The 57,671-nt window shown below is 50.2% G+C and carries 51 protein-coding genes and 1 pseudogene (2 of these 52 running past the window's edge); 31 read left to right on the forward strand and 21 right to left on the reverse strand.

Annotation, left to right across the window (positions count from 1 at the left end; translation table 11 throughout):
* From mraY to ACYVH9_RS00500, 8 genes are all read left to right on the forward strand, one after another.
* Positions 1 to 173, forward strand: the 3' portion of a protein-coding gene (gene mraY / locus ACYVH9_RS00465; RefSeq protein ID WP_460634320.1) for a phospho-N-acetylmuramoyl-pentapeptide-transferase. It extends 1,045 nt beyond the left edge of the window; 173 of the gene's 1,218 nt are visible here — the last part of the coding sequence; the start codon falls outside the window, past its left edge; the stop codon is at positions 171 to 173.
* A 362-nt stretch (positions 174 to 535) separates the two neighbouring features.
* The gene (rplM, locus tag ACYVH9_RS00470; protein ID WP_460634321.1) at positions 536 to 985 is read left to right on the forward strand and encodes a 50S ribosomal protein L13; all 450 of its coding nucleotides are present in this window, start codon (positions 536 to 538) and stop codon (positions 983 to 985) included.
* A gap of 85 nt (positions 986 to 1,070) precedes the next feature.
* Positions 1,071 to 1,457, forward strand: a complete 387-nt coding sequence (rpsI, locus tag ACYVH9_RS00475) for a 30S ribosomal protein S9 (RefSeq protein ID WP_379848018.1) — start codon at positions 1,071 to 1,073, stop codon at positions 1,455 to 1,457.
* A 172-nt stretch (positions 1,458 to 1,629) separates the two neighbouring features.
* Entirely contained in the window at positions 1,630 to 2,475 is an 846-nt protein-coding gene (gene rpsB, locus ACYVH9_RS00480) for a 30S ribosomal protein S2 (protein ID WP_460634322.1), read from the forward strand.
* 130 nt (positions 2,476 to 2,605) lie between these two features.
* On the forward strand, positions 2,606 to 3,439 hold the full coding sequence (gene tsf / locus ACYVH9_RS00485; protein ID WP_460634323.1) for a translation elongation factor Ts: 834 nt from the start codon (positions 2,606 to 2,608) through the stop codon (positions 3,437 to 3,439).
* Positions 3,440 to 3,620: 181 nt separating this feature from the next.
* Positions 3,621 to 4,232: an RNA polymerase sigma factor gene (locus ACYVH9_RS00490; protein ID WP_460634324.1), complete on the forward strand. Its 612-nt coding sequence runs from the start codon at positions 3,621 to 3,623 to the stop codon at positions 4,230 to 4,232.
* A gap of 241 nt (positions 4,233 to 4,473) precedes the next feature.
* Positions 4,474 to 5,301, forward strand: a complete 828-nt coding sequence (locus ACYVH9_RS00495) for a mechanosensitive ion channel family protein (protein ID WP_460634325.1) — start codon at positions 4,474 to 4,476, stop codon at positions 5,299 to 5,301.
* Between the two features lie 34 nt (positions 5,302 to 5,335).
* Positions 5,336 to 6,226, forward strand: coding sequence for a DUF3078 domain-containing protein (locus ACYVH9_RS00500; RefSeq protein WP_460634326.1), 891 nt, complete (start codon positions 5,336 to 5,338; stop codon positions 6,224 to 6,226).
* Between the two features lie 6 nt (positions 6,227 to 6,232).
* Here ACYVH9_RS00500 and ACYVH9_RS00505 read toward each other — a convergent pair whose 3' ends face one another.
* Positions 6,233 to 8,092, reverse strand: a complete 1,860-nt coding sequence (locus ACYVH9_RS00505) for a tetratricopeptide repeat-containing sensor histidine kinase (protein ID WP_460634327.1) — start codon at positions 8,090 to 8,092, stop codon at positions 6,233 to 6,235.
* 27 nt (positions 8,093 to 8,119) lie between these two features.
* Positions 8,120 to 8,893 carry a response regulator gene (locus ACYVH9_RS00510; RefSeq protein WP_460634328.1) on the reverse strand — a complete coding sequence of 258 codons (774 nt, stop codon included), beginning with the start codon at positions 8,891 to 8,893 and terminating at the stop codon, positions 8,120 to 8,122.
* 214 nt (positions 8,894 to 9,107) lie between these two features.
* Here ACYVH9_RS00510 and ACYVH9_RS00515 point away from each other — a divergent pair, with 214 nt between their 5' ends.
* Complete coding sequence (locus ACYVH9_RS00515; protein ID WP_460634329.1) at positions 9,108 to 9,482, forward strand: LytTR family DNA-binding domain-containing protein; 375 nt, start codon at positions 9,108 to 9,110, stop codon at positions 9,480 to 9,482.
* A gap of 235 nt (positions 9,483 to 9,717) precedes the next feature.
* Here the strand turns inward: ACYVH9_RS00515 and ACYVH9_RS00520 are convergent, their stop codons facing one another.
* Positions 9,718 to 10,656, reverse strand: a complete 939-nt coding sequence (locus ACYVH9_RS00520; protein WP_460634330.1) for a hypothetical protein — start codon at positions 10,654 to 10,656, stop codon at positions 9,718 to 9,720.
* A 302-nt stretch (positions 10,657 to 10,958) separates the two neighbouring features.
* On the opposite strand from ACYVH9_RS00520, the gene ACYVH9_RS00525 reads away from it, so the two are divergent.
* Together ACYVH9_RS00525 and ACYVH9_RS00530 are read left to right on the forward strand one after the other, a co-directional pair.
* Entirely contained in the window at positions 10,959 to 11,789 is an 831-nt protein-coding gene (locus ACYVH9_RS00525; RefSeq protein ID WP_460634331.1) for an Fpg/Nei family DNA glycosylase, read from the forward strand.
* 156 nt (positions 11,790 to 11,945) lie between these two features.
* A complete protein-coding gene (locus ACYVH9_RS00530) occupies positions 11,946 to 13,136 on the forward strand; it encodes an acyltransferase family protein (RefSeq protein ID WP_460634332.1) in 1,191 nt (396 codons plus the stop codon).
* Positions 13,137 to 13,139: 3 nt separating this feature from the next.
* Here ACYVH9_RS00530 and ACYVH9_RS00535 read toward each other — a convergent pair whose 3' ends face one another.
* Entirely contained in the window at positions 13,140 to 13,919 is a 780-nt protein-coding gene (locus ACYVH9_RS00535) for an SDR family NAD(P)-dependent oxidoreductase (protein WP_460634333.1), read from the reverse strand.
* A gap of 84 nt (positions 13,920 to 14,003) precedes the next feature.
* Complete coding sequence (locus ACYVH9_RS00540) at positions 14,004 to 14,885, reverse strand: phytanoyl-CoA dioxygenase family protein (protein WP_460634334.1); 882 nt, start codon at positions 14,883 to 14,885, stop codon at positions 14,004 to 14,006.
* 467 nt (positions 14,886 to 15,352) lie between these two features.
* Between ACYVH9_RS00540 and ACYVH9_RS00545 the strand changes: the two genes are divergently transcribed.
* Complete coding sequence (locus tag ACYVH9_RS00545) at positions 15,353 to 16,474, forward strand: glycoside hydrolase family 18 protein (protein WP_460634335.1); 1,122 nt, start codon at positions 15,353 to 15,355, stop codon at positions 16,472 to 16,474.
* Here the strand turns inward: ACYVH9_RS00545 and ACYVH9_RS00550 are convergent, their stop codons facing one another.
* Together ACYVH9_RS00550 and ACYVH9_RS00555 are read right to left on the reverse strand one after the other, a co-directional pair.
* On the reverse strand, positions 16,475 to 17,164 hold the full coding sequence (locus ACYVH9_RS00550; RefSeq protein WP_460634336.1) for a class I SAM-dependent methyltransferase: 690 nt from the start codon (positions 17,162 to 17,164) through the stop codon (positions 16,475 to 16,477).
* A 166-nt stretch (positions 17,165 to 17,330) separates the two neighbouring features.
* Positions 17,331 to 18,590, reverse strand: a pseudogene (locus tag ACYVH9_RS00555) (TCR/Tet family MFS transporter); the annotation flags it as partial.
* Between the two features lie 67 nt (positions 18,591 to 18,657).
* Here ACYVH9_RS00555 and ACYVH9_RS00560 point away from each other — a divergent pair.
* Positions 18,658 to 19,524, forward strand: a complete 867-nt coding sequence (locus ACYVH9_RS00560) for an aldose 1-epimerase family protein (RefSeq protein ID WP_460634337.1) — start codon at positions 18,658 to 18,660, stop codon at positions 19,522 to 19,524.
* A 59-nt stretch (positions 19,525 to 19,583) separates the two neighbouring features.
* Here the strand turns inward: ACYVH9_RS00560 and ACYVH9_RS00565 are convergent, their stop codons facing one another.
* The 3 genes from ACYVH9_RS00565 to ACYVH9_RS00575 form a co-directional block, all read right to left on the reverse strand.
* Positions 19,584 to 20,423 carry an OmpA/MotB family protein gene (locus ACYVH9_RS00565; RefSeq protein WP_460634338.1) on the reverse strand — a complete coding sequence of 280 codons (840 nt, stop codon included), beginning with the start codon at positions 20,421 to 20,423 and terminating at the stop codon, positions 19,584 to 19,586.
* 165 nt (positions 20,424 to 20,588) lie between these two features.
* Positions 20,589 to 21,785 carry an L-2-hydroxyglutarate oxidase gene (gene lhgO / locus ACYVH9_RS00570; protein ID WP_460634339.1) on the reverse strand — a complete coding sequence of 399 codons (1,197 nt, stop codon included), beginning with the start codon at positions 21,783 to 21,785 and terminating at the stop codon, positions 20,589 to 20,591.
* A 42-nt stretch (positions 21,786 to 21,827) separates the two neighbouring features.
* A complete protein-coding gene (locus tag ACYVH9_RS00575; protein WP_460634340.1) occupies positions 21,828 to 23,027 on the reverse strand; it encodes an anhydro-N-acetylmuramic acid kinase in 1,200 nt (399 codons plus the stop codon).
* Positions 23,028 to 23,102: 75 nt separating this feature from the next.
* Between ACYVH9_RS00575 and ACYVH9_RS00580 the strand changes: the two genes are divergently transcribed.
* From ACYVH9_RS00580 to ACYVH9_RS00590, 3 genes are all read left to right on the forward strand, one after another.
* A complete protein-coding gene (locus tag ACYVH9_RS00580) occupies positions 23,103 to 23,981 on the forward strand; it encodes a fructosamine kinase family protein (RefSeq protein WP_460634341.1) in 879 nt (292 codons plus the stop codon).
* Between the two features lie 38 nt (positions 23,982 to 24,019).
* The gene (locus ACYVH9_RS00585) at positions 24,020 to 25,375 is read left to right on the forward strand and encodes a DEAD/DEAH box helicase (RefSeq protein WP_460634342.1); all 1,356 of its coding nucleotides are present in this window, start codon (positions 24,020 to 24,022) and stop codon (positions 25,373 to 25,375) included.
* Between the two features lie 125 nt (positions 25,376 to 25,500).
* Positions 25,501 to 26,220 (forward strand): tetratricopeptide repeat protein, encoded by a 720-nt coding sequence (locus ACYVH9_RS00590; RefSeq protein WP_460634343.1) that lies wholly within the window; start codon positions 25,501 to 25,503, stop codon positions 26,218 to 26,220.
* A 42-nt stretch (positions 26,221 to 26,262) separates the two neighbouring features.
* On the opposite strand, the gene ACYVH9_RS00595 is transcribed toward ACYVH9_RS00590, so the two are convergent.
* From ACYVH9_RS00595 to ACYVH9_RS00620, 6 genes are all read right to left on the reverse strand, one after another.
* Entirely contained in the window at positions 26,263 to 26,991 is a 729-nt protein-coding gene (locus ACYVH9_RS00595; RefSeq protein WP_460634344.1) for a DUF2306 domain-containing protein, read from the reverse strand.
* Positions 26,992 to 27,143: 152 nt separating this feature from the next.
* Positions 27,144 to 28,028, reverse strand: coding sequence for a LytR/AlgR family response regulator transcription factor (locus tag ACYVH9_RS00600; protein WP_460634345.1), 885 nt, complete (start codon positions 28,026 to 28,028; stop codon positions 27,144 to 27,146).
* A gap of 81 nt (positions 28,029 to 28,109) precedes the next feature.
* Complete coding sequence (locus tag ACYVH9_RS00605) at positions 28,110 to 28,730, reverse strand: rhomboid family intramembrane serine protease (protein ID WP_460634346.1); 621 nt, start codon at positions 28,728 to 28,730, stop codon at positions 28,110 to 28,112.
* 40 nt (positions 28,731 to 28,770) lie between these two features.
* A complete protein-coding gene (locus ACYVH9_RS00610; RefSeq protein ID WP_460634347.1) occupies positions 28,771 to 29,754 on the reverse strand; it encodes a polyprenyl synthetase family protein in 984 nt (327 codons plus the stop codon).
* A 76-nt stretch (positions 29,755 to 29,830) separates the two neighbouring features.
* Positions 29,831 to 30,754 carry a tRNA (adenosine(37)-N6)-dimethylallyltransferase MiaA gene (miaA, locus tag ACYVH9_RS00615; protein ID WP_460634348.1) on the reverse strand — a complete coding sequence of 308 codons (924 nt, stop codon included), beginning with the start codon at positions 30,752 to 30,754 and terminating at the stop codon, positions 29,831 to 29,833.
* A gap of 106 nt (positions 30,755 to 30,860) precedes the next feature.
* On the reverse strand, positions 30,861 to 31,655 hold the full coding sequence (locus tag ACYVH9_RS00620; protein WP_460634349.1) for a hypothetical protein: 795 nt from the start codon (positions 31,653 to 31,655) through the stop codon (positions 30,861 to 30,863).
* 231 nt (positions 31,656 to 31,886) lie between these two features.
* Here ACYVH9_RS00620 and ACYVH9_RS00625 point away from each other — a divergent pair, with 231 nt between their 5' ends.
* The 4 genes from ACYVH9_RS00625 to ACYVH9_RS00640 are packed head-to-tail and all read left to right on the forward strand — an operon-like array spanning position 31,887 to position 38,954.
* Positions 31,887 to 32,618, forward strand: a complete 732-nt coding sequence (locus tag ACYVH9_RS00625) for a hypothetical protein (protein WP_460634350.1) — start codon at positions 31,887 to 31,889, stop codon at positions 32,616 to 32,618.
* Between the two features lie 2 nt (positions 32,619 to 32,620).
* The gene (locus tag ACYVH9_RS00630; RefSeq protein ID WP_460634351.1) at positions 32,621 to 35,389 is read left to right on the forward strand and encodes a TonB-dependent receptor; all 2,769 of its coding nucleotides are present in this window, start codon (positions 32,621 to 32,623) and stop codon (positions 35,387 to 35,389) included.
* 2 nt (positions 35,390 to 35,391) lie between these two features.
* Complete coding sequence (locus tag ACYVH9_RS00635) at positions 35,392 to 36,531, forward strand: DUF4249 domain-containing protein (RefSeq protein ID WP_460634352.1); 1,140 nt, start codon at positions 35,392 to 35,394, stop codon at positions 36,529 to 36,531.
* 26 nt (positions 36,532 to 36,557) lie between these two features.
* Positions 36,558 to 38,954, forward strand: coding sequence for a hypothetical protein (locus tag ACYVH9_RS00640; protein ID WP_460634353.1), 2,397 nt, complete (start codon positions 36,558 to 36,560; stop codon positions 38,952 to 38,954).
* Between the two features lie 115 nt (positions 38,955 to 39,069).
* On the opposite strand, the gene ACYVH9_RS00645 is transcribed toward ACYVH9_RS00640, so the two are convergent.
* Positions 39,070 to 39,753: a TetR/AcrR family transcriptional regulator gene (locus ACYVH9_RS00645; RefSeq protein WP_460636431.1), complete on the reverse strand. Its 684-nt coding sequence runs from the start codon at positions 39,751 to 39,753 to the stop codon at positions 39,070 to 39,072.
* Positions 39,754 to 39,861: 108 nt separating this feature from the next.
* Between ACYVH9_RS00645 and ACYVH9_RS00650 the strand changes: the two genes are divergently transcribed.
* The 8 genes from ACYVH9_RS00650 (at position 39,862) to ACYVH9_RS00685 (ending at position 48,517) form a co-directional block, all read left to right on the forward strand.
* Entirely contained in the window at positions 39,862 to 40,551 is a 690-nt protein-coding gene (locus tag ACYVH9_RS00650; protein WP_460634354.1) for a lipid-binding SYLF domain-containing protein, read from the forward strand.
* A 469-nt stretch (positions 40,552 to 41,020) separates the two neighbouring features.
* Positions 41,021 to 41,242: a hypothetical protein gene (locus ACYVH9_RS00655; RefSeq protein ID WP_460634355.1), complete on the forward strand. Its 222-nt coding sequence runs from the start codon at positions 41,021 to 41,023 to the stop codon at positions 41,240 to 41,242.
* Between the two features lie 64 nt (positions 41,243 to 41,306).
* The gene (locus tag ACYVH9_RS00660; protein WP_460634356.1) at positions 41,307 to 44,030 is read left to right on the forward strand and encodes a family 78 glycoside hydrolase catalytic domain; all 2,724 of its coding nucleotides are present in this window, start codon (positions 41,307 to 41,309) and stop codon (positions 44,028 to 44,030) included.
* 40 nt (positions 44,031 to 44,070) lie between these two features.
* Positions 44,071 to 44,817, forward strand: coding sequence for an SDR family NAD(P)-dependent oxidoreductase (locus tag ACYVH9_RS00665; protein WP_460634357.1), 747 nt, complete (start codon positions 44,071 to 44,073; stop codon positions 44,815 to 44,817).
* Between the two features lie 7 nt (positions 44,818 to 44,824).
* Positions 44,825 to 45,448: a cyclase family protein gene (locus tag ACYVH9_RS00670; RefSeq protein ID WP_460634358.1), complete on the forward strand. Its 624-nt coding sequence runs from the start codon at positions 44,825 to 44,827 to the stop codon at positions 45,446 to 45,448.
* Positions 45,449 to 45,465: 17 nt separating this feature from the next.
* Positions 45,466 to 46,488: a zinc-dependent alcohol dehydrogenase gene (locus tag ACYVH9_RS00675; RefSeq protein ID WP_460634359.1), complete on the forward strand. Its 1,023-nt coding sequence runs from the start codon at positions 45,466 to 45,468 to the stop codon at positions 46,486 to 46,488.
* Positions 46,489 to 46,514: 26 nt separating this feature from the next.
* Positions 46,515 to 47,477 carry a C-terminal binding protein gene (locus tag ACYVH9_RS00680; protein WP_460634360.1) on the forward strand — a complete coding sequence of 321 codons (963 nt, stop codon included), beginning with the start codon at positions 46,515 to 46,517 and terminating at the stop codon, positions 47,475 to 47,477.
* Between the two features lie 41 nt (positions 47,478 to 47,518).
* Positions 47,519 to 48,517 carry a GRP family sugar transporter gene (locus ACYVH9_RS00685; RefSeq protein ID WP_460634361.1) on the forward strand — a complete coding sequence of 333 codons (999 nt, stop codon included), beginning with the start codon at positions 47,519 to 47,521 and terminating at the stop codon, positions 48,515 to 48,517.
* Positions 48,518 to 48,522: 5 nt separating this feature from the next.
* Here the strand turns inward: ACYVH9_RS00685 and ACYVH9_RS00690 are convergent, their stop codons facing one another.
* The 3 genes from ACYVH9_RS00690 to ACYVH9_RS00700 form a co-directional block, all read right to left on the reverse strand.
* Positions 48,523 to 49,437 (reverse strand): AraC family transcriptional regulator, encoded by a 915-nt coding sequence (locus tag ACYVH9_RS00690; protein ID WP_460634362.1) that lies wholly within the window; start codon positions 49,435 to 49,437, stop codon positions 48,523 to 48,525.
* Between the two features lie 285 nt (positions 49,438 to 49,722).
* Entirely contained in the window at positions 49,723 to 51,294 is a 1,572-nt protein-coding gene (locus tag ACYVH9_RS00695; protein ID WP_460634363.1) for a SusD/RagB family nutrient-binding outer membrane lipoprotein, read from the reverse strand.
* Positions 51,295 to 51,321: 27 nt separating this feature from the next.
* Complete coding sequence (locus ACYVH9_RS00700) at positions 51,322 to 54,507, reverse strand: SusC/RagA family TonB-linked outer membrane protein (protein ID WP_460634364.1); 3,186 nt, start codon at positions 54,505 to 54,507, stop codon at positions 51,322 to 51,324.
* A 320-nt stretch (positions 54,508 to 54,827) separates the two neighbouring features.
* Here ACYVH9_RS00700 and ACYVH9_RS00705 point away from each other — a divergent pair, with 320 nt between their 5' ends.
* Positions 54,828 to 55,919, forward strand: a complete 1,092-nt coding sequence (locus ACYVH9_RS00705; protein WP_460634365.1) for a dihydrodipicolinate synthase family protein — start codon at positions 54,828 to 54,830, stop codon at positions 55,917 to 55,919.
* A gap of 171 nt (positions 55,920 to 56,090) precedes the next feature.
* Here the strand turns inward: ACYVH9_RS00705 and ACYVH9_RS00710 are convergent, their stop codons facing one another.
* On the reverse strand, positions 56,091 to 56,387 hold the full coding sequence (locus ACYVH9_RS00710) for a hypothetical protein (protein WP_460634366.1): 297 nt from the start codon (positions 56,385 to 56,387) through the stop codon (positions 56,091 to 56,093).
* Between the two features lie 224 nt (positions 56,388 to 56,611).
* Here ACYVH9_RS00710 and ACYVH9_RS00715 point away from each other — a divergent pair, with 224 nt between their 5' ends.
* Both ACYVH9_RS00715 and ACYVH9_RS00720 read left to right on the forward strand, forming a co-directional pair.
* Entirely contained in the window at positions 56,612 to 57,301 is a 690-nt protein-coding gene (locus tag ACYVH9_RS00715; protein ID WP_460634367.1) for a polysaccharide deacetylase family protein, read from the forward strand.
* Positions 57,302 to 57,539: 238 nt separating this feature from the next.
* Positions 57,540 to 57,671, forward strand: partial view of an outer membrane beta-barrel protein gene (locus ACYVH9_RS00720; protein WP_460634368.1) — the beginning only. The gene runs 2,691 nt beyond the window's last position; only the first 132 of its 2,823 coding nucleotides appear in the window; it begins with the start codon at positions 57,540 to 57,542; its stop codon lies beyond the right edge, outside the window.

Here is a 57,671-nt window from a genome sequence, read left to right on the forward strand (position 1 = left end):
ATTTTCGGTATACCAAGAATAGGTACGGCGAAGGACGACGCATCTTCCTGATGTCGCCCCTCCACCACCATTTCCAGAAAAGAGGCTACCATGAAGCCAAGATCGTCACCCGTTTCTGGATTGTTGGAATTATTCTGGCCGTTATCTGCTTAGTGACTTTGAAGCTTCGTTAACCGCGTAGTAGAAACCGGTAGGTAGCTATGACCAAGGAAAAATGCCTGGATCAGCGAGAGCCTCTAGATTGGCCACTCTGACTCTTAACGTGAATAAGCTCGACCAACGGCTCAGTCAATTGCAATAACGACAAAATGAGTTAGGAGAAAGCCAGATTCGGATGGAAAACCGTCTGGATGAAGCGCAGCAAACGAAGGGGCTCCTGGTAGCACTGCTGAAAGAACGTCTCAAATAGCGGAAAATTCCAAATACCCTTGTATTTCAGAAATATAGACTCTATATTTGCACTCCCGTTTTTGGACGGGAGTTTTTGTGTATAGCGCAAGTAATTGTCTATCAATATATAATCTCCCATAATCAAGTGGATACGTTAAGCTACAAGACCATTTCGGCCAACAAAGCGACGGTGCAGAAAGACTGGGTGGTCATTGACGCGGAAAATCAGGTATTGGGTCGACTGGCAAGCCAGGCGGCAAAAATCATCCGCGGAAAAAACAAGGCCAGTTTTACGCCGAACGTTGATTGCGGTGACAATGTCATCATCATCAACGCTGAAAAAATCAAACTTACCGGCAGCAAGATGACCGATAAGGTATACGTTCGTCACACGGGACACCCGGGTGGTCAGCGGTTCCGGACACCTCGCGAAATGATGGCAAAAAATCCAGCCTTCATTCTGGAGCATGCCATCAAAGGGATGTTGCCGAAGAGCCGTCTGGGTCGCCGGTTGTTTACCAACCTGTACGTCTATTCGGGTGACAAACATCCGCATGCGTCGCAGCAACCGAAAGAAATTAAACTGGATTATTAATAGTAGAGGTTAGACGTACGACTAGAGACAAAGAATCCATCGACAGCGTCTCTTCTCTCTCGTCTTTCGTCTCATGTCTTAAAAAATGGAACGAATCAACGCATTAGGTCGCCGGAAGACAGCCGTGTCGCGCGTGTATCTTTCGATCGGTACGGGCAGCATTGTTATCAACGGCCGAGATTACAAACAGTATTTCCCCACGGAAGTTCTGCAAATCGTTCTGAAACAGCCGCTGGCTACCATCAACGCTCCGGAAGGATACGACGTAAAAGTAAACGTTCGGGGTGGTGGTATTTCCGGTCAGGCTGAGGCAACCCGTATGGGAATTGCCCGGGCGCTGTGCGAACTGAATCCTGAGTTCCGGCCTGCTTTGAAGAAAGAAGGCTTCCTGACTCGTGATTCCCGGATGGTAGAACGGAAAAAATACGGACGTGCTAAAGCCCGTCGTCGGTTCCAGTTCTCGAAACGTTAATTTTTATCGTTTAATGGTCGAAGCTTGCTGGTTAACGAGGGGTGTTTTGTTCCCGCTAACCTTCAGCCGTCAAACCTTTAACGACTAATTGTCCAGGCCGCACTTGCCTGATGCCGATGTGCGGTGCTGCGTATTATCAGTATTCATTCTTTATTTTTCATTTTTTACAAAAATGGCACAAGTAGAGTATAAAGATCTTCTGGATGCGGGTGTGCATTTTGGACACCTTACCCGGAAATGGGATCCCCGTATGGCACCGTATATCTTCATGGAGAAAAACGGTATCCATATCATTGACCTGAACAAAACGCTGGCTTCGATCGACGAAGCAGCGGCTGCGATCAAAGGTATCGTTCGTTCAGGTCGCAAGATTATGTTCGTTGCTACCAAAAAGCAAGCGCAGGAAATCGTTACGGAAGAAGCGCGTCGTCTGAAGATGCCGTTCGTAACCGACCGCTGGTTGGGCGGTATGCTGACCAACTTCGCCACTATCCGGAAGTCATTGAAGAAGATGCAGGGCATCGAAAAAATGATGAAGGATGAAACGACGTACAAAAGTCTGGCGAAGCGGGAACGTTTGACAGTATCTCGGGAGAAAGATAAACTGGAACGGGTTCTGGGTGGTATTGCTGACCTGACGCGTTTGCCAGCCGCTTTGTTTGTGGTTGACGTAAAACGCGAACATATTGCCGTTGCCGAAGCCAAACGGCTGGGTATCCCGGTTTTCGCTATGTGCGATACCAACTCTAATCCGGACGAAGTCGATTTCCCAATCCCGGCCAACGACGATGCTTACAAATCAATCCGCCTGATTACGCTGGCAATTGGTAAGGCTATCGAAGAAGGACTGCTGGAGCGTAAACAGGATAAAGACGATCAGCGCCTACAGGAAGAAGAAGAAGCCAAACGGGCTGAAGACGTAAAAGCAGCCCAAGCCGAAGGTGAAAGCGCTGAAACGGAAGAAGTAAGCCCGGTGGTCGCTGAAGATACCGAAGGTCAGGAGGATAAGACTATCTAAGAGCAACCATGTTGCCAGGCCTATAAACTCGGATAGCCCGTAGCCTCGCTATGGGCTATTCCGTTTCAGGATATCAGCCACCCGCTGATGATTAAAACGAATACGAAACAGACAATTAATAAACCAAACAATGGCTATTACCGCACAAGACGTTAACAGACTCCGGCAGGAAACAGGCGCCGGGATGATGGATTGTAAAAAAGCATTGACCGAAGCCGACGGTGATTTTGAAAAAGCAAAAGATATTCTGCGCAAGCAGGGTCAGAAAATCGCTAGCAAACGGGCTGATAATACAACTTCTGAAGGCGTAGTTCTGACGCATGTTAGCCCAGATGGGACGACCGGCCGCGTTGTTGGTCTGGCTTGCGAAACCGAACCCGTATCCAAAGTAGCTGATTTCCAGAATCTGGCGATGGCGATTATGGACAATGCTGTGGCTGCCAAACCGGCAACGAAAGAAGAGTTGCTGGCGCTACCGCAGGGCGATGGTCGTTCGTTGCAGGATCATATCACGGATCTGATGGGTAAAATCGGCGAGAAACTGGACGTGATCGCTTACGAAGTAGTAACGGCTGAACAAGTGGTAGCTTACAACCACTCCAATGGCAAATTGGGTGTACTGGTTGGCCTTACTAATGTCAACAGTGCTGAGGTTACCGAAGTGGGTAAAGACATTGCGATGCAGATTGCGGCCATGAAACCCGTTGCCATCGACAAAGATGGTGTGGATGCCAGCATCGTTGAACGTGAAATTGAAATTGGCAAAGATCAGGCGCGTGCGGAAGGAAAACCCGAAGCCATGCTGGAAAAAATTGCCATGGGTAAGCTGCAGAAATTCTACAAAGATAACACGCTGCTAAATCAGGAATTTGTGAAAGATTCTTCGCTTACCATTGCTCAGTTACTCGACAAAACGAGCAAGGGTTTGACCATTTCCGCTTTCAAACGGATTGCAATCGGTTAAGCGAATTGACGGTTTTATAACGCAATAAGTGGAAAGCCTGGTGAATTCACCAGGCTTTTTTTATGATTTATCCACTTGCTATATACATGCTTTTGCTTTTATTTGTACATTCAATTTGTATGGTAATTATGCGGGTGCTTTTTTACGAAAAGCGTTATTTCAAACTATCTAATTACCTCCTATGATTACACCATTAGAGGCTAAAAAGCTGACGGACGAAGAACTAGTGCGGCTGTATGTTGATAAGCAAAGTAACCGCTACTTTGAGCTTTTGTACAATCGTTACAGCGACAAGGTCTACCGGAAATGCTTGATGTTTACAAAAGACCCCGTCAAAGCCGAAGATTTTACGCATGATATCTTTCTGCGTTTAATCATGCGTCTGGGCAGCTTTAAAGAACAATCCCGATTTTCTACCTGGCTCTTTTCAATCACCTACAATTACTGTACGGATCAGCTGCGGCTTAATCGTAAAAAGGCCGAAGTGCCCGTTAACGAGGATATGGACTGGTTGGACGACGACAATGATGATGAAACGATGGAAATGGAAGCCCACCGGCTGAAATCGGCTCTGGAATACCTGACCGTTGAAGAACAGAGTTTGCTTTTAATGAAGTACCAGGATGACGTAAGCATTAGAGAAATAGCCACCATTCACAACCTGAGCGAGAGCGCGGTTAAAATGCGGCTCAAACGCGCCAAGGAAAAGCTGAAGAAACGGTATTTGGAAACGTTGATCTTCCTGTCACTTTTGCTGGCCAAATTTATCACCTGGACGAAATTTAATAAATAGCCTGAAGACAGTTTGAAAAAAACGAATGGAATCGCTTTATAACGTTTTTAAAGAAATTGAATTACCGGATACATGTCCGCCCCATGTACAGGAAGAATTGGTGTCGGAAATTGACCTGATTCGGAATTCACTATCTGTTGTGGAGCTCTATGTAGACGATTTACTAAATGTAGCCTCCACCTTATTTTCAATTATTGACCTTCCTGCCAGATCATCAAAACCGTAGCACCGCACTTTTATTATGAATCGTATTCCGGCCTTCGTCGATATTTTGATCAATACATTTACTACGTTGATCAATCAGTTTATTGATTTTGTTCCACGCATCATCGGTGCTGCCTTTATTCTTGCCGTTGGATTTGGAGTCGCAAAGGCTTTGTCGTTGCTGGTGTCAAAATTACTGCAACGGGTGGGGATTAATCGAATCGGGGATCGGCTGACGGAAATCGATTTCATCAAACGATTAAAAACAGAAATTAAGCTGAGCGACATTGTTGCCAAGGTTCTATATTATTTCGTTCTGCTGATTTTTCTGATGGCAGCAACGGAAACACTTGGTGTTTCGGCCATCACGGAGATGGTAAAATCGCTGGTCGATTTCATTCCCCGGTTGATTGCCGCGGCCATAATGTTGCAAGTGGGTGTGCTGATTGCCGACGCGCTGAAAGGAGCCGTGATTACGCTGTGTCAGTCATTCAATATTGCATCGGGAAAACTGCTTGGGATGATTGTGTTTTTCTTTTTTCTCATCATTACCCTCATTAGTGCCTTGGGGCAGGCCGGAATCAATACGGAATTGCTGGAATCAAGTTTCAATCTGCTGATCGGGGGAATCATATTTGCCTTCGCCATTGGCTACGGAATTGCTTCCCGCGATGTGATGGCTAATATTTTATCCTCATTCTACAGCAAAAACCGTTTTCGGGAGGGCCAGGTTATTCGTATTGACGATACAAAAGGCACCATCATCCAGATTGATAATACATCGCTAACGTTACAAACCGGCGAGTCTACTACTATTATTCCTTTGCAGAGCCTTCAGTCAAGTAAGGTTGAGATTTTTGATTAATGCCCTGATTACTCCACCGTTTCTCTGTTCATATATGAAAACTTCTATTATTCTGGCAGTTCTGCTTGGATGTTTTACCGGCGTTATGGCGCAGACAAAACTTGATTCTGTCAAGGTTATTCCGATTGATACCGTTTACTGGAAGCGCTCGGCCCAGTTTGGTATCAATCTGAATCAAGGTTCTTTTAGCAGTAACTGGAAGGGCGGGGGCGTTAATTCGGTTGCGCTGGGTTCTTTCTTTAACGCCCGGTCGGATTATATGCAGCGACGGTTCAACTGGACAGGCGAAGTGCAACTGCAATACGGTATTGTGAAAAATCAGGGGCAGACTTCCCGTAAAAACGTGGATCGGCTTTTTCTGGATACCAAAGTTGGTCACCGCCTGAGTGAGAAGTGGCTTGCCTTCGGAAATATCAACTTTTTATCACAGTTTGCTCCGGGGTATCGTTATGAAGATGTTGCTGGTGGAGGAGAGCGAAACGTATTAATTTCAACTTTTCTGGCGCCGGGCTTTCTGACGGAGTCCATCGGTCTGGAATACAAACCCGTTACTTATTTTAACCTGCAGTTCGGTCTGGGAACCATTCGGCAGACATTCGTTGTCGATGACAACATCACCGTTGGAGAGCCGACACGGTACGGAGTTGCTCCCGGAAAAACCGTTCGGAATGAATTTGCCTTCCAATTGATTGCGAATTATGATCGGAATATCATGGACAACCTGAACCTGAAAGCCCGCTATCAGCTTTTTGCAAATTACGCTACCCTGAATGCGATTGATCACCGACTTGATATTGCGCTGACGGCCAAGATTAATAAGTACGTCAATGTTAATTTGACCGGCATTGTCCTGTACGACAAAGATCAGGATGATGCTATTCAGTATAGCCAGGGGTTAGCTATCGGCTTTTTATACTCTTTTTAAAACCGTTTAAGCCGCCAAGGGGCTTGGTGCGTACAAAGGCGGGATGATCAGCCGGTATTGCGTGCCGTTGCGATTGGTCACTTCCAGCTGTCCGCCCGCCTGTTCAGTAAGCATCGTGATCAGACGCTTTCCAAACGAAGCATCGGTGTGCTCCCATTGGTGAATGTTGATGCCCACCCCATTGTCCTGCACTTCAAGCGTCAGTTGGGGACGTACCATTGTAGCATCATCGAGCTGCCTGGCGGCTAGTAGCCAGATGCGGAGAAAAGGCTGCTGAACGTCTTCGTAGGCATACTTGAAGGCATTAGTAACGATCTCATTCAGGATTAACCCCAGCAGAATAGCCAGATCGACATCGAGTTCTTCGTGCTCAATCAACAGGTTGCGGTCAAACGAGCTTTTGTTATAGCCATAAGCCAGCATCAGACTGTCGAGCAGGTCAGTAATATACTCTTTCATGTTGACGGCAGACACATTGTCCGTCATATAAAGCCGCTGGTGAATGAGGGACATTGCTTCCACCCGCTGCTGCCCATCCTGTAGAGCCTGCGAGGCACCCTCGTCCTCAAGACGCCTGGCTTGTAAGCGCAGTAAACTTGAGACAATGGCCAGGTTATTTTTTACACGGTGGTGGAGCTCCTGCAAAAGAACCTTTAGCTGCTCGGATTGCTCCATGATCTTCTGGTGACTTTCTGAAATGACGCGGTTATTTTCCAGTAACCGGGCGTTGGTAAGCCGGATGGTACGGTATTGCCAGAACAAAAGCCCTAGCAACAACAACAGCATGGCCAGACCAGCACTCAGCCAGCCTAGCTGCTGGGCTTTTTGGCTATTTTCGGCGTCAAGTGATCGAATTTGAGTTTCTTTTTCCCGAGCTTGATAACGACTTTCGGCCATGATTAGCTGACGGGATTTTTCTTCATTCAAGACGCTATCGCGGTACATAGCCTTCTGGCGGAAGTAGGCCAGCGCCTGACGGTCGTTTCCCCTTTTCTCGTAAATACGCGTCAATACGTCAAAAATGTCTTCCCGAATTTTCAATCGTCCGGGCCCGGATTCGCTCCATTTCAGGGCCAGCCTGGCGTACTGCTCAGCTTCATTGAGCCGATTCATCATCAGAAGCGTGTTGGGAAAGTTCACATAAATGTACCCTTTCAGGTAATCGTCGTTGTGAGCGATGGCATACTCGAGGCATTGGCGATAGATCCGCTCCGACTGGGCATATTGACCGGCATTTTTATATTCGATAGCCCGGTTGAAAAGGGTCGACATATAATCTTCCTTGTTTGCCCGGTAGAGGGCAATGGCTTTGGCATTATAGGCCAGTGCCTTGCGGGAGTTTTTGCGGGTATCTTCCAGGTTGGCTAGTTCAGAGTATGTATCGGCCAGCAAGACTTCTTTCTTGTGCTGGCGGGCCAGTTGTAAAGCCTGTAAGTAATAGTGTTCAGCCTGCTTTAAATCCGTGGCTAAAAAATAAGTCTGACCAATCCGCAGTAGGGTTAAAATCCTTGCGTTAATCAGTTGAGTATCCTTAAGATAATCGAGCGCTTCCTGAAAATAATTAAGAGCCTGAACGAAATTGCCCTGGTCTATTTCCAGAACGCCTAAGGATAAATATACCTTATTGATTTGCCGCTTGTCTTTTAATTTTTCGGCTATTGTCAGCGCGTTGGTTAGTGCAATCTGAGCTTCTCCAACGCGTCCTTTCTCGCGCATTTTTTCGGCAAATTCTTTATACCCGGCAATCTGGACGGTATCGGGTTTGCCAGTTAATGCATTCTTCAGACTGTCGATATTGGCATCCGATTGGGCATAAACCCAAGTGGTCCAAAGAAACATAACGCCGGTCAATAAATTCCATTTCATGAAGGAAGGCGATAAATACAGCCGGCGCTACCAAACCTGAAACTGCTGTATAAAGGCTTGTTTATACTGCCGTCCTAGCGGAACCGTGTGTTTCCCAAGGGTAATCTCCCGGTCTGAGAAGCCTTCGACTTTCTTGATATTGACCGCAAAGGATCGGTGCACACGGGTTAATTGCATTTCACTCAAGCGGTCAAGTAATGCGCTGATAGTCAATCGTATTGCATACTTTCTGTCACTGGTAACAATGGTCGTATAAGCCCCGTCGGCTTCCAGCAGAAGAATTTCTTCCAGCAGTATTTTAACAAACTGGTAATTATGTTTTATAAAAATAAGGTTATCAATGCGCAGAATACTTTCTCGGGAAGGAGCGTCTTTTTCCAGCAATTCCGCACTCTCATCCGGCGATGCCAGATCCAGTTTTTGGGTAAAGTTGTGGAGAGCCAGTTCGATGGCAATACGAAGGTTACTGATCTGAATGGGTTTGGTAAGATAAGCCGATGGAAAGGTTTGTTTGGCCCGTTCCAGCGTTGCTTTATCAGCTAGCGCAGTAGTATAAATAACGGGTACCGGGCGTACACTCCGTATTTGTTCAATGGTGACAATTCCATCCCAGTCACCTTTTAACTGAATATCACATAAAACCAGATCAATCGGCAGGTTTTTGAATAATTCCAGCGCTTTTCGACCGTTGTTGGCAACACCTGCGACGTAGTAACCTTCTTCTTCGAGGGTATCGGACAGGTCCATGGCCAGAATCGCTTCATCTTCAATTATAAGTATCTGAATTTGATCTTTTGCCATATTGCCTTCCCAATTGACTGGGAAATTACCAGATTATTGTGGATTTAAAAAGTTTCATATATCCTGTATTCCGTTCTATTACCAAAATTCACCGTTCGGTTACCAGAATCAGTCGTTAATGCTCTTTTCCATGCAGCCTATTCCAAGAAAGGTATATTTGTAAAATCGACAAGTAACTGTCTGTCTTTGTCCCTATTACCCAGAAATTCAGAATATGTTAATTCCTGCTTCTATTCATTCGATTTCCGGCTCGCCCGATTCGGTACTGCAGTTATATTTCCGGGGCACCCGCCAGTATTTTTTTCAAACGGCAGATCTGGTTTTCCTACAGGGAGATGGCAATTATACCTGGCTGCATTGGAGGAACAGACCTTCAATCATAATGCCTAAAACCCTGAAACAACTGGCTGCGATTCTGCCCGAAGGAGGCTTTGCCAGAATTCACCGCAACAGCATTGTCAATTGCGAATATGTAAAAAGTCTGGAACGTTCGAAAGGGGGAGCTGGTACCATTTACTTGGTTGATGGAACCGCTTTACCGGTTTCCCGGCGACGTTGGGAGATTATTTCCGAATTACTGGGAAGCTAGCGGTGAATAGATTCAAAACATACTTTTTCTCTGTCCTAATTCCTACTGCTGGCCTCTAGCGCTGCTCGTTCGTGCCCTGAAGTTCAGTAAATAGGGTCTATTTTCAGAATGAAGGGGCAGAACGGAGGGCGCAGGTTCCTGTTTTTTCGAAAGAAGCACTAAATCAATCTCTATTATATAATAAAAAGGCGTGATACCGTTGGGCATCACGCCTTTTGAATACGGGCTGAGGGCCTTACTTGATGGCGAAAGAACCTTCGCCGATCCGGAAGCCTTCTGAATAGAACTCAATCGTGTACTTTCCGGGCTTGTAAGGAACAGTTCCGCGGTTGTACGTCAGTTCAACGTTCTGGTTGTTGTTGGTAAACGGAACGGTTTGTTTTACCGTGTAAATTTGTTCTTCACCGTTTACCTGAAACGTTCCAGAACCGTTAGCCATGTCGGATACAACGGCACCCGATGGATCAAGCACCCGAACGTACACCTCTTTTTCTTCCTGCCGGGTCAGCGGGTTTTCGGGCAGCGTATAAACTACTTTCAGTTTGTCAACCCGTTTTGATTTCACTTCGTCGGAAGTGGCATCCCGTTGTTTGCCCCGCGAGTTGAGTGCAAATACACGTACATTCTGTGCTTTCAGCGCAGCCGCCCGGGTTACTTTATCCGTCAGATCCCGGTTGACAGCGGTGTAGGTCGTCACTGAGTCCTGTAATGTTTGCTTTTCCGTTTGCAGCGTCGTGTTTGCATCCGTCAGGGTCTGATTGTTCGTCAATAACACCTGATTTTCTGTTCTCAGCTGTGCAATCAGCGTGTCTTTCTCTACCAGATAGGCTTCATACTGTTTAATTTTAGCCTCATACTTCGAGATAGAAATGCGTTGACCTTTCCGCAAAGCGGCTTTGTCACGTTCCAGATCCGCTTTTACCCGTTGCAGATCGGTAATGTCGCCACCTAACTTCTGAACTTCCGCAATTTTGGCGTCCAATGCGGTTGAAATAGAGTCTAGACGGGTACGGGTTGTGGCCAACTCTTCCACCCGCGTGGCAATTGTTGCTTCTTGATTTTTACCTACTTCTTTCTGTTCATACAGCAGATAACTGGAAACACCTGCAAGAATGGTCATGATAACTAAGGCCGCTACCAGCGCGCCATTTGCTTTTGGCTTATTGTTTTCCATAACTACTTTGTGCGGTTTGTTTGAATTGATTAGACAGAATTAACTAAAATAAGTAAACTATTGTCATTCAATCATGTTAGGGTTATCTTATATTCTGTATACGATCAAAATTTCAATACATTGTATCCATAACGGGAGCTTCTGTAAAGTTAGTGTATCATCGAAACAATTTTTATCGAAAGACTAAATTCAAAGAAAACCGTCATCAGAGCCGATAAAGCTATCAATTACAACCACTTGCGGGTCGGAATTGTTACATAAAACATCAAAACAACTCTAAATTGTTCCCGCTAGTCTGACTTATGCCTGAATTACCCGAAGTCGAATTATACCGACAATATCTCGAAACCTCGTCCTTGCATCAGCCCATAGAAGCCATTGACGTGGAAGATTCCAAATTATTAACAACGCCATTCACGGTTTTACAGGAAGCACTCATCGGGCGTTGGTTTACCGGCACTCATCGGGTTGGTAAAAACCTGTTTGTGCTGACCGACGGCCCCGATCCGGCCAGTGAATCGGTTATCCTGCACATGCACTTCGGAATGACCGGCGATCTGGAATATTACCACTCCTCGCTGGATCGTCCTAAGTACGCCCGGATTGTTTTTTACTTCCGGAACGGTTTTAATTTAGGCTTTATCTGTCCCCGAAAATTCGAGCGAATCGGCCTGATCGATCAGATAGATACGTACCTGAAACGAAAAAAGATTGGAATTGATGGATTAAAAATCAGTCTTTCCGAGCTGACGCAGCAAATACGCCGAAAAAAATCGCTTATAAAACCAGTGCTGATGGACCAGCAAACCGTGGCGGGCCTGGGCAACTGGATTGTCGATGAAGTGCTTTTTCAGGCCCGAATTCATCCCGAAAAACGCACCGAACTACTGACGGAAGACGAAGTTCGGCGATTGCATGAATCCATCCACCTGGTGCTGACAACGGCCATTCGGCACGAAGCGCAGTACCGTGATTTTCCTGCTTCGTTTCTGATCCATGTTCGTGAATGGGATAACTCGCCTTACGATGACGTTGAAGCCCATAAATTCTGTCCGCGCTGTGGCACACGCATTGCCAAATCGGAAGTGGGTGGCCGGACAACCTATTTTTGTCCGCACGATCAGCAAGGCTAGCAGCTACTTGTTTTTCTGTTTTGTACGACGGTTTTGCCATTGTTGTCATTCAAGAGTCAATCCTTTGAAATACCTGGAAAATTTTCGGTTAGTAGCGCGTAGGTACGTTAGGAAAAATTGCTTTTCTTGCAGTTTCCTAACCCATCCTAACTTATTTTGGCTACTGCAATACCTGAATTCCGCGCGGGTCGACTCATGTCGATGGACGCCTACCGTGGCTTTGTTATGTTTTTAATGGCCGCCGAAATCCTTCACTACGGCCGGATTTCGGATGCGCTGCCCGATAGTTCCTTTTGGCGGTTTATGGCCCATCACCAAGACCACGTCCAATGGTTTGGCTGTACGCTGCACGACCTGATCCAACCATCTTTTTCATTTCTGGTAGGCGTTGCGTTACCCTATTCCATTGCCAGCCGGCTTACCAAAGAAGACCCGTTTGGTACGATGTTTCTGCAAACGCTGCGCCGGTCGTTGATTTTGATTCTGCTGGGCATTTTCCTTCGGTCGGTAGGACGAGAACAAACGAACTTTACATTCGAAGATACGCTGACTCAGATTGGTCTGGGGTATCCCTTCCTGTTTTTGCTCGGGTTCCGGTCCGTCCGGGCTACCTGGATCGCCTTTGGTGCTATTGTCGTTGGCTATTGGCTGGCTTTTGTGCTGTATCCGTTGCCCGGCCCCGATTTTTCCTACGAAGCCGTGGGCGTTCCGGCCGACTGGCCTTACCACAAAACTGGTCTGGCGGCTCATTTTAACAAAAATAGTAACCTGGCGTGGGCGTTCGATACCTGGTTCTTGAATCTGTTTCCACGCGCTAAGACGTTTCTTTACAACGGTGGCGGTTATGCTACGCTGAGTTTCATTCCGACGCTCGGGACCATGATTCTGGGGCTTCAGGCGGGGCGCTGGCTGCGGGCTGGTTTGCCGTCTTACGAGATTCTGAAACGGTTTTTGATCGCCGGAGTTGTTGGGTTGGCAGCAGGCTGGCTGCTGACCGTTACCGAAATCAGTCCGTCGATCAAGCGCATCTGGTCACCCGGCTGGGTATTGTTCAGCGGGGGCTGGTGTTTCATCCTGTTATTCATCTTCTATTACCTGATCGACGTACGCCAATGGCGCGGCTGGGCGTTCCCGTTCGTTGTCATCGGCATGAACTCCATTGCTATTTACTGCCTGGTCCACCTGATCGATCATTTCATCATTGATACGTTCAAAACGCACTTGGGCCAAACGGTTTTTGAGCAATTTGGACCTTATGAACCGCTGGCAAGCGGGGGCGTAGCGCTGCTGGTTTTCTGGTATATTCTGTATTGGATGTACCAAAAGAAACTGTTCATTCGGGTATAATTGTTAGCGTGGCTCGTAAATGTCGCCGACCACTTTTTCCACAAAGCCTTTGGGGACTACGCGCGGCAGGAACGCGCCGAGCTGATTGATAAAGCCGGGAATAATTTCGGCTTGTCCTTTCAATAAACCTTTGACGGCAATTTGGGCGACAGCTTCCGGTTGCATGTTCACTTTGGCGGCTGTTTTCTTAATGGATTCTCCCATGCGGGCCCGATTGACAAAATCCGTGTCGGTGCTGCCCGGACTTAAACAACTGACCGACAAAGCAGAATTTCGGAGCTCGTGTCGCAAACCGCGCGTGAAAGACACCACAAAAGCTTTGGAAGCCGCATAAATGGAAACATACGGTACAGTTTGGTAGGCTGTTGTACTGCCTACATTCAGTAAATACGCCTTGGGTTGCCGTTTCAAAATCGGGATAAAAGCATACGAAATTTCAACCAGCGCCTTGATGTTGACGTTGATCAGGTCGAGCTGTTCGGCAATAGGTAATTGCTCAAACGAACCGTTCAGGCCAAAACCGGCGTTGTTGACCACAATCTCCAAATCACTCCGGAATTGTTCGTACCAGGTTTGGATGGTTTGTGCGACACCCGGCTGCGCCAGATCCAGCACCAGCGTATAGGTAAAGATGCCGTATTGTTTCTCCAACTGCCGGGCTGTTCGCAGGAGCTCATACTCATCCAGATCGATCAGAAATAGGTCGTATTTCAACCGGGCTAACTCTCCGGCGATGGCTTTTCCGATGCCTTTGGCAGCACCCGTAATGAAAGCAGATGGCATAGTAATGCAGATTCGTGGTGATGAAAAAGAAAACCGTCAGGTTTGGCTAAATAGCCCGCCGAACCTGACGGTTTTATGGCCAGTTTATCCCAGCAGACGGCTCCAGCTCAGGTTTTTCAACGCGAACTTTTCGCTGGGTTCGTTCCGGAATGCTTCCTTTTTTTGCTTCAACCCCGCCAGTTTGTGGTAAAAAGGCGTTGGACTATCGGCGTGTTTGGGTTGATAAGCTCCCGTGATAAACGGAATATACATCACCCGACGCCGACTTTGTGCGCCCACAACCGGCGACTGCTGAACCCGGTGCCAAAGCCGACCGTCGTGGATGGTTAAATCGCCCGCTTCAATAGCAAAGCCAACTTCGTTCGGGTCCGGTTCGTTGTCGATGAAGTATTTCTTTTTGAAGAACAAGCCCAGCAAACCCTGCTTATGGGTGCCAGCCAGTACGCGCAAGCCACCGTTTTCGATGGGGCAATCGTCGAGGTGAAGCCCAACGTTCAGCATCGGCTGAATGCGCGAACCCAGGAACAGATCGCGCGGACTATCGGTATGCCATCCCAATTGCTTGAACTGGCTGTAAGGCGAGTTGACATAGTGATTGACCACTAACCCGTCTTTTTCATTTTCGCCGATTCGCCCGTCGTAAGGACCAAGCAGTTCCAGTAAAAGCTGGAAGCGGGGGTCTTTCAGAAATTCACTCAGCACACGGCTGTATTGCGATGTAAACGCCAGGCGCTGGATCAGGGTACGGCCCGTTTCGTCCAGCCCGAATTTGAGCGGAATACCGTTTACTTTTTTAATGTCATTATCAATCAATTGGCGCTGCACGTTCTGGATTTCCCGCAGAAACAGTGCTACTGTGTCTTTTTCAACGAACTGTTTGAACTGTATAATACCATTCTGCTCAAAAAAATGACGTTGTTCATCCGTTAAACCGTTGTTGAAACGGAATGGGGCAAAAGATCTCATAAGGCAATAGGTGTCTTATTGTCTGATTATTATCAAATATTGGAAGAGGGACAAAAATCCCCGCATTCCGATCCTCCCGACCGGAATGGTAGTAATCCTGTAAAAAGGAATAAAAGAGAAGAAAGATGTATGCCTTAGCGGCAACAACAACGGCAGATGTGAGAAGGTCTCAGATGGGAAATCGGTAGATGGATTAACAGCGTATTCATAAGCTTGGTCATAGATGAACCGATAATCTGACCCAAAGAAAAAGGGTATTATTGAAAATATCAACGAAATAGTAAACTATTTATCCTATAAATTAAGTATTTTAATATCTAATTTCTGTAATTGGTTGATTATGAGCTTATAGTGTCGGAAATGTTTTAAAGTTTGCTTGCTATATGTGTTGGATAAATATGCCTGTCACTAAGAAAGGTTTAAACGATTTTTGGCATCTTTACAGCATACGGTTCAATTCAACAGATATGCTTAAAACGTTTGCTTTTCGATTCCTGCTGGTATTCATGGTTGTGTTGTGCCTTGGCGCATCTTTCCGTAAAGTTCCAAAACCTATTGTGCTGGCGTACGTTGGCGGTTTCCGCGGGTTAGTGGACACGGATAAAATCATGGCGGAAAAACTGACACACATTAATTATGCCTTTGTAGATGTGAAGAATAACCGTGCCTGGCTCCACAATCTGGCGACGGATTCTACCAATTTTCGAAAGCTGAACGAGCTGAAGATGCGTAATCCGGAACTGAAAATCCTGATCTCAATCGGCGGTTGGGCGTGGAGCGAAAACTTCTCCGATGCGGTTTTAGGTGATACATCGCGGCTGGCGTTTGCAACGTCGGCGGCTGACATTGTGCGGCAATACAACCTCGACGGTGTTGATATCGACTGGGAATATCCCGGCATGAAAGGCGAAGACAATGTGTTTCGGCCTGAGGACAAACAGAACTTCACCCTGATGTTTAAAGCGCTGCGCGAGCAATTGGATGGGCTGAAGCAGCAAACTGGTAAAACGTATTTGGTTACAACAGCGTTGCCGGGTTTTAAGGAGATTTTTACGCACACCGAAATGGGCAAAGCGCAGCAATACCTCGATTTCATCAATGTGATGTCGTATGATTTCTACGTCAGTGGTCCGAAGGTCGGGCATCACACGAATTTATTCCCGCCGGGCGGGGTTGAAAACGAGCCGTCGGGCGACCGGGCGGTGGAATTGTACCGGGAAGCGGGTGTTCCGGCGGAGAAACTGGTGCTGGGCATGGCTTTTTATGGCCGTGGCTGGGAGCTTACCACCGATAACCACAAGGAGGTTCCGCGCCAGGCGGTGAAAACCAACCGCGTCGGTGGCTATACCTTTATTAAAGATAGTCTGTTGACGAATCCAGCTTTTGTCCGTTACTGGGATCGTAAAGCCAAGGCACCCTACTTATTCCAGCCTGAAACGAAATTCTTTATCACATACGATGACGAGGAGTCAATCCGGTATAAATGCCGGTATGCCCGAAAAAAGGGCATGGCGGGCGTGATGTTCTGGGAGTACTTCAACGATCCGAAAGGGTACCTGCTGACTGAGATCAATCGCCAGTTTCAATAACTAGTACGAAAATTCGTACGTACGGTGGGTCGCCGGTTCCAGCAGCGAAGCATCGTGAAGCTTCTGCATCATGAAACCGTGTTCTTTCAGGTAATCGAGTCGGAAATGCCGCCCCGTCATGTGGTGGTGTGATACAGCCGGATTTTCAACGTGCCGGATGAGGTAATTGGGGAAGTAACCGTACACTTCTTCCGGAACAACGCTGAACGGGGCCGAATCCATTGCCGGTGCGTATTCCAGCGTTGTCAAAAAGTACTGCGTACCGGGCGCAGTCAGTTCTTCCATTTTTTGCAGGTATCCCACCCGCAAGGGAAGCGGTAACGCAACCAACGAAGCACGGTCATAAACGAGGTCAATCTCGCCGACTTCACCGGGCGTTAGTGCGAACAAATCATCGCAAAAGATGGTCAGATTGTTCGAAATGTACCGCTTCCCAATTTTTTCATACGCCAGCCCATTTTCCGTAAAAAATTGCAGAATGAGGCTCTCAGTAGGCTCTACCCCCACGACGCGGTCCGCAAACTGACTGAAATACACCAGGTCGAGCGATCGGCCGCATAGCGGCACGAAAACCGTTTTGTCCATTACCGCAAACGGCGATAAGTGTTTCAGTACGTACGGATGAACGTCCTGGCGATAAAAGCGGGTGTCTGAGGGAGTCCACCATGCTGCCCAGGCTTGCTGTTCCATGTAGTACTTGTTGTTGTTCTTTGTTGTTCAGTAGTTGTTGTTGTTTGTCTTTCGACGTTACAAAGTTGGCAGATTGGGATCCGTTTTTTTAGAGGGAATTTACGGTTTTGTAAAAACAGGTACTTTTACGTACCCTGCGAGGAGTAAAAAGGGACCGTGTACGATGTCAACGCCCTGGGGTTGATTCTTCCGGTTTGGGAGCCACGGTGATCGGGTGCTTTCCCAGCGCCTTGGCTACTAAAAAAGCGCTGGTGAGCGTCATGACCGCACCCACCAGAAAGGGCGCCCCCGGAAAATAGACGGGCGCTTCGGGTTTGGTAAAATACGCAAACAGATTGGTCATTAGTAAAGGCCCCACAATGGAGGTCATGCTGGCAAGACTGGTCAACGCGCCCTGTAATTCACCCTGTTCGTTGGCGGGAACCTGGGTCGAAATTAAACTCTGTACAGCAGGTCCGGCCAAACCGCCCAGCGCATACGGAATCATAAACACAAACATCATCCAGCCCTGGCTGGCAAAGGCAAACAGCGTAAAGCCAATCGTGTAACACGCTAATCCGGTAAAAACCGCTCGCTTCTGCCCTAGTTTCGGGATGGCCACCCGAATGACCCCGCCCTGCACAATAGCCACGGTAAGTCCGATAAAGCCGAGTGAGTAGCCAACCCAGGCTTCGTTCCAGTGAAACTTCTCAATGGTATAATACGTCCAGATCGATTGAGGGGCCTGACCGGCAATGTAGAGCAGCACCATGGAACCAACCAGACCCACAATAGCCGGATAGCGTTTCAATCCGGCCAGCGAACCAATGGGATTGGCCCGTTTCCAGTTGAAAGCGCGCCGGTTCTCCGGTGAAAGCGATTCGGGTAGGATAAAATAGCCGTACATGAAATTAAGCAACGAAAGCCCCGCCGAAATCATGAAAGGAACGCGACTTCCATACTGACTGAAAATACCGCCAACGATGGGGCCAACAATGAAACCTAATCCAAAAGCCGCACCAACCAATCCGAAATTCTGCGCCCGTTTTTCCGGCGGACTTACGTCGGCAATGTAAGCGGATGCCGTGGTGAAAGAGGCTCCGCAAATACCGGCGATGAATCGGGCTACAAACAGCCAGGCGATGGTGGGCGCAAAAACGCAGAATACATAATCCAGACCCAGTCCGAAAAGCGAAATCAGCAAAACGGGCCTTCGGCCGAAACGATCACTCAAGCCGCCCAGAATGGGAGAGAAGACAAACTGCATGATGGCGTACGAGAAGGTAAGCCAGCCGCCGTATTGCGATGCATCGCTTAAATTACCGCCCGTCAGTTCTTCAATTAGCCGGGGAACGATGGGAGCGATAACGCCAATTCCGGTACAATCAATTAGAATGGTGATGAAGATGAACGTCAGCGCCCGATTGCGTTGTGGAGCCATGCGGTAAAATTTTGCCCAAAGTTACGGCATTCTGTTCATTTTTGTCATTAAGTTGCTGCAACCATTTGCCATTATGACAACACTCGAAAACGAATTTATCAAGGTAACTATTCGGTCGAAGGGGGCCGAACTAACGTCTCTTTATAACAAGCAGACGGGTATTGAGCATCTCTGGCAGGCTGATCCGTCGGTTTGGGGCTGGCACGCGCCCAACTTGTTTCCGGTGGTCGGCGGTACGCTCGATAATCAGATCATTGTCGACGAAAAACCGTATCCGATGGAGCGGCACGGATTTGCCCGCCAGTCCGAATTTGCAGTCCTGGAGGCTACACCGACAAAAGCAGTTTTTTCCCTGCGTGCAAATGAGAAAACCGTTGCCGCTTTTCCGTATCAGTTTGAATTTCAGATTGAATACCGAATTGATAATCAAGTGCTGACCATCATTTACCGGGTCATTAACCCCGAAGCAAAACCGCTGTTTTTTTCGGTGGGCGCGCACCCGGCTTTTGCCGTTCCGTTTTTACCCGGCGAAGCATACGAAGATTATTACCTGGAATTCCAGAAAGAGGAAACGCTGGAGCGGCATCTGTTATCGCCTAAGGGCTTCTTTACGGGCGAAACCGAGCCGGTATTAACGGTCGGCAATCAATTACCGTTGACCAACGATTTGTTCAACCAGGATGCGCTGGTGTTTAAAGAGCTGGATTCGCGGAGTGTGGCAATTCGGAGCCGCAACCACGACCATGCCGTAACGGTCAGCTTTCCGGCTTTTCCGTACCTCGGGATTTGGGCCAAGCCGGGCGCGTCGTTTGTCTGCATCGAACCCTGGCTGGGCTATGCTGATCGCGAAGGAACGCCCGTTCCCTTTGAGCAGAAAGAAGCCATTCAACGGGTTGAACCGAACGGTTTTTTTGAAACCGGTTTTACCATTGGGGTATAAAAAAGCGGTCGGTGAGAGATTTCTCACCGACCGCTTTTGAAGGCTCTTTTTGCCAGATCTTAATTCTTCTCCGTCAGCAGGTTGAAGAATTCGTCCAATTTCGGCAGCAGCACGATTTCGGTCCGGCGGTTAGCCTGACGGCCTACTTCGGTGGTGTTGTCTTCTTTCGGGATAAACTCCGAGCGACCACCAGCCGTTAAGCGGGACGGCGCTACGCCAAATTCGGTTTGCAGCAACCGAACTACTGAAGTAGCGCGCATTACGCTCAAATCCCAGTTGTCTTTCAGGAATTGCGTCGAAATGGGGTAAACATCCGTGTGGCCTTCAACCAGCACGTCCAGATTGCGGTGGTCGTTGATAACCTGGGCTACTTTACCCAATACCGTGTTCGCTTGCTTGTTCAGCGCGTAGCTGGCCGAGGGGAACAGCAGTTTGTCCGAGATCGAAACGTAAACAACGCCTTTTTTCACTTCAACCTGAACATCGCTATCGTTGATGTCAGACAGGGAGCGCTTCAGGTTTTTCACCAGCAGCAAGTTGATTGAATCTCTCCGTTGGGCCGAAGAAGATACGTTTGAAAGGGTTTCCAGCGACTTGCGGATGCTTTCAGCACCAGCTTTGCTCACAATCGACAGGTCGGCCATCCGATCCAGCAGATTGGTGTTGGTTTTTTTCATGTAATCCAACTGGCCTTGCAGGTCCGTGATCTGGCCGTTCTTGGTCGTCAGTTCCGCTTCTTTGGTTCCGAGCGAGCTTTGAAGGCTGGCGGTCTTTTTGGCACAATCTTCCAATTCCAGTTTCATTTTATCGTGAACGGTCTGCAATTCAGCTAAACGCTTCTTGCTCGAACACGAGGAAATAACAGTTACGAGGGCAATAGCAAACAGGATATTTTTCATGTGATTTGGTAATGAGAAAATAATATTTTGGGATAAAAGCTTAAGCTCTGCAAGTTACGAAGCAATTTTGAAAGATAACGAATTGGTTTTTGGATTATTTCTACTTTTAAGTTTTTTCTAATCAATTAGTTACGTTTCTAAGAAATTTTTAAGTAGTCAGTTCGTTTAGAAGCGGCTCAAGGCTTTTTCGGATACGGTTAGACCGATCGATAACGACGAAGTAGCGGCTGGAGAAGGGGCGTTGCAGACGTTGATTGCCCGCTCGGTTTCCAGGATGGCAAAATCATCGAGCAGGCCACCCCGGCGGTCGCAGGCTTGCGCCCGAACGCCCGAACCGCCCTCCACCAAATCGGCTTCCTGAATAGCGGGAATCAACTCTTGCAGCGCTTTGGTGAAAGCCGATTTGGAAAAAGAACGGTACATTTCGCCCAGGCCCGTTTCCCAGTATTTGGCGGCAACCTTTTGAAAACCAGACCAGCTCAACGTCTCGAATAACTCTTTCAGGTTGATGTCTGATTTGCGGTAACCTTCGCGCTGAAAAGCCAGGACGGCATTAGGACCCGCTTCAATACCGCCGTGAATCATGCGGGTAAAGTGGACGCCCAGAAAGGGAAAGTTCGGATCGGGAACCGGATAAATGAGATTCCGAACAAGGTGTTGTTTTTCGGGACGGATTTTGAAGTATTCTCCCCGGAATGGGATAATTCGCAGATCGATGGGCTGGCGCTGAGTCAGCTGGGCCATTTTATCGGAATACAGACCCGCGCAGTTGATCACTAATTTAGTTTCATAAGTAGCTCTATCGGTTACAACAACCGACAGCGTGTTGCCCGGTGTGATTTGCGCCACTTGCTCGCCCAGCCGGATCTCTCCGCCCAGCTCACGGAATTTTTCGGCGTATTTTTCGCAGACCTGCACGTAATCGATGATGCCCGTTTGCGGAACCCACATGCCTGCAACGCCCCGAACGTGCGGTTCGATTTCGTTCATTTCGGCCTGGCTTAGCTTTTTCAGCCCTTCCAGTCCGTTCTGCTGACCCCGTTCGTGCAAATTGTTCAACAGCGGGACTTCTTCCGGCTTTGTCGCCACAACAATCTTTCCGCACAGCTCGTAGGGAACACTTTCCTGCTCGCAGAATTCCAGCAACATCCAGTAGCCGCGAATGCAGTTGGTGGCTTTCAGGCTCCCCGGTTTATAATACAGGCCGGAGTGAATGACCCCGCTGTTGTGACCAGTCTGATGGGCCGCCAGTCGGTTTTCTTTTTCCAGAATGGTGACGGAAAGGTTGGGGCGTTGCCGCTTGATTTGCAGGGCAGTGGCCAGTCCTACAATACCTCCTCCGATGATGATGATGTCGTTCATGATTGGTACGCTTGGGAAACGGAAGAATAACGTTCAACGGTTTTAATTCGGAAACGAAACTTTGCCCATCGTTACCGTCGGAACGCCCTGACGATTGCCGAAGGACGTGTGGCCGCCCGCAACGGCTTCGTTCGCCAGAACCGCAAACAAAACGGCTTCTTTGGCATCGCCGGAAATTCCCAGCTCGTCGGTATTAGCAAACGCAAAACCAGGCAGCAATTCCCGGATCGCGCCGGTTAGCACCGGATTGTGCATACCGCCCCCGCTCCAGTAAACGGTGTAGGCATCGTCGGGCCGGATCACCTGGCGGACGGCCTCGGCGATTGTTTCGGCGCTGAAACGCGTCAGGGTGGCAATCAGATCTTCAGGTGCTAATCCTTCGGTGGTCTGACTTCGTTGCTGCGCCCGGCGAACATATTCGGTATTGAAAACTTCCGGGCCGGTGGTTTTGGGGAACGGAGCCGCGAAAAACGCTTCCTGTTTTAGCTGGGTCAGGAGTTCCTGGTTGATCGTGCCCCGCGCGGCAATCCGGCCGTCGGCATCGTAAGGCTGGTTGAAAAGCTGCCGGACAAAAGCGTCGATGAGGGTGTTGCCGGGGCCGGTGTCGGTCGTAAAAACTTCTTCGGCATTCAGGGTGCCGGGCAAATAGGTAAAATTGGCAATACCGCCCATGTTGAGCATCAGCCGGTTTTCACCTTTCTTCGAGAAGATGAAATAATCGCCATAAACCGCCAGTGGAGCGCCTTCGCCCCCTTTGGCAATGTGTTTCTGGCGAAAGTCACTGAGCGTAATAATACCCGTGGTGACGGCCACGTGGTCGCCATCCCCAATCTGGAGGGTTGCGTTCGGAAACGAATCGAGTCCGTGCTGGCTTTTGGGCGCGTGAAAAACCGTCTGCCCGTGGCTGGCAACGAGGTCTACATCGGTGGTTTTGAGGTCCCAGTGGTTCAGGCAATCCGTGACCATCTGGCCGTGAATACGCCCAATCCAGGCGTTGAGCAAACACAGATGTTGAAAATCAATTTCTTTTTTGGCAAAAACTTTCCGTATTTCCGCCTTCAGGTCGTCGGTATACGAGACGGTTTCGAAGTGCGTCAGGGCTACGCTGGTCTGCGGACCACTGCCCTGAATGCGGCACAAAGCCACATCGAGGCCGTCCATTGAAGTGCCTGACATTAGCCCGATGATTCGGCGTTCCGGGCGTTGGGCCAGTTCGTAAAGGTGTTGTATTTGGGTATTCATAGCGGGTTGGGGTTGACAAAAGTACCAACTGTAAATCGAAACCGAAAACCAAGGCAACCGAAAACCGTAAACAGCATGTGGCTGGGAGAAGAACAGTTTGATTTTTTTGAAGGCGTATTTTTTCAAACGCTGGGCCGTTCGGTCGAAGTGCTGGAAGCCCGTTTCCTGACGGGAGGTAGTGTCAACACGGCGGCACAGGTTTTTTCGTCGGAAGGCTTATACTTCGTCAAATGGAACCTGGAAGACAGCGTCGATATGTTCAGTTGCGAAGCCCGGGGGCTGGAGCTACTCCGGTCGGCTGAATCCATCTATATTCCTGAAGTAATGGGGTACGGAAAATACCATGAAAAAACCTATCTGGTATTGGAATACATCGACCCCGTTGTGCCAAAAAGCGATTACTGGGAATCATTCGGCCAGTCCCTGGCGTTACTACATTCACACACGCAGCCGAAATTCGGCCTTAGCTTCGATAATTACATCGGATCGCTGCCGCAAAGCAATGCATTAACCGACAACGCCATTACCTTTTACATCGAACAGCGATTCCAGCCGCTGGCCGGAAGAGCACTTTACAAAGGACTTCTTTCAAAAGAGCTGTACGATAAATTTCAAAAATTATACCAGCGACTGCCCGATTTGTTACCGATTGAACGACCGGCGCTGGTGCACGGCGATTTGTGGTCGGGTAACGTAATGGTAAATGAAAACGGCGATGTCGCGCTGGTCGATCCGGCGGTTCATTACGGTTTGCGCGAAGCCGAACTGGCATTTACAACCCTGTTTGGCGGATTTGACGAACGGTTTTATGCCGCCTACGACGAAGCGTTTCCGCTGGAAGAAGGCTTCCAGGAGCGAATACAAATCTATAATCTGTATCCGCTCCTGGTTCATCTGAATCTGTTTGGAACGGGATACCTCAGCGGTATCGAGCGGGTGTTGGAGCGGTTCTAATAGCTGAATCGGCGTAATCACGGGTCAGAAATATTTTTATGGAAATCAACGCATTTGAAGATTTTAAGCTCAACCGACAATTGCTGAATGCGATTGAAGAAGCGGGCTATGAAAAACCTACGCCCATTCAGCAGCAGGCTATTCCGCTGGCAATGGCGGGGCACGATCTGCTGGGCATTGCGCAAACCGGTACGGGAAAAACGGCGGCTTACCTGCTTCCGTTGTTGATGAAAACCAAGTATGCTCAGGGCCAGCACCCCCGCGTATTGGTACTGGCCCCAACGCGCGAACTGGTGATGCAAATCGACAAAGCCATTGGTGAACTGGGTAAATACACCGATATCCGGCATGTGGCGCTTTACGGCGGAATTGGGCCAAAAGCCCAGATTGAAGCCGTTCAAAAGGGGGTAGATGTGCTGGTCACAACGCCAGGGCGGTTTTTAGATATCTATCTGAAGGGCGAAATCGTGGTGAAACACCTGAACACGATGGTGATGGACGAAGCCGACAAAATGATGGACATGGGTTTTATGCCACAAATCCGGAAAATTCTGGAGGTCATTCCGGTGAAACGCCAGAATATGCTGTTTTCGGCCACATTTCCGGCGAAGGTAGAAGAACTTTCCCACGAGTTTCTGGAGTTTCCGATGCGGGTCGAGGTAACACCCCAGGCGTCAACGGCCGATATGGTGTCGCAGAAACTCTACGCCGTTCCCAACTTCCGCACCAAAATAGATTTGCTGGCGCATCTGCTGAGCGACGAAGCCGCGAACCGGGTGATCGTGTTTGTTCGCTCAAAGGAAACCGCCGATAACATTTACAAATTTCTGGCCCGCAAAGTAATTGCTACCGATAAAATTCGCGTTTTGCATGCCAACAAAGGCCAGAACACACGTATTAATGCGATGGAAGCCTTCAAGGAAGGAAATCTTCAGGTGCTGGTTACCACGGACGTTACCGCCCGGGGCATTGATGTAAACGAGGTGAGTCACGTCATTAACTTCGATGTGCCGTTAATTTATGAAGACTACGTGCATCGCATTGGCCGGACGGGGCGCGCCAACCGTAGCGGAGAGGCTGTAACCTTTATGACCATCGCGGAGGAATACCATATCGGGAAAATCGAGAAACTGATCCGGATGCAGATTCCACGCGAGTCCATTCCGGCTGAGATTTCGATTGTTGAAACCCCGTTTGATGAGCAACAAACATACCTGCGTGAAATCGATGATCAGCGCAAAAAAGAAGACCCAACGTTTAGGGGTGCTTTTCACGAAAAGAAAAACGCTCCGCCCCGTGGACGAAGTTCAACCGTGTCCGGTAAATCGGCCAAAAAAACGTCAGCAGGTCGAAATAAACCCAAAGCGGGCCCTTCCCGTCGCCGACGGACGTAACCATTTTTAGTATTTTGTACTAAATTGGACGTTCGGAACGTTGTATAGGCGCTAGTACGTTTTAACGTCACATGAATAATCGGACAAAAAGATTACGATTTTTTGGTCTTCTGATTTGCCTTCCTTTGGGAGTTTTTGCCCAAACAGGCCAATTGGTCAGTTCGGCCCGGAAAGTCGACGTGGACAAAGGTGATACGGTCGTAGAGCTTTCCAAAAAGACGACTCCTTCTGTTGTAAACCCAATGGTGGCGCCTTTGTTTGGAGAACAGGCAAAAACCGTCGAGCATATTGATTGGGAGGTTCGTTTTCTGAATGAATGCGACCAGAACTTTGGGAACCGCACAGAAGCCAGCCAGTTTTTTGCGACCCGGGCGTGGGAATACCTCACCGAAGGACAACTGGACACGGCTGCGTACCGCTTTAATCTGGCTTGGTTGCTGGATGACAAAAACTCCGATACGTACTGGGGGCTGGGCGTTATTTGCTACCAGCAGGGCAAAACCCCTGAATCGATCCGGCTGCTGAAAAAAGGGCTGGCGGTAGCCGATACCAACGCGGTTCTGATGACCGATCTGGCCACGGTGCAGCTCAAACACTACAAAGAAAATAAAGACGAGGAGCTGCTCGACGACGCCATCCTGGTGCTGACCAAAGCCCTGAAATACGACCTGACCAACGCGAATACCTTCATGCGGTTGTCGTGGGCCAATTTTGCCAAGGGCGATTATGCGGCATCCTGGGAAAACCTGCACAAAGCCCGGGTGCTCGACTTCTCATCTGTTGACCTGGTGTTTATGCAGGAGCTTCTTCAGAAATCACCCGATCCCAAGGGCTTTTTCAAATAAAGCCAGCAGACTTCTGTTCGTACAAAATCCACCCTTACCTACTTATGCTATGGGAGCCGCGGTTTTTGGGCCGTGGGTACGCACCGTTGCTTTTTCCTTGTAATACCGGATGGTGCGCCCGATCAGCATACCGCCAACGATGCCCGGCAGGGTCCACGCGGCCATATCAATTAGGAAATGGTGTTCTGGCAGGTAGCGCGTATTCACCGTAGCAAATGCCGTTACCGTTGCAATGTACGAGCCCGACATTCGGGTAATGTGTCCGTAAAACCATTCCATTTTGCCATCGCGCGCTTTTTCCGGGTTACGGAACAGCCTGACATCGTAGCGGGCGTTGCTGAACAGGATACCGGCGAAAAAGAAATACAGTAGCCCAAAAAGCGAAAGGTGTCCGGTGTTCAGCCAGTTGACAACGGACTGAACACCCAGCCCGGCCATGACCAGCGACGCGCCTAACGCCAGGTAAGCTGCCACCTGGTCGACTAATGTAAATTGGTATGGTGCCTTTTTCAGCCGGAGGATACGGCGGCCCGAGAAGCAGAAGTAAAAGCTCAAAATGGCAATGAACAGCAGAAAAACCGTACTGGGCTTGAAGAAAACCAGGTAAACAGCCGTCAGGCAGACCAGGGCCATACACCAGTAAAAAATCAGTCCGGTTACTTTATGCAACCGGTTTCCTTTCTTCGTAATCATGGGCACCAGGCCAACCAGTAAGGCAAGAAAGCCGGCTGCAATGTGAATAATCAGGATGAGTTTTACGAGGGTATTCATGGCGCAAAGGCGTTTGGTTGTGTTCGATTCGTTGCAACAAACCTACGCCTGTACCGAAAACGGGTCAAATTAAAGGGTTGGATAGCAGAAGTTTGGGGCGTTTGGCAAACGGTGGGATGTTTGGCAAAGCTGCTGGGATGATTGACAAAGGATTACTCCAGCGCTTTTAGCCGGGCAATCAACGTATCGTTGTATTTCCGGGCAACTGGAATCTGAAAATGATCGTTATGGAGGTGTAGTTTATAGCCCTGCGCGTTGCCGGTTACCTTCTCCACTTTGTCCAGGTTGACGACGAATGACCGGTGGCACCGGACAATGGCGGAATTCTCGTTTGTAGCCACCTGGTTCTCCAGCCGACTCAGACTGCTTCGGAGCATACTTTTGGAGGGCTGGTTGTTTTTAAGATACGTAATGGTGGAGTAATTATCGCTGGATTCGATATACAGCAGATCAGCGATTGGCAAACTCAGGCTGTCTTTTTCATTTTCAGCAGTCAGGGTGACGCGCATCCGTTCATCGGTCGTAGTGATCGAAACCGGCACTTCAGTATGCTCCCGTACGGGAATTTGCCGGGCCGATTCACTGTATTTTTTCAGCTTGATGATGTAATTGACCATCACCGACGCTGCGGAAGGAAAAATACCGATCAGGAAAGTGACAACAATGGTTCCGATTAAATCAGGCGCATGAATCGAGCTTCCAATCAACCACTGGAGGTAGAAATAATTGGCCAGACCAATGAGCGAGATATGAAATGTTATCCAGAGAATTTCGTGGCCGACCGTCCAGCTGTCGTTGGAGAATTGCCGGGTGAATAAAACCGGCATCAATAAATTCAGAAAGGCGGTCGCCAGAAAGGAAATGAGGCCAAACCCGAGGATTTTAACGGTTTTGTAGGGCGTGTCCCAGAGGTTTAATCCAAAAGGCTGAAAGATAAGCAGAAACAGTCCGACAAACGCGCCAATCCAGAACGCTTTGGCCCAACGACGGCGCGCTGGATCTTCGCAGGGATAAGGTTGATGCAATAGCTGCCACATGAAAACCAAGCGAGGTCAGATGAAAGCCCAACGGCAAAGCGATCGACGCCGGGCGTTTTGCCGTTCATCCATACACTACAATTAAAATAACCGCCAACCCGATACTTGGCTGACAAAATGCGAAATGACGGGTGGGTAGAGCACCACGACGACAATAATGCCAAAAATGGCCCCGAATAAGTGAGCGTCGTGGTTGATTCGCCCCCGTCCCTGCCGCGATTCGTAGAAGGAGTAAGCCATGTAAATTGCACCAAAAATAAAGCCCGGTATGGGAATGACGCCCATAATCCTGATGTTTTCAGTGGGAACGAACATGATGGCGCCAAACAGCAGCGCAGAAACTCCACCCGATGCACCCAGGGAGTTGTAATTGGCACGGTCGCGGTGCCGGATGAGAGTCGGCAGGTCAGAAACAACGATGGCAATCAGGTAAAAACCCAGCAGATAGATCGATCCGGATTCACCGAACAAAGCCCCGAAGATCTGTTCAATCAGGGTTCCGAAAAAATAGAGCGTAAACATGTTGAACGCCAAATGCCCCAGATCGGCGTGTACGAAGCCTGAGGTTAAAAGCCGGTACCATTGGCCCCGCCGGAATACTTTTTGCGGATTCAAAACCGTGCTTTCCAGAAAAGATTCATTCTGCCAACCGTAGAGGGTGACCAGGACGGTGATGACGATAATGGCAAGCGTAACATTCATGACACGTGGTGGAATAAAATAGGTACAAGCCGGAAATGGATTAGCTTTCCCGACCAATTAATTGTTCCGTAAAATCCATTAACAGCGCTTTCCGGGCCGGGTCGGCCGTAATCTGACCGAAGTTTTCGAAGCCCCGCGTAAAATAGTTATTGATCCGTTCTTCAGTCAGTTGCCGGATCCCCAGCTGGTCGTAGATCGCCGTTACGGCCCGCACTTTTTCCTGTTTGTCGAACTCCGTTGCGCGCAACCAATCGCTTAACTCGGTTTTCAGGCTCCCCTGCGCTTTTTGCAGCGCTTCGATGAGTAAAAACGTTTTTTTGTTCGCGATAATATCGCCCCCAACTTGTTTGCCGAATTTGGCCGGATCGCCATATACATCCAGCAGATCATCTTTGAGCTGAAAACCCAATCCGATATTGATGCCGCCTTCGCGCAGCCGGGCGCTGGATTCGTCGTCGGCACCCGCAATAATGCTGCCCAGCTCGAGCGCAAAACCGAGTAAAACCGAGGTTTTGAGCCGGATCATCTCAATGTATTCATTCTCCGTGACATCCCAGCGGGTTTCAAAATTCATGTCCAGCTGTTGACCCTCGCAGACCTCTGCCGCCGTCCGGTTAAAACGCGTCAGAACTTTTTTCAAATACGGGGTTTCTACATTCACCAGCAACTGATACGCATTGACAAGCATGACATCGCCCGACAGAATCGCGATATTCGGATTCCACTTTTCATGAACCGTTGGCTGCCCCCGGCGCAACGGAGCCTGATCCATGATGTCGTCGTGCATGAGCGTAAAATTGTGAAAAACTTCCACCGCAATGGCGGGTTTGATGGCCTTACGCCAGTCGTCGCCGAAGAGGTAAGCCGCCATGAGGGTCAGCAGCGGCCGCATGCGCTTGCCGCCCAGGTTCATGATGTAACTAATCGGTTCGTATAATTCCGTCGGTTGCTGGCCGTATTCGGTTTGTTGAATCTCCTGGTGTAGCGCTTCTAAAAAAACAAGCGGGTTCGTTGTTTGGGTCATGGCTCAAAAATACAGAAAACTGCCTGAATAGGAGATAAGAGTAAGGAGTTAAGAGTGAAGAGTTATGGTGTGGAAGTTAAAGTGATTGAAAATCAGCGACTATGATGTCTGCCAAGTGAGTTACTGGCTTTCGGCCGTCGAGCCACTGAATGCGCAGGCCGTCGCGTTCCATTTTGCGGAAAAAAGTCATCTGACGCTTGGCAAACTGATGAATGGCCGTTTCCAGTCGGATTTTCATGGTTTCATAATTCAGCTCACCTTGCAGGTATTGCGTGATGAATTTGTACTCCAACCCGTAAAAAACCAGTTTCTCGGCCGGAATGCCCCGTGCCAGCAGTTGCTGAATTTCCTCAACCATCCCGTTTTGAAGCCGTTGTGCCAACCGCTCTGAAATCCGATGCCGACGCAGGTCAACGGGGAGGTCAATTCCGAAAACCGTTGCCGCCGGAAGCGGGGGCGCATGATCAACCGCCGGTGCCGGATTCTGGGTCAAATACGTAGCAATTTCGATGGCCCGAATCCGGCGCTTGCGAGTGGACGGATCGGCCAGTGCGGTATATTCCGACGACAACTGCCGAAACCGTTCCAATAGTTCGTCATCGTTTTTGGACGCCAGCTCAAGCCGCAGCGACTCATTGACCGGAACGGCCGTGTAACGGTGGCCTTTCAGAATGGCTTCGAGGTAAAGCCCCGTTCCTCCGCAAAGCACAGGAGTGCGACCACGCTCCAGAATCTGAGGCAGGACGCGGTTGAAATCCTGCTGGTACTGGTACAGGTTGTAATCACTACCAGCATCGACAATATTGATGAGATGGTAAGGAATAGCTTGATGGTCAGTGCCGTATTCATCCAAATCCTTGCCGGTTCCGATGTCCATGGCGCGGTACACCTGCCGGGAGTCGACGCTCACGATTTCGCCGTTGAGCCGCCGGGCCACCTGAACTGCCAATTGCGTTTTGCCGCTCGCGGTCGGCCCCAAAATGACAATCATTGCTGACATGGGAAGCGATCTACGGTTTTCAGTTTATGGTATACGGTTGGATTGAGGTAATCAGCCGCTCAATGCGTTAGCCCGCTGAAAGCAGAAAACCATAAACCGTGTACCGTCAAAAAATCTTCACAAACTTACGGCTTCCCGCATTATAAACCGGAATATAGCCCTGGGCTGGTAGTTCGCTTTCCGCCAGGCCGTCGGGCAGGTGATGGGGGTAATAGCGAATCCAGTCACCCGGACGAAGCCAGAAGTGCTGCGGCTCGGTTTTTTCCAGGCGCGTAAAACCCAGCTTTTCGTAACTCCCGCCATCGGACCAGTCACGGTCGGCGTAGGTCATTATATCGTCGGGTTTCCAGTCGGTGGCAAAGGCTTTGAGTAATTTGTCCAGACCACCCACGACGGTGCAATCAAGATGGTTGGCAAACCGAACCAACTCCACCGAGCGATGTAGGGTTCCGTTGCGGGTAATATTTCGTGGATGGCTGAACGTGGCCACGGCCACCAGCAAGTCATGGGTAGCTCCGGAGTTGGCCAGAAAATCGGCCGATAGAACCCGAAAATACCGTTCCGGAAGAAACAACCCGTAGTTGTATTTCACGTTGGTAACCACCTGCAGATGATGTTCCGCCAAAAACCGTTGGGCGGTTGGCTTGTCGATGCGCCGAAACTGCGTCAGGCGGGCCGGAATCCGTTCTGAGTGGCCCACCAACGCCCGGAGCCGGGAAAGAACGATCGCCGGTTTTTGGCGACAAACATCTTCCCAGAGGTGAATCAACCGCCAGCCGTTCGCTAAAAAGCGGTCGGTCAACTCCTGAAAAAAGTGACGAGTCTCGGTCTGTCGTTGAAATTGGGCATACGTTTGAAAATCAATACAATGTAATATGAGCGTTGTTTCAGCGAACTGCACCAGCGGAAAAGGGGTGTTCTCGGCTGTTTGGAGCGGTTTTAGTGCAAATTCAGCCGGAAGAAGCGCTAGAAAAGTGCGAAAAAAATTAGATGGTATGTGTTCCAACGGATTACCAAGAAAAGCTGTCTATAGGCATAAGGGAAATACAAAACGAAAGAAAAAACGGAAATTATAGTATAATTGCTAAGTTAATACGTCAATAACCTAAACGATCTGACCGCTTCTTTACCGATGAAATATACTGCGTTACTGGTTATTGCTCTGATTATCTTTTCGGGTTACCCGATTTTCGGGCAGCGTGTTTCGCAGGATAGTTCGTTTCGGGAACAGGCCATTCGCTACGCTCATAATCGCTACGTCCGGTCTGTGCCGGATCAGGCCCGCATCTATACCGGTGCCGAATACGTTGGACACCGGCCAACGATCAAAGGGCATCCTTACCTCGATTCGCTCTGGCAGACGGGCACCATTATGTACGACGGCATCGTTTATGAAAACATCCGCATCCTTTACGATTTGGTCAATGACGTGGTAGTGGTGCCGCACATTGACAGCGTATACCGTATTCAGTTACAAAGTATTAAAGTCAATCGGTTTTCGATCCCCAATCATTCCGTGGTCCGGCTGGTGCGGGATACCGTGAATAACCTCGGCTTGCGCACGGGATTTTACGATCAGCTGTACGACGGCCGGACAAAAGTATTGGCAAAACGCGTGAAAACCATCAAAACCGATTTTGTGCAAAATACCGTCAAGGAAGAGTATCTGACGGGCGACAGCTTTTTCATCGGTAAAAATGGCGTTTTCTACCCGGTAAAAAGTAAAAAATCAGTGTTCAAACTGTTGGCTGAGCATAAGAAAGAGCTCCGTAAATACCTCCGGGACAATCGCATCCGATTTGCCGAAAACCGCGAAGTTGCAATTGTCAAACTGGCCCAACACTACGACGAATCTTCCCGATAGTTATGACAAAACTTTACCGTATCCTGTTGTTATGGGGTTATTTTGCTCTTTCGTTGACCGACGGTTTTGGGCAGCAACCGGGTGGCAAACTCATCCGCGGACCGTTTACGGGTTCGTTCGTGCAGTTTGTTCAGGAAGTAGAAAACCAGAGCGACTACCGGTTTTTCTACGATATCCGAAATGTGGATAGCGTTCGGGTAAACTATCCGGAAACCAGTGCCAAACCATTGCCCCAGATTTTGCAGCAGGTCCTGGAGGGCAACAGTCTTTTCTACGCCATTGATCCGCAGAAACGGGTTTTCATCACAGCCGAACGGGCCATCCGTACCGAATTGCCTATCGGTTTTTTTGAACGGGGAACAAGTGCCGAAGCTGATACGGGCGTGGTTGATTACCTGGCCGAAAAAGAAAAACGACGACTCACGCTCGAAACCAGCCTGTTCAACATCGGGCGTCGGACGAATCCGATCCGGCCCGGCAACGCAAACCTGGCAGGACACATCCGCAACGCGGCCTCCGGTGAACCGGTGATTGGAGCGGCGGTTTACATCGACAAACCGCGCATTGGCGTGGTAACCGATCAGTTTGGGTATTACTCCATTACGCTGCCGCGCGGGCGGCATCAGCTGCTGTTGCGCAGCATCGGGATGAAGGATACCAAACGGCAGATTATGCTCTATTCCGAAGGGAAGCTCGACATTGAAATGGAGGACGACGTCATTGCGCTGAAGGAAGTGGTGGTTGAAGCCGAGAAAGACGTAAATGTTTCGGGGCTGCAAATGGGGGTGGAACGGCTTGATATCCGGACGTTGAAACAGGTGCCTACGGCTTTTGGGGAAGCTGATCTGCTGAAAGTAGTGCTGACGCTGCCGGGCGTGAAGTCGGTGGGCGAAAGCAGCGTAGGGCTGAACGTGCGCGGTGGTTCGACGGACCAAAACCTGATTTTGTACAACGACGCGACGGTTTACAACCCGTCTCACCTGTTTGGCTTTTTCTCCGCGTTTAATCCGGACATGATTAAAAACGTGGAGCTGTACAAGAGTGGCATTCCATCGCGGTATGGCGGGCGGCTCTCGTCGGTGCTGGAAGTGACCACGCGCGACGGTAACAAGAAAAAACTGTCGGGCTCCGGCGGTATTGGGGTGCTGACGGGACGACTGACGCTGGAAGGGCCCATCATCAAGGAGAAATCATCCTTTCTGATCGGGGCCCGCTCCACCTATTCTGACTGGTTGCTGAACAGCCTGAAAAACCAGGCATTCCGCAACAGCCGGGCGGCTTTCCATGATCTGAATGCCCACATTACGCACGAATTCAACGAGAAAAACACGATCTACCTGACCGGTTACTACAGCCAGGACGAGTTTCGGCTCAACAGCGACACGCTATACACGTACAACAACCAGAATGCGTCGGTGAAGTGGAAACATATTTTTAATCCTAAACTGTACAGTGTCTTTTCGGCCACGACGAGCCGTTACAAGTATTCGGTGGCCAGCGAGCAAAACCCGGTTAATGCGTATCGCCTGGCCTTTCAGGTGGATCAATCGACGTTCAAAACCGACTTTAACTATTATCCGACGGCTAAACACACGATCGATTTTGGCGTAAGCACCAATCTGTACAAGCTTCGGCCGGGTAGCTTTCAGCCGCTGGGCGGGGAGTCGCTGGTTCGGCCGGAGGTCGTGACAACGGAGCAGGCACTGGAAGGCGCGATTTACGCCGGTGATCGGTTTGATATTTCGCCCCAGTTTTCGATTCAGTTCGGGCTGCGGTATTCGCTGTTCAACTACCTCGGACCGAAAGATATTTACACCTACCCCACGGGCGCATCCCGTACGGTTTCCAATATTCAGGATACGCTTTCGTACGGTGCCGGAAAAAACATCAAGACCTACCACGGACCCGAATACCGCATATCGGCCCGCTACGCCTTTTCTTCCGACGCGTCGATCAAAGTTAGTTTCAACCGGATGCGGCAATACCTGCACATGCTGTCGAACACGACGGCAATGGCTCCCACCGATATCTGGAAGCTGAGCGATCCTAATATTCTGCCGCAGGTGGGCGATCAGTTTTCGCTCGGTTTGTACAAGAATTTAAGAAACAACACCATCGAAACATCGGTAGAAGCCTATTACAAAACGATGCAGAACGTGCTGGATTTCCGCAGCGGGGCTACCCTGATCATGAACCAACACCCGGAAACGGAAGTCATTCGGGCAGAAGGCCGCGCTTACGGAGTGGAGTTTCTGATAAAAAAACTGACCGGGCGGTTCAATGGCTGGTTAAGTTATACCTACTCCCGCACGTTTCTGCGGGTCGATCAGAGTATTCCGCAGGAGAACATCAACAAGGGTGATTTCTATCCCAGCAACTTCGATAAGCCCCACGATGCTACCTGGGTAGGAAATTACCGCATCAATCGCCGGTTCAGTATCTCTCTCAATTTTACGTACAGCACGGGGCGGCCCATTACGCTGCCGCTGGCGAAGTACGAGCTGGGTGGTTCGCAACGGGTCTTTTATTCCGAGCGCAACCAATACCGTATCCCGGATTATTACCGTTCCGATTTGTCGTTCAACATCGAAGGCAACCACAAGGTCAAGAAGTTGGCACACAGTTCGTGGACATTGGCCGTGTACAACCTGTTGGGTCGCCGGAATGCGTATTCGGTCTATTTTAATTCTTTGGGCGGAGTGGTGCGGGGGTATAAGCTCTCTATTTTCGGACAGCCGATTCCGACCATCACCTACAACTTCAAATTTTGATGATGAGAAAGTACTTATCCATACTGCTTTTGTGGCTGATCGGGAGTTGCGTCGATCCCTACCGGCCGCCGGTAATCGAAGCCGACAACACGTACCTGGTGGTTGACGGTTTTTTGAATGGGGCCGGAACGAGCACCGTTCGATTGTCGCGTACCCAGAATTTGACGGATGGGAAGAAACCGCCGGTCGAAGTTCGGGCGGCTATTCGGGTGGAAGCAGAACGGGGTGGAACGCAGAATTTTGAGGACAAGGGCGACGGAAGCTATACGCTGGTGGACGGCAAATTACAATTTGGCCAGAAATACCGTATTCACATTCGTACGGCTGATGGGCGGCAGTATGAGTCGGATTATGTAACCATTAAACAGACGCCGAAAATTGACAGTGTTACCTGGCAACCGCAGGATCTGGGGGTACAGTTTTACGTAACCACCCACGATCCGACCAACAACACGAAATACTACCGCTGGGAGTACGAAGAAACCTGGGAGTATTATTCCGCCTTTTTTTCGCGGGTTCAATACGTCAACAAAGCCTTTGAATACCGCCAGGAAGATGTGAACCACTGCTGGCGGGGTGACAAATCGACGGGCATTTTTGTCGGTTCTTCTAATCAGCTAACGCAGGATGTAATCAACAAATACCCGCTCATTTTTGTGTCCAACTCTTCGTCTAACCGCCTGAAGGTGCGTTACAGCCTGCTGGTGAAGCAATACGCCTTGACGCAGGAAGCACACGAATACTGGCAGAATCTGAAGAAAAATACCGAGAGCCTAGGATCCCTGTTTGATCCACAGCCGTTTCAGGTTATTGGCAATATTCGCAGTGTTACCGACCGCAATGAGCCCGTGGTAGGCTACCTGAGCGGTTATTCCGTGGAAGAAAAACGAATTTTCGTTTCTTCTTCACAACTGCCGCCTTGGCGTATTCCGACCATGTACGAAGCGTGCCTGGAGGATACGCTACCTTTGATGCCAACGCGGGAAAAACCGTCGGCTTATGAGGTGGCGGAGGCCGGGGGCGTGCCCATCGATGAAGTGTTGTCCACCTTTACAGGACGCGTCATTGGCTACCGGATGAGTTCAGCGTTTTGTGTCGACTGCCGCGTTTCCGGTACGAATGTTAAGCCCAGTTTTTGGTAATGTTGAACCTGCTGATGCAAGCTGCCATGCGTCTACTTAAAAGATTTTTTCCGTACGTCGCCATCTGCCTGCTGGTGGCCCACTGGAGTACGCAAATAGCCTGGGCGCAAACCGATTCGCAGCAGCCGGTGGCGCAGCAGCTTGGCGCGTACCGGAGCCGGATGTTGCAGGAAAAGCTGTTTGTGCACGTCGATCGCTCGTTTTACGTGGCTGGCGAGCTGATATGGTTTAAAATGAATTACGTCGATGGCACCTTTCACCGACCGCTGTCGCTGAGCAAAGTGGCTTATCTGGAGGTGCTCGATAGAGAAAACCGGCCCGTGCTGCAAACCAAAGTTGCCCTGACTGACGGGACTGGAAACGGTTCATTGTTTTTGCCGACCACCCTGGCGTCGGGAAATTACCTGGTTCGGGCCTACACGAACTGGATGAAAAATCTCGGCCCCGATTACTTTTTTGAAAAACCGGTCACCATTGTCAATTCGTTTCGGAAACTGGAGCTGCCAATCCTGAAAGATACCCTGGCTTACGACGTTCAGTTTTTTCCGGAAGGAGGTTCACTGGTGCGCAATCTGAGCTGCAACGTGGCTTTCAAGATGGTGGGTAGCGACGGAAAGGGAGTTGATTTGGATGGCTCGATTGTCGATCAGGATAATAATACCGTTGCTCGGTTCAAACCGCTACGGTTTGGAATGGGGCGGTTTGCCATAAAGCCGGAAGAAGGAAGGCAATACCGGGCGGTACTGACCGACCGCCGGGGCCGTACTTTTACGCGGCCGCTGCCCCCGGTTCGCGAGCAGGGCTATACCATGCAGGTAGAGGAAGGTGCGGGGCAGCTTCGGCTGACTGTCCGGGCGGTTGCTTCCAATTCAGCGGTGGTGTCGTTGCTGGTTCATACGCGACTGGCGGCTATCCAGGCCGATCAGCAGCCGTTGCGCGATCAGGCAGCCTCGTTTGTAATTGACAAAAAATCGCTGGGCGAGGGCATTTCCCACCTGACCGTCTTTGATGACCGCCGGAAGCCGGTTTGCGAACGGTTGTATTTCAAACGGCCGGAACGTCGGCTGGCTATCAACGCCAAACAGACCAGCGGAGTCCTTTCAACCCGCGAAAAAGCCGCTTTCGAACTCTCCACGCAGGATGAAACCGGTAAACCTGCTGCAACCGATCTTTCCATTGCGGTTTATCGGGTGGACTCGCTGCAAACGGCCGAATCCGGTACGGTTTTGAGCTATCTGATGCTGACATCGGATTTGCGGGGAACGGTCGAAGCGCCGGAGTATTACGTTACGGCAGAAGATAGCGAAGCCGCCGACAATCTGATGCTGACGCAGGGATGGAGACGGTTTCGGTGGGAGGATGTATTGCTACCTAACCCGCCCGCAGAAGAGTACATACCGGAAGAGAATGGGCATTTTGTCCGGGGAAAAATTACGCATGGCGGCTCGGGGCGGCCGGGTGTTGGAATCAGTTCGTATCTCTCCGTTCCGGGCAAGCACATTCTGCTGTACGGATCGCGGTCGGACGCTGCTGGACGGATTCTATTTGAAATGAAGGAGTTTTTCGGGCCCAAAGATCTGGTTGCGCAACTGAACCCCAGAGATAGTATTTACCGGCTCGAATTGCAAAATCCGTTTTTGGAGCGGTATTCGGTTTCTCGGCTGCCCGTTTTCGATTTCGCCCCTTCGTTGCAGGAGTCGTTGCTGGCCCGGAGTATCCCGATGCAGGTTCAGAACGCCTATTACCGCGAAAACCTGGTTCGGTATCATTTCCCCAAGGTTGATAGCGTCGCGTTTTACGGTAATCCGGACGAAAAATACCGACTCGATGATTTTACCCGGTTTCCAGTCATGGAAGAAGTATTTCGGGAATATGTTCCTGGTGTGATGGCGCGCAAACGCCGAAATGGGTACACCATTAATGTTCTTGATGTCGCGCACAAGCAGTTTATGAACGATGATCCGCTGGTCTTGCTGGATGGGGTTCCGGTTTTTGACATGGATAAAGTAATGGCGATTGATCCCCGGAAAGTGCAGCGGTTGGAGGTAATGACCCGGCATTACATTGTTGGGCCCATGGTTTTTAGTGGCATCGTCAGCTTTACTACTTACAAAGGCGACCTGGCTGGTTACCGCCCCGACGCCAAAGCCCTGCTGGCAGACTATGAAGGCTTGCAGATTCCGCGCGATTTTTACGCCCCCCGGTATGATACTCCGCAGCGCTCGAATAGCCGCTTGCCGGATTTGCGGACGTTACTTTACTGGAATCCTTCGTTGAAAACCGATGCGCAGGGAAAAGCCCAGGTTGATTTTTATACGTCCGACGAAGCGGGCACATACCGGATTTTCATCAACGGGATGGCCGCCGACGGCCGGGCTGGTAGTCAACAGGCTACTTTTGAGGTGTCGAAAGTAATCAAGTGAGTTGCGCAGGCGGGGAGCAACTTAGCGGCTCCTGACAAGCAGCCATCAATTCGGACTTACTTCTATAAGTGGCTTGTCTACAGATTCGAAGGGCGTCCACATCCGCTGGTAGGCTTCAGTCATTGATGAATAAATAGCACAAAATCATATCGATGACAATACCGACCTGAACCCTGGCATAGTCTTCAAAATCGGCTTCGTCCGTTTTAAATAGGACCATGTGCAGGGATTTGCCAGCGTATAATTGCTGGCAGTGCGCAAACATCAGGCCCAGCAGGTGGGCCGCCGAAATCGCTCTGATTTGATTTTGCCGGATTCCTTCTTCTAGTTGCTGGGAGAAAACAGAATGGCTGAACACATCCCGTAAACCGCTCTTTTGGGCAAAACGCTCCGGGTTCCGGCGTATTTCATTCATGATGAATAGCGAAAGCTGCGGGTTCTTCGAATGAAATTCGTAGTGCTGTTGAATCATCAGCGGAATCTTTTCCCGGAGCGGGAGCTGACTGTTGAAGAGCTCGTTAAGCTGGTCTAGAGATTGCTTCAGCAGGTCGTCAAAAACAATCCAGAACAAGTTTTCTTTGGACCGAAAGTAGTAATCGGTCAGTGCCGTATTAATCCCCGCCAATTCGGCAATATCCCGCATTTTGGTGCCGTCAAAGCCCTTTTTTAAAAAAACTGTCTGGCGGCTTCTTTGATCTAATCTTCTGTACCTAAGTCGTTCATCCCGCGCGCTGAATTCTAAAATTGCGTGTTCACATTTAACTAAACGAAGATTCAGGCAAAAGATTAAATAATGGATTAGCTGGTCCGTTTAATAAATGCCAGCTCGATTGGCTTTTGTATGCACCTGTCAGGTCAGCTCGATGCGGATGTAAATTAAAAACAGTACGTTAAAACCACCGTAATAATGAAATTGAAAACTTCTCTTTTGGCACTTCTGTTGGCCGTATTCAGTTTGAGTGTACTTCCGGTTCGGGCCCAGCAGGCGCCGGCTGAGTTAAAAGAAGTCGAAAAGATCAAATCGGCCATAAGTGTATTGAGCGATTTTGGTCAGATGAAGGAAAACATACCCGCCCGGCTGCTGGAAATGTCCCAGGGAATTGTCATTGTGCCTAAACTGATTAATGCGGGGTTTGTCGTCGGTGGAAAACGGGGTAAAGGCATTGCCTTGATCAGGAACAAGCAAGGCGAATGGAGCGATCCGGTTTTTGTGACATTGACCGGAGGGAGTTTCGGGCTGCAGGCTGGTGTTCAGGCAGTTGATCTTGTGCTGGTGTTCAAAAACAGTAAAATGCTGACCGAAATCGATAAAAACAGTTTTACGCTGGGCGGTGATTTGTCGGTTGCTGCGGGTCCTGTTGGCCGGAGTTCTTCCGCCAGCACGGATTATAAATTGGAAGCTGAAGTGTATTCATATTCCCGGAGCAAAGGCTTTTTTGCCGGTATCACCCTCAACGGGGCCGCTTTGTCAGTTGATGACAAAGCCAATACCGTTTTTTACGAAGATTACACCAGTCCCAATACCATATTCACTGTATCTAACAGCGCTTCTTCCGAGGTGCAGGAACTGAAACACACCCTGAAAAACCTGGAATAAACGTACTTGCTTCCCAATTGACTGCACACGGTTTTCCTGCGCGGAAGATCGTGTGCTTTTTTATGATAGAATTGCTTGATAAGCAGGGTACGGCTGCCGAAGAATTGACTGGTTTCCGTTCTTTCGGCTTATGATGCAATAGCCGCCCGGTACGGGCAAAAATCAAATAAGGCGTATGGGCTGAAACCAATTTCAGAGCGGCTGATTGTTCATATCTAACCAAATCTGCTGCTAAAAATTATAAAAATGCTATAAAAGCATCATTTTTTGCTATAAAATTGGAGGTCTTCAGTGGCTTTAACTGGTAAGTTTACCTTCTCAAAAGTGTAAGTATTTTTAGAAAATTTATTGATAATTAAATGTATACGGTGGGGCACTAGCATAGGGCCGGAGCCTGACCTCACTGGGCAATAACACACTGACCTGGGAAACCACCTGCGGGTTTGATCTCGGACTGGATTTCTCGCTTTTGAATGACCGCATTTCGTTTACCGCCGACTATTGCCAGAAAGCCGTCAACAACATGCTGTACCAGGTAGAAATTCCGATGGAACGGGGTATTCAAGCATTCAGTCCAGCATTGGTGGGGGGCTACGTCTTCGACGGGGTTTATATGAATCAGGCCGCTGCAGGAGATTCAAATTGGGCGTTTGCAGCAAAACCTGGGCTATTAATTGATCCTTTTCGGTAGGAGAATCCGCTTTCAGTAAGCCAACCCGAATAAATGCTTTTACCCAACACGGCGTAGTGAAAAAATGAGATACCAATTCAATGTTGTTTGGCTGGTGGCAATCCTGCTGGTCGGGGCGCAGACGCTGCCCGCGCAAATACGGGTAACGAGGGCGTTATGCGATAACAAAACGAATCCGCTCGGAATCGACCCCCGTAGTCTTTTTTTCTCCTGGGAAATGGAATCGCCGGAGCAGAATGTTAGCCAGTCGGCTTACCAACTGGTCGTTGCCTCAACGAAGGAGAAGCTGAATGCCGGAACCTTCGATATCTTTGATAGTGGGGTGGTGAAGCGCAGTCAGAGTATTCAGGTGCGCTACACCGGCAAGGCGCTCCAGCCCGCGCAAACGTATGCCTGGAAAGTGCGGGTGTGGGATTCGGGCCAGAAAACGTCGGAATGGAGCCGCCCCCAGCAATTCACAACCGGCATTTTTAGCCGGGAAGACTGGAAGAATGCCCGCTGGATTGGGTTGGAAGCCACGTCTGACTCAATGCGCGTGGTGCCGTTTGTGCACATGCGAATGAAACCAGACGACCGCCGGCTGCTCAAAAATGCCGTATCCCCCCTGTTGCGAAAAACGTTTACCACCACCAAAAACATTCGGCAGGCTCTCTTCTTTGTGAGCGGCTTAGGGCATTACGAAGCCAGCATCAACGGCCAGCGAATTGGGCAGGCTTTTCTGGCGCCCGGCTGGACCAACTACGATAAAACCGTCCTGTATAACACCTTCGACGTAACGCGGCAACTACGCGCCGGAAGTAATGCGATTGGCGTTGTGCTGGGCAACGGTTTTTACCACATCTCGCAGGAACGGTATGTAAAAGGAACCGGAGCTTTTGGGAATCCTACATTGATTGCCCTGCTGAAAATAACGTACACGGACGGTCGGACGGAAACCATTGTTTCCGACCCAAGCTGGAAGGCAGCCCCTTCGCCAATTACGTTTAACACGATTTATGGCGGAGAGGATTACGACGCCCGCCAGGAACAGCCCGGATGGAACACCCCGGGTTTCGACGATAAAGCCTGGAAAAATGCGTTGGTAGTATCCGGACCCCGGGGCAGTCTGAAGCCTGAAATCGATGAACCGGTCCTACTACTGGACTCATTGACCGTTAAAAAGGAAACGGTTGTCGGGAATGGAGTTGTCTATGATTTCGGGCAAAATGTTTCCGGAATACCGCGGATTAAAGTTCGGGGAAAAGCCGGTCAGACGCTGAAAATCACGCCAGCCGAATTGCTGCATCCGGATGGAAGAGTGAATCAGGCGGATGGCGTTGCTCCGCACTATTATGTGTATACCCTGAAAGGAAACGGGGAGGAAACCTGGCAACCCCGGTTCAGCTACTTTGCGGTCCGTTACGTTCAAATCGAAAGCAGTGATGGTTCGGAGCCGTTACCCGAGCTAACCGAAATCAAGGTGCTGCACAACCGTAACTCGTCGCCTTCAAACGGACATTTTGCGTGCTCAAATGCCTTGTTCAACCGGATCGAAGGCTTTATTGACTGGGCGATCAAAAGTAACCTGCAAAGCTACATCACGGACAATCCGCAACGGGAAAAGCTCAGCTGGCAGGGCGAGCAGAACTTCATGCGAACCGCCATCAACTACCGGTATAATGTGTATAATTTATACCGCAGCCTGGTGCAGAACATGCAGGATGCGCAGCACGAGAGTGGGCTGGTGCCCGACATTGCCCCGGAATACATCCAGTTTGAAGGTCCTTTTGTCGATTCACCCGAGTGGGGTTCAACGGCGATTCTGGATATGTGGTTTTTACATCAGAACTACGGGGATACGGCGATTATCCGCAAAGCCTACCCCATGATGACCCGCTACGCCGAGTACCTGAACCGCAAAGCAACGGATCATATTCTGGCCTATGGGCTGGGCGACTGGCTGGATATGGGCCGGGTAACGCCCATGGGTCTCACGGCCACCGCGTATTACTACCACGCCATTCAGGCGCTGAGCCAGCTGGCCGCGTTGATTGGTCAGCAGCAGGATGCACAACGGTACCGCAGCCTGGCGCAGGACATAAAAACTGCTTTCAACCGAAAATTTTTCAATGCCGAAACCGGACTATACGCAACCGGGAGCCAGACGGCGATGGCCATGCCCGTCAGCATGGGGCTGGTGGAAGAAAAATACCGCGCGGATGTCATCAACAAGCTGGCAACGAACATCCAGCGGGTCGACTCCAATCGGTTAACGGCGGGCGATGTTGGCCATCTTTTTCTGGTCAAGGCCCTATACCAGAATGGGCATCCGGCTACCCTGTTTGCAATGACCAACCGCGACGACGTGCCGGGATACGGGTACCTGCTGAAGAAAGGTGCCACGGCGCTGGTCGAAACCTGGGATGGCAAAGCGTCACAGAACCAGCTGGCAATGGGCCATATTCTGGAGTGGTTTCAGGAGGGCATTGCCGGTATTGCGCAGGAAGACCATTCCGTCGCCTTTAAAGCCATCCGAATCCAGCCGCAGCCCGTGGGGGATCTGACCTGGGCCGAAGGGAGTTTTCATTCGCCGTATGGCTGGATCAAAACACATTGGGAGAAAAACAGCCGCTCGTTCGTATTGCAGGTCGAAGTTCCGGTCAATACCCGGGCGACGGTTTATTTGCCTGCCGAGGCATCGTCCCGAATTTATAAAAATGGAAAAATCGTTGAAAACGCCCGATTTGAAGCTAATTCGGCTTTGCTGGAGATCGGGTCCGGGAAGTATGAATTTAAAGTGGAAAAGTAACGGAATGGCTGGCAGGCCGTAAACGAAAAGTGACGAAACAATGAGAGGGTTAACGAACAAAACCGTAGTCATTACGGGTGGGCTGGGCGATCTGGGGTACGCGACCGCCGTTCGCATGGCCGAGGAAGGCTGCACCGTGGTTTTGCTGGACTTCCAGCCCGATTCAGGCCAGCGGGCAGCGGCCCTTGGTGCGTATTTCTGGCAGGTGGATATCAGCGATGAAGCGGCTGTGGACCGGGTTTGTGCGGCCATTGAGAACGAAGTGGGTCCGGCTCACGTGCTGATCAATACGGCCGCGCAGTTCATCTTCAAAGGCGTGGATGCAACGGCGGAAGACTGGCAGCAGATCAATGCCGTGAATATTGGCGGTACCTCGCTGATGGCCAAATACCTGGTTCCTCAACTGAAAAAAAATGGCGGAGGGAGTATCATCAATTTCTCCTCCGTGAGCGGTTTTGTCGGCCAGTCGAACTTTGCTACGTACAACGCTACCAAATTTGCTATCCGGGGCCTAACTAAGTGCTGGGCACAGGACCTGGCTCCTTTCGGAATCCGGGTGAACACGCTTTGTCCCGGCTACATCTACACCCGTGCTTTTATTAACTCCTGCGAAAAACTAGGGCTGGACCTGGCGGAAGAAGACCGACGGGCCTCGGCCATGCACTTGCTAAACCGACAGGGAAAACCGGAAGAAGTGGCTGCGGCAGCGGCCTTTCTGGCCAGTGACGATTCTTCTTTTATGACCGGCAGCGATTTAGTCGTGGACGGCGGTTATTTAGCTAAATAAATTCAATATGCAACTCCTGGACCTTTCTCATCCGCTCGTTCACGGTCAGCAGACCTTTCCGTCTGACCCAAAACTTAGCATCATTCCACACGGCAACACAACGACGCTGAAATACAACATTACGCAGATCGTGATGGGGTCGCATCAGGGCACCCACCTGGACGCGATGTATCACTTTCTGGACGATGGTAAAACGCTGGATCAGATGCCGCTGGAATGGTTTTATGGCAAGGCGCATGTTTTGTCCATTCCTAAAGAGGCCCGCGAGGAAATTACCGTTGCCGATTTTTTACCCTATGAGCATCTGCTGGTGCCGGAGGCTAAGATCATCTACAATACCGGCTGGTACAAACACTTTGGCAAGCCTTATTTTTTTGACGATTTTCCGTCGCTCACCCAGGAAGCCAGCACCTATCTCGCCAGCCGGAATATCCGGATGCTGGGCATGGACACGCCAACGCCCAGCCGCGACTGGTACGAAGTGCATCATATTCTGTTGGGGAAAGAAATTGTCATTGTCGAAAGCCTGACAAACCTGGACGAAGTTCCGGCCGAATTCGTATTCATGGGATTTCCACTAAATCTACAGGGCCGTGATGGCTCGCCGATCCGGGCTGTAGCTCAATTCTAAAAGATAACCATTTGTCTATGAAAGCATTGTTTTACCCGGAGTTTAACCAACTCACGGTAACGGAAAGACCTGTGCCTGATTTTTCTGAAAATGAGGTGTTGCTGAAGGTACTGGCCTGCGGAATCTGTGGAAGTGAGCTGGAAACGTTTAAAGCCCAAAGCCCGCGCCGGGTGCCGCCGTTGATTATGGGCCATGAGTTTTGCGGAGTGATTGAAGGCATCGGATCACAGGTCACCGGCTATGCGCTGGGCGATTGGGTCGTTAGCAACAGCGTGGTTTCGTGTGGCACCTGTGACGCCTGCCGGAGGGGGTTGACGAACCTGTGCAAAAACCGTCAGGTGTTTGGCATGCACCGGGGCGGGGCTTTTGCTGAATACGTGAATGTGCCAGCCCACTGTCTGATTGCCATGCCCGCCGGATTGACTCCGCAAGCCGCCTGCATGGCCGAACCACTGGCCAACGGGATTCATATCGTCAACCTTATCCGGGATATGGCACCTAAAAAAGTGCTGGTGATCGGCGCTGGCCCGATCGGGCTGGTTACCCAACAGGCGTTTCGGGCTCTGCTGGGCGTCGACGTTTACAGCGCGGATCTACGAAATGAACGGCTGGCGATTGCCCAACGATTGGGTGCTACGGCCACAATCAACCCGGCAGAGGTGGATCTGGTGGCGGAGGTTCTACGGCTTACCGACCAGGAAGGTATTGATCTGGTGGTTGATGCCGTCGGTAATAATTACACCAGCCAGCAGGCTCTGAAGGCCGTTCGGCCGGGTGGTACCGTTGTCCTGATCGGGCTCCACGAAAACGCCCGGCCTTTCTTCACGTACGACATCATCCTGTCGGAAAAAAAGGTGCTGGGCACCTACGCAGCCACCCAGCAGGAAATGGGAGAAGCGTTGGCGTTAATTGCTTCCGGGCGGGTGGATGTTACTTCCTGGGTTCACTATTATTCGATTGAGAACGGCGTAGCCGCTTTCCATGATATGATGATGGCAAAAGACGAACACGTTAAATCGGTGATTGTCTTTACGCCCTGAAATTAACCCTTTGACCTTTTATTCTGATGACTAGCAGTACTAAAAAAATTGTAATCACCGACCACGGTTTCTCGTCCATTACGCCAGAAAGAACGGTTTTGGAACAGGCAGGATACGAGATCATCGACGCCCAATGCAAAACGGAGGAAGAACTGGTGCAGGCGACAAAGGACGCCTTCGCGTTACTGGTTCAATGGGCTCCCATTACAAAAACCGTCATTCAGAACCTCGAAAACTGCCAGGTTATCGTGCGCTACGGTATCGGGGTTGACAATATAGACCTGGCGCAGGCCCGGGAAAAACAGATTCCGGTTTGTAACGTGCCGGACTACTGTATCGATGAAGTTGCCGACCACACCCTTGCGCTGGCCCTGACGCTCAATCGTCAAGTGATGGCAACGGATAAACAGATTCGGGATGGAATCTGGAAGATCATTCCGCCGGGCCACGTTCCGGCCTGTAAAGAAGCCCAGTTTTCAACGCTGGGGTTTGGGCGAATTGCGCGGGCGGTTTTAAAAAGAGCCCGGGCATTTAACTTCAAGCTGGCCGCGTTCGATCCCTTTGTCAGTGAGGCTGAAATGCAAGCGGAGGGCGTTCGGAAAATTTCGCTCGAAGAGGCCATTACAGATTCGGACCTTCTCTCGCTGCACCTGCCCCTGGATAAAAACACCTACCACCTGATGAATCGTACCAACCTGGTTCAGATGAGGCCTCAGGCGGTGTTGATCAATACTTCACGCGGGGGCTTGATCAATACGGTCGACCTGGCGGATGCGTTGATCAACAAGCAGATCGGTGGGGCTGGCATCGATGTATTTGAGCAGGAACCGCTTCCGGCCGATCACCCGCTCCGCGAAGCTCCCAACGCCATCCTAACCTCCCATACGGCCTGGTATAGTACCAGCAGCATTCCTATTCTTCAAAAACTGGCCGCCGAAGAAGTCCTGCGAACCATTCAGGGAAAACCGCTGAAAAACCGGGTAGTTTAAAGCGGTTTTGTGATGCTTATTTACCTCTAAAAGGCAGCCCTATGTATATCATCCAAACCTACCCGTCGGCGGTTTTGTTCTGCATCCTCACCATGATTGCGTGGGGATCGTGGCCCAACACACAGAAGCTCGTTTCCAAAGACTGGCGTTTTGAGCTGTTTTACTGGGATTTTGTGACGGGTATCGCAGCCGTTGCCCTTTTCGGAGCTTTTACGGCAGGTTCGCTGGGACCAGCCGGTCGGCCCTTCCTGGCTGATCTGTTGCAGGCTGACCGGCAAAGTGTCTGGCTGGCCGGGCTGGGTGGAGCCGTCTTCAACTGTGCCAACATTCTGTTTGTGGCAGCCATTTCCCTGGCAGGAATTTCCACCGCTTTTCCCATTGGTGCGGGGGCAGGGCTGGTGCTGGGCGTCATTCTTAATTATGTATCACAACCAGTGGGAAACGGCCTGTTGCTGTTCGCGGGGGTGTTTCTGATTGTCATTGCGATGCTGCTTTCGGCGCAGATGTCCCGGCAACTATCCGGCCGTTCCCCGGTAAAATGGAAAGGAATTGCCCTGGCCGTGGTAGCTGGCCTCTTGTTCGGGGTGTTTTATCGCTTTGTTGCGGCTTCCATGGCAACCGATTTTAGCAACCCGGAGCCGGGTTTATTAGGCCCCTATGGCTCCGTAGTTGTTTTTTCTGGCGGTATATTCATCAGTAACTTAATGTTCAATACACTACTGATGAAGCATCCTATCCAGGGTAATCCTATTGATTTTCGCCAATACTGGAGCGGGTCGTCAGGCAACCATCTGCTGGGCATCACCGGGGGGGCAATCTGGGGTATTGGGTTGTTGTTCAGTATTTTGTCCAGCGAAAAAGCCGGTTTTGCCATCTCGTTTGGACTTAGCCAGGGAAACGCGCTGGTTGCCGCTTTATGGGGCATCCTGGTCTGGAAGGAAGTCAATCAGGCCTCAAAGAAGGTGAATGGCTTGCTGATTGGCATGTTTTCAGCGTACATTCTGGGATTGGTGTGCATTATTCTGGCCAAAGTATACTGACCGAATCAGCGAGCCGGACTTTCTTCCGATTGGTAAAGGGAGGTCTGAAGATGTAGCGATTTGTGTTTCAGTTGAAATTGCTTGGGCGACAGTTCGGTATAATGCTTAAACTGCTTGTTGAAATTAGAAACGTTCTGAAAACCGCATTCGTAGCAAATCTGTAGGATACTAAACTTGTTGAGCATGAGAAGCTTGCAGGCATATCCAACTTTTAGCTCAATGACAAATTGCGAGAACGGTTTTTGCATTCGCTGCTTGAAATACCGGGAAAAAGCCGTTGGGCTCATGTTGGCAATATCAGCCGCATCCGTCAGCCGGATGGGCGATTTGAAATTGTTCATGATGTACGCATGAACTTTGTTTAACCGGTCGGTATCGTTGTTATTAATGTACTGGCTATAACCTTCGCTGGATAAAAGCGTCAGCTCGTCAGATTTAGAGAGCAGGTTAAAAATTTGCAGCAAACCGATTAATTTATCCACACCGCTCAGCGATTGCATCTGGTACATAAGCGCAATGACCGCCTTTTGCGTAAGACCAGTGATTTTGACACCCCGGCGGGAAAGGTGCAGAAACTGCTCCACGGCGTATAACTCGGGGGTAGTAAAGAATGTTTTTCCCAGAAAATCTTCCCGGAAGTGGATCACCAGAGCCTCGGAAGGCGTAGTCGCTGTGGTTTCGGGAGAGCTGTCGGTTTTCCAGGTGTGCGCTAAATTTTTGCCGATAAACGTAAGGTCGTTTTCCGAATAGCGGTCAATATGGTCACCCACAAACCGCGTTCCGTACCCCTTGACGATGAGTGTCAGTTCGTATTCGGAATGGTAATGCCATAAACCCGGAAACTTCTCGCTGTAGTGAAAATTGTTAATGCTGAAAGAGTCCGTATCCGTTGTTTTAACTTTTAAAAGAAGGGGATCCATACGTGGCTATAGCTGCTTTCATTGACTAGTATACTAATTGGTAGGTCGGCTGACCGGAATAATTTATCTTTTTTTTAGAATTTAAGCAATTCGCTGTGGAGTACCGGCCTGAGCTTTGTTGGAGAACAGAGTAAAAACCGGATGGCTACCTACCCGTCTAAAACGAATCCGGCTTACTTACCAAAGATGGAAGTAAGCCGGACTACTACACGTTTTGAGTCGAAAAGTTTCTGTCTGATTGGAATAGCGAAACCTGTCGTAACGATCTATTCCCTAGGTGTTTGATTACGGTTTATCCCACCACACACGGGTTTTGAAATTATCCGCTCCCTGCCGGGCCACGGCCGCATTGTAATTATCGGCGTTTAAGACGGGCTCATCGTCCGGGTAGCGCAACCGATGAGGGTAGGTGCCGCCGGTTTCGTTGTCGGGATAATTGATAGGCGTCAGTTTGGGATACCCCGACCGGCGAACGTTGGCGTAGGCTTCGTACCCGTTCAGGAACGTGGCCACCCAGTACTCCGAATTAATTTGCTCCAGTGCTTTTTCCCGGTCAGCTACCCCCGCAAACGGATTGGTCGTTAAATAGGCCGCAATCTCGGCGTCGGTGATGGTGGCCGACGCGTCATACTGCTGGAGCATCTTCATGGCACCGGTAACCCCGTTGCGGTAAAACTGAGCGGCATCGCCAGCTACCCAGCCCCGCACGGCTGCTTCGGCCAGCATCAGCTGTACTTCGGCGTAGGTGAGCAACATGCGCGGCCCGTCGAGTTTGGCAAACACGTCCCGGTTGACACCCGAAAACTGGTGTTCCTGACCCGGTGCGTTCGGGTTGTAGCTCGGGCTGCTGGGCAGCGTGATCCGGTCCAGGCCGTTAGGCATGCCTTTCTGCACGGCCGGGTCGGTGTTTTTGGTGGCCACGTTGGTCGGGTCGGTATACACCGCCACAGTATGTTTCAGCCGGGGATCCTGGTGGCTTTTCATGTAGTCGAAGAACGTTTTGGCGATTTTACCTGGGCTTCGTCCCGATACGCTCAACGTCCAGCTTTGGCCGTTGGTCAGTACTTCCTGCGTACCGGCTTTGTCGGTACCCCGCACCAGCACGTTGTCGTCAATGGAGGTAAATACGCCACCGGCAAACGCTTTTTTTACCCAGGATTCGGACGCGGCCGGGTCAATTTTCGACAGCCGCAGCCCCAGCCGCAGCATCATCGAATACCCAAACCGTTTCCACTTGGGGATGTCACCACCGTAGATGATATCGGCCGTTCCGACCGACGCCTGACTGGCATCCAGCTTGGCGGTGGCGTCTTCCAGCTCCGCCAGCATGTGGGCGTAGATGTCCTTTTGCGCATCATACTTAGGCTTGTAAAGCTGTTTGTAATAGCCCTGATTGGCTTCCGAATACGGCACATCCCCGTACATATCGGTGAGCCGGTGGTAAATCACCGTCTTCCAGATGCGGGCCATGTGATACAGGTTATGGTACTGCGGGTTGTCTTTGGCCAGGGTGATCACATCCTCGATGAGCTTGGAGGAACCTGCATTAGGATTATACGTGGCTTTCCACAAATTTTCATTATTGCCTTTGTGGTAAACGTATTTATCGCCCTGAAAATCAAAGATACCCACGTTGCTAAGCGAAGCCATGCGCTGTACAAACGGCTCGGCATAATTGAGGCTGTTGGACTCATCACCCTTGGCGGTGTTGTACTGGCCGGTGGTAAACAGATACGCCGGGTTGAACCGATCGGCAGTCACCGCGTTAGGGTCTTTATTGAGTTCTTCAAACCCGCTGTCGCAGGCCGAGAGAAGGAATACGCTGCTGGTAAAGAATAGGGAAACGATCTTTTTCATCTTCATTCGAGTTAAGCAGTGGCCGGATTAGAATTTCAGATTCACGTTGAAACCGTAGCTGCGGGTGGGGGGGAGCGCCGTGGATTCGATGCCCTGGTCGTTGCCTGCCGAGATATTCGTTTCCGGGTCCAGGCCGGGTGTGTGTTTCAGCAGAATCGCCAGGTTACGGCCCACCAGCGAGACACTGGCGCCTTTCACAAAGCCCAGTTTTTCGAAGACGGCCCGGGGCAGACTGTAGGTCAACGACACGTACCGCAGCTTGATGAAGCTGGCGTCGTAGATGTAATCGTCGAGCGCATCCCGGCGCCGGACGACGATGGCGCGGTTGTTGACCCGGTCGGCCGACACGAGCACCTGGTTGACTTCGCCACTTTCGGTCACGCCGGGAAGCACGGCCCCCGATGCCCGGCCCAGCAGCGAGCTCGGCGACATGCCGCGGTGATCGAGGCTGTAGTTGGTTTCGGAGTACAGCTTGCCACCGAACTTGCCGTCTACCTGGGCCGATAGGGTCAGCCCTTTGTAGGAGAAGCTGTTGATGAGCCCCGTGGTGTATTTGTGAATTCCGGAGCCGAAGGCAATCACGTTGGTCGGGACGATGGGCAGGCCGGTGGCGTCGATGATATCCTGCCCCTGCTCATTGCGTTTGATCGTGCGGCCCACAATCTGGGAGTATTCTTCCCCTTCCACGTGTTTGATGAAGGCCTTCGTGGAAGTGGCCAGCACCAGCTCCTTGGAGGTGTTGGAGATTTTGAGAACCTTGCTTTTGTTGTAGGCCACGTTGACCGACACATCCCAGGTGAAGTTGGAACTGACCACCGGTTTAATGGTCGCCAGGAATTCGATACCCCGGTTGCGGATTTCGCCCACGTTGACCGAGACGCCCGAATAGCCCGAGGTAGATGAAATGCTCTCGACGGCGATGTCGTTGGTGGTCAGCTTGTTGTAGGCAGCAATGTCGAAGCCCAGGCGGTTGTTGAATAACCGCAGGTCCAGCCCGGCTTCAAATTCATTGACGCTAAGCGGTCTGAGGCTGCTGTTGGGCACGGTAAACTGGTTGATGGTGCCCAGCGAGCGGCCGCCGTAATTGTAAGGCAGCAAACCGTACGTCAGGTTGAGCAGGTACGGGTCGGTGTCGCCCCCCACGGCTGCGTAGGCCACCCGGAGCTTGCCGAAGCTGATGGCTCGGGGCAGGTTCATCGCCTGGGAGAACACAAAGCTCACCCCGGCTGAAGGGTAAAAGAAGTTGTTGGATTTTGGATTCAGCGTGGAGAACCAGTCGTTTCGTCCCGTCAGGTTCAGGTAGAGGTAGTTTCGGTAGCTGAGTTCGGCAGTGGCAAAGACCGAATTAATCTTTTTATCAAAGGTCATGGTGGTGGTATTCCGGTTGGCCGTGTTGTTGATCACGTGCAATTGGGGAACCACGAAACCGGAGCCGACAATGGTAGTGGTGTAGCGGTGCTGCGACATGAGGTTTCCGCCCAAGTTGACCGCCAAGTCAAAATCCTGATTCAGGCTCTTGTTCAACCCGATCATCCCTTCAAAATTTCGTTCCCAGAAATTCTGCTGGGCCTGATCAATCTGGCCCGCGGGCCGGTAACCGGTTCCCTCCGGAACAATCTTGTTGGCCATGAAGCTATAATAATCCTGCCCGACTTTACCCTGAATAAACAGCCAGTCGAAGATATTGTACCGCAGGTTCAAGGTGGTGATAAAGCGGTCTTTGTCCGTACGGTTTTTGATCCGGTTGAGGGTGTAGTAGGGGTTGGTAGCGTTTAAGTCCGTACCCAGCACTTTCTCCTTGAAGTTGGCATCGTAGCCCGGCGATAGCGCGCTGGTGGGCATGTTGCTGTTGACGTACAGGATGGTGCCGGCGCTGTTGCCCGAGTTGCCCGTAAAGACGTAGCGGTTGTCAACGCGCTCGCTGACGTAATCCACATTGGCGGCCAGACTCAGTTTGCTGGTAATGTTCTGGTTGAGGCCCAGGCTGATGTTATTTCGGCGCATGGTGGCGTTGGGAATGATGCCCTTGTTGCGCATGTCCGTGATGCCCAGCCGGAAGCTCCCTTTGTCGCCCCCGCCCGAGAAGGAAAGGCTGTTGGTGTTGGTATGACCCACGCCATAAAAGTCCTCCAGGACCTGGTCTTTGACGTACGAATACGGTCGTTTGACGCCGTCGAGCTGAATGGTTTCCGAACCGTCGTAGCGGGAGCCCCAGTGGTTTTGGCCGTGGTTAGCTGCGTCTTGTTGGCTGGCCGGTTTGACCCCGCCGTATCCCTGTCCGTATTCTTTTTGTAACTCCCAGAGGAAAAAAGGGACTTCGAAGGTGTTGTTGGTGTTGAATTCGACACCCAGCCCTTTGTTGCCCTTACCGGATTTGGTGGTGATGACGATGGCCCCGTTCTTGGCCCGTGAGCCGTACAAGGCGGCCGCTGTCGCTCCTTTCAGGACGGTAATATCCTCAATGTCATCGGGGTTGATGCTGGAAATATTGTCGCCATAATCCGGGTTGTCACTTTTGGGGCCGCCAAACTGTGTGTTGTCCATCGGCAGGCCGTTGATGATGTACAACGGCTGGTTGTTACCGGAAATAGAGGTATTTCCCCGGATCGTCACCCGGCTGGAACCGGCGGGTCCGGTGGCGGCCGGACTGATGTTGACCCCGGCTACTTTTCCGTTCAGGGAGTTGGCAAAGTTGGTTTCGCGGGTTTTGGTGAAGTTGTCCCCGTCGATCTTCGTAACGGAGTAACCCAGCGACTTGGTCTCCCGGCGAATACCCAGGGCGGTGACGACCACTTCGTCGAGGGCCTTGCTTTCGGCCAGCAGCCGGACGGTCAGGGTAGTGTTGTTTCCGGCCTGTACTTCCTGGGCGGTGTAGCCCACAAAGGAAAAGACGAGTACCGAACTAGGAGCGGGGACATTGAGGGAAAAGTTACCGGCTGCGTCGGAGGTTGTTCCCTGTTGGGTGCCTTTGATGAGAATGCTCACGCCGGGCAGCCCTTCCCCTTTCTCATCGGTTACTTTTCCTTTGATGACCTCAACGTTTCCCGACAATCGGGTGCTTGGTTTTTCTGATTTGCGTTCCGGTGGTGCCGGATTCAACGCCACTGCTGATTGGGCGGGTGCCGATAGAACGGCAATAGTAGCCAGTAGGGAACACCACTTGCACCAAATAGTGGAGCGGCTTCCCCCTTCGGGTAAAGTTTTCTCTTTCATGTCTTAGATAAGGGTTGGAATAATCTTGGTTAGCGGCTGACGAACCGTGTGCGTCAGCGCGCTACTCTTCACATACGCCAAAAGGGCTATAACGTACTATGAATATTTCTACTAATAGAAAATAAATTACAAAAAGGTAATGTACTGTCGGCTAGCGGGCGGTTTTTGAGGACTTGCCTGGCTAGCGGCTTTTGGGAAAGTACCAGCTAGGGCAACCGTTTAGCGGTTTGTAGAAAAATAGTCGCTTTCAGAAACGTATGAATTGTACAATCCTGAGTAATTGTTAGTATAAGTTTACCCTTCCTAATCCCTTCTTTTAAATGAAACCGAATCAACCGATTTCGCGACGCACCTCCTTGGAGCGCATGGCACTGGCAACGCTGGGCTTTATAGCAGGTACCGAAGCTATTCAACCCCAGAAAGCTCATGCTGGGAGTGACCTTACGCGGTCAGGGCCTCAAGCTCCCGAAGCCTTCCGCCCGACCGGGAAAAAAATTGTTCCGGTTATGGTCACGCCGTTTAATTCAAGTGGAAAAATTGATTACGATGCCGTTACTCAGCTCGTCGAATTCTACCAGCGTGCTGGTGCAAAAGGCTTTTTTGCCAATTGCCTTAGTAGTGAAATGTACTTTTTGAATGATCAGGAACGGATTGACCTAACCCGCCACGTGGTCAAGTGTGTGGGTAATAAAGCATCGGTGGTATCAACGGGCTCGTTCGGAGAGACAATGGCAAACAAAACGGAGTTTGCCCAGAAAATTGCGGATACCGGCGCCAATGGTGTCATTCTGATCTCGAGCCATTTTGCCCGCGCCGACGAAAGCGATGCGGTTTTGAAGAAAAATTTTGAGCAGTTTCTGTCGATGACGGGTACCATCAAAGTAGGTACTTACGAATGCCCGTCGCCGTACAAGCGGCTTCTGTCGCCGGATGTTTTCAAATCGCTCGTGGCCGATAAACGGATGATTTATCACAAGGATACGTCGGAAGACATTAAAAACATCGAAACCAAGCTGGCGATTGCGCGTGGTACGCAGCTGGAATTCTACAACGCTCACACCGCTACAGCCGCCGAATCGTTGCAGAAAGGAGCCACCGGTATGTCGCCAATCTCTGGTAATTTTTATCCTGAAATTCACAGCTGGCTATGCCAGCATGCCAGCGACCCGAAGAAAGTCGCCGATGTGCAGTGGATACAGGCCGAAATTACCCGTACCGAGCCCATCATTTCAAAGTTTTATCCGCTCAGTTCCAAATACTTTCTAAAAAAACGGGGGCTGCCTATCGAACTTGTGTGCCGCTCGAAGGCGAAATCCATTCCGATGGAACAGATGAATGTGCTGGACGACACCTATCTTACTTTTCTCGGTTGGTGCGACCGACTCGGAATCCAGCTGGCGGAGCGTCGTTGATAAACTAAGGACCTGGCAGGTCTCGCAGATCTGTCAGGTTTAAAATTCAGATTTGACTGGTAGCCTCGTTTGCAATAGTGGTTTAGTGACGTTCTCGAAGCGGCTTTAAACCGTGTAAATGAATAACTGCTTGGTAAATAACGCCATCTGAAAACCGGATGCGATTTTGGCTCAAAACATCACTTCAATTCCAAAATCATTAATTTGCACCATCGACGGTGCCTGCTGGTTCCGCAGCTCGGTGGCAATGCGCTGCATAATTTCGGCCCGGCGCGGGGTAGCGATTTTAGCACCCGAACTGCGGCAATAGGCTGGCCATTGTTCATCGCCCGGTACAAACACGTAAATGGAAGTCAGCATCCGTTCGTAGGAAAACCGTAAGGTGAGCATGGATTCTCGGTAGCTAATCCAGCCGGACAAACCGGTATGTTCCATTTCAACAGTATAATGGTTCAAGGGAGTGGCCATAGGGGTCCGGGTTGCCCAAGAGTTCATCAAATTCATAATACGATGTTTTTGGAAAGTAGTGATGCCCCGCTATGCTGATCGTTTGGTGGTTGTTTCTGTCCTGGTTTATCGTTTTGAAGAGCGATAATTGTGTGAAAGATGCAAGTCGGGTAGAAGACGTTGCACGAGCGGCACAAAATGATCAAAAATATTTGCCCGGAGACACAACCGGCCGCTATTCATTCGTGCGCGGTGCCATAGTTCGGGGCGATACCATGCGCCGACGGTTGGCCATTGTATTTACCGGAGATGAATACGCCGACGGGGGAGAAGCGATTCGACAAACATTAAAAAAGTACCGCGTTCCGGCTTCGTTCTTCCTGACCGGGCGGTTTTACCGCAACCCGGTTTTTCAGCCGCTGATTCGTAACCTCCGAAAAGATGGCCATTATTTAGGTCCGCATTCCAACAATCATTTGCTGTATTGTGATTGGATAAAACGGGACAGTCTGTTCATTAATCAGACGCAATTTCGTACCGACCTGGCTCGGAATTACGCGGAAATGCAGGCATACGGAATTGCTAACACACAAGCGCGGTATTTTTTGCCTCCTTACGAGTGGTATAATGATACCATTGCTCGATGGACACAAGAAGAGGGATTGCAATTGATAAATTTTACACCCGGCACCCTCAGTCATGCCGATTATACGACGCCTGATCTGAAGAATTACCGCAGCAGTCGCACAATCCTTACCTCTATTTATACCCACGAACAACGCCAACCCAGCGGTTTAAACGGTTTTATTCTGTTGATGCATATTGGTACACATCCCGCCCGAACGGATAAACTATACATGCATCTTGAGGAGCTGCTGCACTATTTACAGCAAAAAAGGTATCAGTTAATCCGGGTGGATAACTTATTGCCTTAATTTGCTCTATTGCTTATCCATCTAGCTATTATTAAAGCTCCCGTGCAACATTTTGTGGTGCAATCCCTTCTTTAGCTTGCTTTTCTGAGGCATTGATTTGGTTCTCCGATGCCTATTTCAACTACAAAAATATTTTTTCAACTATTTGTATAGTTGTAACTATTAAAATTTGTTAACTTTCAGCAATGAACGTAAAATCTTTACAATTTGCTGGCGCTAACTATAGCTTCCTATCCCTATGAAAAAAATTCTCCTGCTGCTGTTAGTGGCGGTATGTTGTCAGACAGCTTTTGCGCAACAGTCGGCCCGCATTACCATCCGAGGTTCGATTGTTGACACGGCAAAGGCCGTTCTTCCCGGTGCGACCGTC

The organism is Larkinella harenae (genome assembly GCF_054780515.1).

Coding starts and splice junctions, on each gene's coding strand:
- ACYVH9_RS00495 (WP_460634325.1), top strand. CDS start 4,474: ATGAATCGTATTCCGGCCTTCGTCGATATTTTGATCAATACATTTACT.
- ACYVH9_RS00610 (WP_460634347.1), bottom strand. CDS start 29,754: ATGACCCAAACAACGAACCCGCTTGTTTTTTTAGAAGCGCTACACCAG.
- ACYVH9_RS00580 (WP_460634341.1), top strand. CDS start 23,103: ATGTGGCTGGGAGAAGAACAGTTTGATTTTTTTGAAGGCGTATTTTTT.
- ACYVH9_RS00540 (WP_460634334.1), bottom strand. CDS start 14,885: ATGAGATCTTTTGCCCCATTCCGTTTCAACAACGGTTTAACGGATGAA.
- ACYVH9_RS00500 (WP_460634326.1), top strand. CDS start 5,336: ATGAAAACTTCTATTATTCTGGCAGTTCTGCTTGGATGTTTTACCGGC.
- ACYVH9_RS00710 (WP_460634366.1), bottom strand. CDS start 56,387: ATGGCCACTCCCTTGAACCATTATACTGTTGAAATGGAACATACCGGT.
- ACYVH9_RS00560 (WP_460634337.1), top strand. CDS start 18,658: ATGACAACACTCGAAAACGAATTTATCAAGGTAACTATTCGGTCGAAG.
- ACYVH9_RS00625 (WP_460634350.1), top strand. CDS start 31,887: ATGAAATATACTGCGTTACTGGTTATTGCTCTGATTATCTTTTCGGGT.
- ACYVH9_RS00525 (WP_460634331.1), top strand. CDS start 10,959: ATGCCTGAATTACCCGAAGTCGAATTATACCGACAATATCTCGAAACC.
- ACYVH9_RS00510 (WP_460634328.1), bottom strand. CDS start 8,893: ATGGCAAAAGATCAAATTCAGATACTTATAATTGAAGATGAAGCGATT.
- ACYVH9_RS00670 (WP_460634358.1), top strand. CDS start 44,825: ATGCAACTCCTGGACCTTTCTCATCCGCTCGTTCACGGTCAGCAGACC.
- ACYVH9_RS00660 (WP_460634356.1), top strand. CDS start 41,307: ATGAGATACCAATTCAATGTTGTTTGGCTGGTGGCAATCCTGCTGGTC.
- tsf (WP_460634323.1), top strand. CDS start 2,606: ATGGCTATTACCGCACAAGACGTTAACAGACTCCGGCAGGAAACAGGC.
- ACYVH9_RS00575 (WP_460634340.1), bottom strand. CDS start 23,027: ATGAATACCCAAATACAACACCTTTACGAACTGGCCCAACGCCCGGAA.
- ACYVH9_RS00585 (WP_460634342.1), top strand. CDS start 24,020: ATGGAAATCAACGCATTTGAAGATTTTAAGCTCAACCGACAATTGCTG.
- ACYVH9_RS00550 (WP_460634336.1), bottom strand. CDS start 17,164: ATGGAACAGCAAGCCTGGGCAGCATGGTGGACTCCCTCAGACACCCGC.
- lhgO (WP_460634339.1), bottom strand. CDS start 21,785: ATGAACGACATCATCATCATCGGAGGAGGTATTGTAGGACTGGCCACT.
- ACYVH9_RS00680 (WP_460634360.1), top strand. CDS start 46,515: ATGACTAGCAGTACTAAAAAAATTGTAATCACCGACCACGGTTTCTCG.
- ACYVH9_RS00665 (WP_460634357.1), top strand. CDS start 44,071: ATGAGAGGGTTAACGAACAAAACCGTAGTCATTACGGGTGGGCTGGGC.
- ACYVH9_RS00505 (WP_460634327.1), bottom strand. CDS start 8,092: ATGAAATGGAATTTATTGACCGGCGTTATGTTTCTTTGGACCACTTGG.
- ACYVH9_RS00685 (WP_460634361.1), top strand. CDS start 47,519: ATGTATATCATCCAAACCTACCCGTCGGCGGTTTTGTTCTGCATCCTC.
- ACYVH9_RS00595 (WP_460634344.1), bottom strand. CDS start 26,991: ATGAATACCCTCGTAAAACTCATCCTGATTATTCACATTGCAGCCGGC.
- miaA (WP_460634348.1), bottom strand. CDS start 30,754: ATGTCAGCAATGATTGTCATTTTGGGGCCGACCGCGAGCGGCAAAACG.
- ACYVH9_RS00690 (WP_460634362.1), bottom strand. CDS start 49,437: ATGGATCCCCTTCTTTTAAAAGTTAAAACAACGGATACGGACTCTTTC.
- rpsI (WP_379848018.1), top strand. CDS start 1,071: ATGGAACGAATCAACGCATTAGGTCGCCGGAAGACAGCCGTGTCGCGC.
- ACYVH9_RS00605 (WP_460634346.1), bottom strand. CDS start 28,730: ATGAATGTTACGCTTGCCATTATCGTCATCACCGTCCTGGTCACCCTC.
- rpsB (WP_460634322.1), top strand. CDS start 1,630: ATGGCACAAGTAGAGTATAAAGATCTTCTGGATGCGGGTGTGCATTTT.
- ACYVH9_RS00675 (WP_460634359.1), top strand. CDS start 45,466: ATGAAAGCATTGTTTTACCCGGAGTTTAACCAACTCACGGTAACGGAA.
- ACYVH9_RS00600 (WP_460634345.1), bottom strand. CDS start 28,028: ATGTGGCAGCTATTGCATCAACCTTATCCCTGCGAAGATCCAGCGCGC.
- ACYVH9_RS00565 (WP_460634338.1), bottom strand. CDS start 20,423: ATGAAAAATATCCTGTTTGCTATTGCCCTCGTAACTGTTATTTCCTCG.
- ACYVH9_RS00635 (WP_460634352.1), top strand. CDS start 35,392: ATGAGAAAGTACTTATCCATACTGCTTTTGTGGCTGATCGGGAGTTGC.
- ACYVH9_RS00630 (WP_460634351.1), top strand. CDS start 32,621: ATGACAAAACTTTACCGTATCCTGTTGTTATGGGGTTATTTTGCTCTT.
- ACYVH9_RS00695 (WP_460634363.1), bottom strand. CDS start 51,294: ATGAAAAAGATCGTTTCCCTATTCTTTACCAGCAGCGTATTCCTTCTC.
- ACYVH9_RS00700 (WP_460634364.1), bottom strand. CDS start 54,507: ATGAAAGAGAAAACTTTACCCGAAGGGGGAAGCCGCTCCACTATTTGG.
- ACYVH9_RS00535 (WP_460634333.1), bottom strand. CDS start 13,919: ATGCCATCTGCTTTCATTACGGGTGCTGCCAAAGGCATCGGAAAAGCC.
- ACYVH9_RS00490 (WP_460634324.1), top strand. CDS start 3,621: ATGATTACACCATTAGAGGCTAAAAAGCTGACGGACGAAGAACTAGTG.
- ACYVH9_RS00705 (WP_460634365.1), top strand. CDS start 54,828: ATGAAACCGAATCAACCGATTTCGCGACGCACCTCCTTGGAGCGCATG.
- ACYVH9_RS00640 (WP_460634353.1), top strand. CDS start 36,558: ATGCGTCTACTTAAAAGATTTTTTCCGTACGTCGCCATCTGCCTGCTG.
- ACYVH9_RS00520 (WP_460634330.1), bottom strand. CDS start 10,656: ATGGAAAACAATAAGCCAAAAGCAAATGGCGCGCTGGTAGCGGCCTTA.
- ACYVH9_RS00650 (WP_460634354.1), top strand. CDS start 39,862: ATGAAATTGAAAACTTCTCTTTTGGCACTTCTGTTGGCCGTATTCAGT.
- ACYVH9_RS00545 (WP_460634335.1), top strand. CDS start 15,353: ATGCTTAAAACGTTTGCTTTTCGATTCCTGCTGGTATTCATGGTTGTG.
- ACYVH9_RS00515 (WP_460634329.1), top strand. CDS start 9,108: ATGTTAATTCCTGCTTCTATTCATTCGATTTCCGGCTCGCCCGATTCG.